The organism is Desulfuromonadaceae bacterium, assembly GCA_019429445.1.
Lineage (GTDB): Bacteria > Desulfobacterota > Desulfuromonadia > Desulfuromonadales > JAHYIW01 > JAHYIW01.
Genome location: JAHYIW010000024.1, coordinates 1 through 41,390, shown reverse-complemented (window position 1 = coordinate 41,390; position 41,390 = coordinate 1). Strand labels below are relative to the sequence as shown.

Below are 41,390 nucleotides of genomic sequence, written 5' to 3'. Positions count from 1 at the left end.
TGATCGAACTGGGGGCGGGATTTAACCCGGTTTTGACCGGACGCGAGAATGTTTATGTTAATGGGTCGGTGCTGGGTTTTTCTAAAGATGAAATCGATCGTAAGCTTGATGAAATTATAGCTTTTGCGGAACTCAACGAGTTTATTGACGCTCCGGTGCAAAGTTACAGTTCAGGGATGAGAGTAAGACTTGGTTTTGCGATTGCTGCTCAGATGGAACCGGATATATTGATAATTGATGAGGTTTTGGCAGTTGGGGATATGGGCTTTCGATCAAAATGCTACGCGAAATTAACCGAACTGATTGAAAAATCAGCGGTTATTTTCGTTTCACATCAGATGTATTTTGTTAATCGCCTTTGTTCGTCAGCAATACTCCTCAAATCCGGCCAGAAAATCTGTATTGGTTCCCCGGCAAAGACGATTGCTGAATATAATAAATTGTTCAGCCATGAGAGCAAAGTTGTCAGTGGAGATCAGGAGACATTTGTCCAAAACTTAATATTGCTGGATCAGAACAAACGAGTCACGGATACCTTTGGCTGGTGTGACTCTCTGAACGCTGAGTTGGATTTGTTTGTTTCGCGTAAATACGAGGAAGTTGCTCTTTCAGTGACTTTTATGGGGATGGACGGAGCGACGGTTGCACAATGTCATTCTTCATTTAATGAGTTCACCGTTCATAATACTTACACTCGCAACCGGGTTCGATTGGAAATTGACCGACTGAACCTGAACCCGGGAGCATATTATTTTAATCTAATTGTTTACGACAAAACAAATAATCGGCAACTGCTGTGGCTTTATGCCACCAAGAAGTTTGAAGTGACAGGTGAATTCTGTGGTGGGGCTGCTCTCCAGTATTCGGGGCGGTGGCATGTTGGCGATGGTGGCCAACAGTGATTGTCTCTGTACAAGGCAGTAACTGCCTTTTTTGCGGCGGAGCGACAACGCCGGTTTATTCTATGAGGGATTACACCATATGCCAATGTGTTGACTGTAAAACCGGGGTGGCTGCACCGATGCCTAGTGCCTCGGAATTGGAGGGATTTTACAAAGGATTTCTTTTCGCGGCCAATATTCGAAATTTGGAAACAATTCTCGAAAGCAGCCCGAGAATGTTTTCATCGCTTAAATTGCAAAAAAATGCACAGTTGACAATGCTTGACATTGGCGGCGGTGGCGGATTTTATGCGAAGGCGTTTGAGCATTTTGGTTATGGCCGCAGTGTCTATGTTGATCTTGACAGTGAAGCTTGTGCTTTTGCACGCGAAAAAGTAGGGCTTAGCAATGTTTTAAACCTGGATGCGTCCAAACTCATAGCTGACGTTCAAAAGTACGACTTCATTATGTGCCGCCACCTTCTTGAACACTTGACCGATCCCTCCGCGTTTATCCTGAAATTAATCCGAATTTTGGCGAAGGGTGGTACTCTGCTGATTGTTTGCCCAAACGGTGACTCCCTGGAATATTTTGCTTACCCGAATTCGAACTTGAAGGATCGTGTGCAGCGAATTAAAGATTCAAGTCAACTTAGCAAACTCGCTGTTATCCGCAAACTTTTGACCGGGAAAATGCTGCACGGCATGGACCCTCCCAGGCACCTCTGGGCGATTTCACGTCAGGGAATGCAGAAGTTTCTTGATGACAATCACATCCACGCCACAGTTAAAACTTTTTCTCTGACGGATCCTGTTTACTCGCCCTATTATGTGGCGAAAACGACGAGACAAAAGATATATTCCTTTATCGGTGATACGGTCATGTCAAAAATTGCCGGCGGTACGCACCTGTCGATTGTGATCAGAAAGCCTGAAAGTGATATAAATGGCTGCGTCACTTGATGACCGTGGACACAATATAACCCAAATTGTAGCTCATAGCCTTTGTATCGGTTGTGGTCTTTGCTCAGCAGGGTGTCCGCAATCGACAATCAGTATGAGGTGGCAATTTCGTCGTACATGGCAGCCCACAGTTGATGTCGATACCTGTACCCACTGCGGCGACTGTCTCAATATTTGTCCAAACTCCCCTGAATGTATTGCCCAGTACGCGACGGCGGCATCTTTGCAGGGAGTAACATTTGGCCTTGCAACTGATGCCGACTATTTTGTTGCCTATGACAATGATCCGGCCAGAAGGATTCTATCTGCCTCGGGAGGGGTAACCACAGCGTTGACAGAGTACCTTCTTTTGACCGGAGCCGTCGACGGAGTAATTGCTGCCTTGCCACTCACAGCGTGTGCGGGCCAGCCCCATTTTGAAATGAGAGTATTTCGCTCGGCGGAGGATCTTGATCGGGGCCGAGGGTCGCATTATCACCCCATGAATTATGCGCAGGTTTTGGCTGAGGTGTCAGCGGGACCAGGAGTCTATGCCGTTGTCGGCGTACCCTGTGTATTACGCGGTCTGGTCCGGTTGCCACAACGTTTTCAGGAAAAGATCAAATATAAAATAGGCCTGGTGTGTGGCCGAAATGCAAATGGGGCGTTCTCTGACTGTCTGGCTCGCAAAGAGGGCATTGCCGCAGACGTCCCTTACCGGATCAAGTTTCGGGATAAAGTTGGTATCCCGGACGCCAACCATTACAACAACCTGTTTGAATTTTCGAACCGGTGGATCAGAAAAAGCCGTTTCGCCACGGCGTTTACAGAGATGTGGCGCAATTACTTTTTTTTGCCGGAATGTTGTCTCTACTGCCCTGATTTTTATGGGGTCGATGCTGATATCGCGATTAAAGATGCGTGGGGGAGGCTGAGCACTGATCCACTTGGCACGTCTTTGCTTATTGTCAACAACCCCGAAATTAAGCAGCACCTTGTTCGACTCAAGCACGCTCGGCGGTTGTTTTTACAAAGCTGTCCGTGGGAAGAAGTTTTTGACTCCCAAAAAGCAACTGCAATTTTCAAACACGAAAAAGTTCGGTATCGGATTGTCTGGAAAAAATGTCTCAAGGGACGCTTGAACATAAACTATCGACATTTGAGTTGGCAGGAACGCTGGTTCTCTCTCGACAGCATTGATTACTGGCGGAAATTCTGTTTGATGAGCCTTTCTAACAGATTGTTTGCGCGATTTGAGAAGGTTCCGGTGACTTTGTTGAACGTTCTTTTTTCTCCGCTCCCGCGAGACGTTATGAAAAAAATTCGTTCAGTCGGCGTAAAATTGAAAACCTCTTTAATGAAACGCCGTCACTGAGTTTTGTCTGATGTTGTCAATTTTAAGATTGGGATGTTTTTTTCATGAGATTGTAAGGGTAAGGAGGATTCATGGCGATCAATAAAGATTTTAGGAAGCAATAATGTGATGTCACGAATAGTTAAAATAATACTTCTGCCGTGGCGTAAGATTTTTCGCCCGATGTTGCGTGCTGCGGCCCTTGTTGTTGGCGTGCGTCAATGTGCAAAGGTGATTGATCGTGACCGTCTGCGGGTTTTGATCGCCGGGGGGTACGGCTACGGTAATGTTGGCGATGAGGCGCAATTAGCGGCAAATTTACAGCATTGGCGGCGATTGAAACCGAACTGTCAATTGACAGTTCTGACTCCTGATCTGGCCTATACGCAAAAGGCTCATGATGGTGTGCGGGTTGAATTGGCCCCACGGAAGTCGCTGTTTGGTTGGCGCGGTCGTCAATATTGCGGGCATGATAAAAATTTTAAACTTTGCTATTTTCCGATTGCCGTTCTTTGTCTGATCAACGCCACGCTGGTTCGTGCCGGTCTGCCGACCTTTTTCTTAACTGCGGCCCAGGCGCGCTTGCTGGATGAATTGTCTCATAGCGACGTTTTGTTTCTATCCGGCGGTGGTTATCTGACTGGCATGACCTTGACACGGTTATGGGACAACATGCTGTTGATTCGGCTTGCGCACATCTTTGGCGTGCCGACGATTCTATCCGGTCAAACCGTCGGCGTGTTTAATGATCGTATCAGCCGGTTTCTGGCACACTGGGGGTTGAAAAAAGCAGAGAGTATCTATTTGCGCGACCCGATAGAGTCTCCTGCGGCACTTGCTGCGATAGGGATTCCGGCGCAGCGTTACAAGAGTACCTTCGATGACGCCCTCTTTTACGAAGCTGCACCGGTAATCAAAGTAAACGAAATTTTAACTGACTCGGGGGTTGATCTGGCCAGACCCTACATTGCCGTCAATGTGCATTACTGGGGCCAGAAGCCAGAGGACTCGCGAACCATTATGGCGGGTGTGGCGAAAGTATTGGATCACATTTGTAATGAGTTTTCTCTGCAAGCAGTTTTCGTCCCGATGCATCAGACAGATATGCCAGCCATTGAAAACACGATGCAGAATATGAAAACATCGGCGCAAAGACCGGATCATGACTATCGTCCAGACCTTGCGGTGGGAATTATCCAGCGCGCGGTGTTGTGTGTCACGATGAAACATCACCCCATTATTTTTGCCCTGGCGGCTGCCGTGCCGACAGTATCTATGACGTTCGACCCTTACTACTATCATAAAAACTACGGTGCCATGAAAATTTTCAACCAAGAGGCATGCTTGGTTCATGGAACTGCGGAAAATGTGGATTCTGATCTTCTTGTTGCGATGGAAAAAACATTTTTGTCACGCGATAAGCGGTCGCGTGAAATTGCTGCTGCGGTTGATGCTATGCGGCCAATGTCTGGTGAGGTGATTGAAAAATTTGTAAAAAATGGCAACTTCCATTAAAAACGGATAGCGTGTGAATTTTTCTAAAATAATTTTTGAATACCCTGAAGGCTGGATCGATTCTGATGCAGACCCGCTTGCGCTTCAGCACCGTAGATGTCTTGAGACGATAAGGTCTGCGGCACGCCATCTGAACCTCGGCTTTGTAACCAGAACCAGTTTGAGAATGGCTGACTTCGCGCAACGTTTTGCGCCTGGCGATACGCTTTTGATTTCAGTGCATAGTGTTGGTGTGGCCGAAAATGTTGTCAGGTTGAAGGAATCATATCTGCCGGGATTGTATTATTTTGACCGGACAGGATATTCCGGCTGGGCAGAGCTTGCCTTCAATATCGACTTGCAGCAGAAGACCGCAACCGTTGATTTATGTGCCGCCGAAAAGTTTGTTGCAGAACTTAAAAGGCATAAATTGGAGATAAATTCGTCAAAATATCAGCAATCAGAAAGCACCGCACATGGCTCCCTGCTGGGAACTGATCCTTACATCTTTCTGCCGTTACAGACATCCGACGATTTGGTTGTCACGCTAGCGCAAGTTGATCAACTTGCGCTAGCGTCAGCCCTGGCAACGGTGGCCGAGGCATTGGAGATGAAGCTCTGCATCAAGCGTCATCCTTTATGCCGTGATCGTTTGGTTGAACGTACGTTGGTTCGACTCACTAAAAAGCACCGTTGCGTATGGGTCTCTAACGCCTCAGTTAATCAACTCATTTCCGGCGCAAAGGCTGTAGTGACAGTGAACTCTGGAGTCGGGTTTGAGGCGCTCGTGCTCGGTGTTCCGGTAACAACCGCTGGAAGAAGTGATTACGCATTTGTGACAAACGAGATCACCAGTGTTGAAGACCTGTACCGTAACCCCACGCTGATTTTTGAAAAAGATGCAGAAAAAATAGCAAAAATGCTCAAATACTACGTCAATGACTACTGCTTACAATGTGACGATGTGCAAAAAGCTGTGGATTTAATATCGATGTGGATGGACAAAGATTTTTCAAGAATGGACGGAATCGAAGATAATTGTGAACACGTTCTTTTAGATATTCAAAAGTATCTTGCGACTTCAGAATCTAATCGGAGGCGTAAGATTAAAAGGTATAATGACTTTTTGGTGAAATATGGACGCTTTTATCGATTGTATGAATTTATGACGAGGCTTGTTCAGCGGAATAGGGTATGAGTTTTCCAGCAGTAAGTATCATCATCCCATGTTTTCAACAAGCGCACTTTCTGCCAGACGCCCTCGCCAGCGTTCAGTCGCAAACCTGCGCCGATTGGGAATGTCTCATTGTCGATGATGGCTCGCCCGATTCAACCGCCGCCGTTGCAAAAGAATGGACAGACAAAGACTCACGCTTTCGTTACCTTTATAAGCATAATGGAGGTCTTTCATCGGCCAGAAACTTTGGTCTTGATCACGCAAAAGGGCGCTATATCCAGTTCCTGGATGCCGACGATGTGATTCTGCCACAAAAATTAGAACAGCAACTTCAGTCTCTTTCCGGCGCAACGACCTCCGCCCTTTCTTATTGTAACTACCGCTATGGAGAGGAAGATGACGTTTATGTCCCCCCCCCCGACATCATAAACAAGCTCCCTGTTCTGATTAACGAAGCGACATCTGTGTATGAAATTGCTGCGGACTGGGAGACACGGTTGTCAATTCCCGCCCACTGTTTTCTTTTTAATCGGATCTTTTTCGATGAGGGGATCAGGTTTGATGAAGAATTGCCTAATCACGAAGATTGGGATTGCTGGATGCAGATCTTCTCAAAAACACAAAACGTTTTTTATTCCGCTGAAGAACTTGCTGTCTACCGTTGTCATCGCGGTTCCATGAGCAGTAAAAGATTGCACATGCAGGATGGATTTTTGCAGGCCATTGATAAACATCTCCGGTGCGCAACACACGAGAGGGAACTCAAAGCTGTTTTGCGTGCCAAGCGGGCTGAAATGTCGAACCTGTATCGACTGAGGTTGGTCAGTCGCCCTGTTTATAGAAGGGTTTTTCAGTCTTTAAAGAACTTTTTTTGACGTCTTTTATGAAGATTGGTTGCTTCAAGGCGAGAGGAAAACAGGATGAATGAAGACGGCTGGACTTTGCCCGCGCCTACGGTTTATAACCATTTCGAAGCTGCGCCAAAATGGTGCACATACAAACTTCAGGGTATGAAGAAAAGGTCAAAAAATGCAAAATATCAAACAATTATTAAAAAAAGCTGCCGAGCCTTTGATCGTTTCAGCTTTTCACTACTTATGGTATCAATCGCACGATACCTGGCCACGTAACACGTTTCTGGGCTATAAAATCCAGCAGTGCCCTTTTGATTTACAACTGTACCAAGAGTTGATCGCCAGAAACAGACCAGAATTCATATTGCAAACGGGTGTTGCTGGAGGTGGGTCGCTGCTATACTTTGCCTCACTGCTCGACCTTATCGATGCCCCATCAAGCGCCATTGTTGTCGGTATCGATATTTCCCTGTCTGAAGATGCTAAAACGCTCACGCATCCACGCATTCGCCTGTTTCAAGGAAGTTCAACCGATCCTGAATTAGTGTGTCAGATCAAAAAGGTTCTTCCCGCAGCTGGTGGCATGGTGATTCTCGACTCTGACCATAGTCATCAGCATGTGCTGAAGGAAATCTCTACCTATAAAGAGCTCGTGCGTGTGGGTTCGTACCTGGTCGTTGAGGATACCAACATCAACGGTCACCCTGTACATCGCTCTTTTGGGGCTGGGCCATATGAAGCGGTGAATGATCTTCTAAAAGACGATACCAGGTTTGTTCGTGATGATGAACTGTGGAAGCGGAACAAGTTTTCGTTTCACCAGGGGGGATGGTTGAAGCGGGTTGGATGATGAGGTTCAATGGGCTTCTTTGCGGGCCGGTTACCTGGATATGTATTGGAATCCCAAGTTAATCTCAATGGAAGTGAGTTACGATGAGAAGTTTGCAGCTGGATTTAAGCCAATACGATACGGATAAAATTGAAAGCCGTTATCTTGAGCACTACGACAAGTTTTTTGCACCCTGGTTCGACAAGAAATTTAACTTACTTGAATTAGGCGTCAAAAAGGGGGGCTCTTTGGAGCTGTGGCGTGATTACTTTCCTGCTGCCACAGTGACCGGTATCGACATCAACGTGCCAAAGGATTTTACTCCTTCTGAGCGCATTAACGTCTTTGAAGGATCACAAGCGGATACTCATTTTTTGACAGAGGTTGCAACCAAGGTCGCTCCTGCTGGTTTCGATATCATTATTGATGATGCGTCACATGTCGGTAATCTGACGAAAACGGCATTCTGGCACCTTTTTGATCATCATCTCGTTCCCGGCGGTTGTTATGTCATCGAAGATTGGGGGACCGGGTATTGGGACAGGTGGATTGATGGAAAAAGTTTGGATTTAGACAGATATGCTCCTTTGACCCCAAACCAGCATTCTTTTATTGTCAAGCTGATGAGGAGGATCGGGTTTAAATTTCCCATGCGCGGTCATAACTTTGGCATGGTTGGTTTTGTGAAACAATTGGTTGATGAACAAGGCGCACTCGATGTGACCAAATTCTCCCGGCAAAGAAGGTCTAAATTTGAAAATATGGTCATTAGTCATGGGCTTGTCGTGATTACAAAGGCTCAGGAAAATAAATGAAGGCATCACATCACAATGAAAGTGCGGTTCAAGACAGGGTGCGATGAAAGAACGCGTCTCGATAGCCTTGGCCACCTTTAATGGTGGACAATATCTTCCTGAACAGTTACAGAGTTTTCTGACCCAGACGCAGACTCCTGACGAACTGGTCATTTGTGATGACGGGTCAACCGATGCGACGGCTTCAATTGTCGAAAAATTTGCTGAAGCAGCACCGTTTGAGGTACGGTTTTGGACTAACGAGGCAAACCTCGGCTATGCGCAGAATTTTTCCCGTGCTCTCGGGGGATGCACCGGTGATATCGTGTTTATCAGCGACCAGGACGATGTCTGGCTGCCGGATAAGATTGAAAGGATGATGCACTGTTTTTCCGCAGAGCCGCAGACGCAACTTCTGATTCATGATCTGGAATACTGCAAAGCCGACTTGACGCCGATTGGTCAGACTAAAATTGAGCGGATGCAGGGCCAGTTTGATCTGCATGAAAAATTTGTTGTCGGCATGGCGACGGCGGTGCGCGGATCGTTTTTACGGCGTTGCCTGCCGGTTCCGGGAGTGGACGGGCTGGCGCATGATGCGTGGTTGCACGGTTGTGCGCAGGTACTGAATAAAAAACGCATCCTGTATGAGGTGTTGGCCCGCTATCGTCGTCATGGTGTGAATGCGACCGCTGCGGACAGTTTGAATGTCGATTTTGTGACCGATGCCCGGCATTTTAAGGCCGGTGCGCTTAAAAACAGAACGTTTCTCTCGGTAGCGCAGAGTCGTGTGTTGTACGAATGGTTGTGTGCAGAGCGCGAAGCCTTGATTCAACTCGGGTGCACTACCGCCACCGACATCGACGAGGCAATCGCTCACCAGGCACACAAGGTCGAGCGCATCACGGCGCGCTGCCGGATTCTTGCTATGAGCAGATGGCGGCGGATTGTGCCGGTGTTGATGTTCTGGGGGCGCGGCGGTTATCGCTGTTTTAGCGGGTGGAAAAGCGCGTTGAAGGATGTTCTGGCCAACTGAACGGTTTAAGTCTTGTTTTGTTATCAAGGTTTTTTGTGAACGGCAGAAGAAAATTAAATAAAATATTGTCTCGATTTCTACTCACGAGGCCTCAAAAAATAACTGATTATAAAGGGAAGAATTTAAGTATTACCCTGAAGGGAGGGCTGTGCAACAAGCTCCATTGTCTTGTTAGCGCATGTGATATTGCATTAAATAATGAAGCTAAGATCATTGAGCCTTTTTTTGGTTGGAAAAAAAGAATCCTTTTTTCGGATATTTATGATATCGATTTTTTCAACAATGAGATGGAAAAACACAATCATGGTAAACAAATAATCATCCCCAAAAATCTAGTTGAAGATAAAAAAATAAAGGAATTAACAGTAGAAAACAACATTGATCTTTGGGACTATTCAGAACTTAAGTTAAGGGAAGAGCGTGAACGTTTCGGTATCAGTCGAGACTCAACAACACTAAGAGTTCTGAGTGCCCTAAGGTTAAATTCAAGGTATGAGCGGATCGTAGATAAATATTTTAAGAATCGACCATATACGGCGCTCCAGGTGCGAACAGAATCTGATTGGGTGCAGTATGCTAAAGATAAGGTGGCTGAAAAAGATGAAGATGTTCTGGTGCCTCTTGATAAAATACTTATGCTGGTTTCAGAGTTTGGTGTTGATGGGACGCTCTTTTTTACATCAGGACAAAACCATGAAGACATATTCGATCAATTACTGAAAGCAGGTTTTGAACCGTGCTACTTTTACAACCCGGATTTCGAATATGAAATCAACGCCGCGATAAATTTTGAAATATGCTGTAATGCCGAACGCTTTATTGGTTTATCAAGAAGCAGTTATTCAAATTTAATTTCATTAAAACGAGCCGTAATTTTAAATTTAGATCAATCTTATATTTACAATTTGAATGGCAAGATATTGCGCAGAATTGATAAAGGATTGCAGCCGGTTGCCAGTTTGAGTGTTTCCAAAAAAACAAGTATCCTTTGAAGCCGTCCTCTTTGTTTAATCATGAGACAGTTAACACATGAACAAAAATTTGGTCATGTCGGTCATTATTCCAACGTACCGCGATTGGGCAAGGTTGGCGTTGTGTCTTGATGCCCTGCGCGGGCAAACGTTATCGCCTGACAGGTTTGAGATTATTGTGGTGAATAATGACCCTGCGGATGTGCTCCCGCCCGGTTATGCGTTTCCTGTTAACGCCACGTTGTTGACTGAAGTCAGACCAGGCTCTTATGCGGCCCGTAATCGGGGGGTGAGTGCTTCTAAAGGGGACATTCTGGCCTTTACTGATGCCGATTGCCAACCCCGACCCGACTGGCTGGCCAGCGTATTGCGTTGTTTGGAGGAACATCAGGAGGTGACCAGGATTGGTGGCAAGGTAGAGCTGATGTTGCCGACCGACCAGGCGCTTTCAGCGGTTCAGATGTACGAAAAAGTCTTTGGGTTTCGTCAGCAAGATTATGTCAAGGAGCAGGGCATGGCGGCGACGGCGAATATGATCGCCAGACGGTCAGTTTTTGATCTGGTGGGGGAGTTCGACGAAGGTCTGATGTCTGGCGGTGACGCCGAATGGGGACTGCGGGCTCAGCGGGCGGGAAGTAAAATTATCTACTGCGACGACTGTGTTGTTCACCATCCACCGCGCGCCAGTTTTGCTGCGGTAGTACAAAAGAGCCGTCGCGAAGTTGGTGGTCAGTTCCAGTTGAATGCCGATGCACCTTTTGCGGCCAGACTGGTTGATGTACTGTCGGGGTTTTTGCCTCCGCTCCGTTCGATAGGAAAAGTGCTCTTCAACAAGAATTTTACGCTGAGAGAAAGAAGTATTGCGATCGGTTTACGCTACGTGCTACGAGTCATCGTGCACGGCGAAAAAGCGCTGTTGCTGTTGTCTTTGAAGAAAGTTGAAAGGGTATAGGGTGCCAACCGATGGCCATGACTGTCGCTGCGATCATTCCGACGCATAAGCGACCGGAGTTGCTGAAACGGGCAATTGCGAGTGTGCTGAAGCAGTCGGTGCCGGTCGATGAAATCATCGTTGTTGATGATGCCGCCTGTGATGTGACGCGCGATCTGGTGCACTCTTTTCAGCAGGATCAATTGCGGTATTGCCGGCAGAATACTGCCGGAGCAAGCGCGTCACGCAATTATGGTGTTCAGGTTGCCCGCTGTGAATTTGTGGCTTTTCTGGATGATGACGATGAGTGGCGTGCAGACAAAATAGCACAGCAGCTGCAGTTGGTTGAGGCTCAGTCGCTGGATGTGTGTTTCTCAAAAATTGAGATTGTTTATGAGGGGACGAACATTCATTACCTGACCAATGCGCGTCTGCCGCAGAACTTACGGCAGGCGATCTGTATTGAAAATTTTATTGGTGGAACAATCAGTGCGATGATCCGCCGCACGGTGTTTTTGTCGGTTGGCGGGTTTGATCTGAATTTTCGTGCCCGAGAAGAATATGACCTGTGGATACGACTGGTGCAGGTTGGCGCACGGGTCGGAATTGTTGCTCAGCCGCTTTCGATTGCCTACCGCTCACTGAACCGACGTTTGCGCATTTCGTCCGACATAAAAAAATATGAAGAGGCCATCGCATTGCTGAATTCAAAACACCGGGTTTTGATTGAGCAGACGCTCAGTCCTGAGCTGAGAACATTGCGTTATCGCAAGCAATGCCAGTTTCTCGCGGCCCAGGCGGTCACGGTTGGACTCAAGACAGATGGCAGCAAATACTATATGAAGTCGCTGCGTTCGCGCTTTGAATTGAAGGTCGCGTTGATGCTGGGTGTGTGTCTGCTGCATCCGGTTTTACTGATTCGTTTGCGCGCTCTTTGTTCTCGATGAATGAGGACTGCTGGCCAAAAGATTGTTTCTCAGCTTGATGACGGGAATAATGAATCCGCTTAATAAAAAAATCGCCTTGATCCGTCCCGATGTTCCCGCTGATTTCCCCCTCGGACGTATGCGCGCCACCGTGCCGCTTGGTCTGCTGGTGCTTGCTGGTTGTCTGCGTGAGGCCGGGTGCGATGTAGTTATTATTGATGACCACCTGGAGCAGCGGGGGGCGGCCTGGGTTGCGGCGCAGGTGCGCGACTGGCAGGCCGATGTCATCGGCCTCTCAATCAACCTGGCGACGGTGCCTACTGCTGCGCTGATTTTTGCACAGTTGACCGCATTGGACATTCCGGTGGTGGTTGGCGGGCCGGAGGTGACAGCTGGTTGCAATCAGGTGTTGCAGCAGATTCCGGCACCTTTTGCCGTGCGCGGGGAGGGGGAGGAGACCTTAGTGGCGCTGCTGCGGGAGCTGGCCGGTGAGCGACGTTTTGAGTCGGTGGCAGGGTTGACGTTTCGTGATGAGCGCACCGGTAACTATGTCAGCAACGACCGCCGCCCGTGGATCGCCATGGACAGCGTGCCACTGCTTCCCTATGATCTGCTTGAGCTTGAGCGCTATGATCGCAGCTATGCCGAGTTTGGCGCTGACCGGGTCGAGGTGCTTAATACCTCGCGCGGTTGTCCTTTCAAGTGTACCTTTTGTTCAAACAAGCACGTCTGGTCAAATAGTTACCGGGCGATGAGTCCGCAGCGGATGATTGAGCAGGTGCGCCATGCCGTGACGGCGACGGATGCCACCGCGATTTATTTTCGTGAAGATCACTTTACCCTTGATGTGAAGCGGGTGATGGAGTTTTGTTCTCTGGTTCGTTCCGAGGGGCTTAATTTTGAGTGGGGGTGTGAGTCGCGGGTGAATAATCTGACCCCGGAACTGGTGCAGGCGATGGCCGCCGCCGGTCTGAGCTCAATGTGGTTTGGCGTTGAATCCGGTTCCGATGACGTGCTCAGACGACTCAACAAGGGGACGACGGTTGCCGAGGTGCGTACGGCGGTGGAACTGTGTCGGGCCGCCGGGGTGAAGGTCGGGTTTTCGGTGATGCTGGGGCTCCCCGGTGAAACCCGCGCCGAATTGCAGCAGACCATTGATCTGGTCTTTGAGCTGAAACCGGACTGGGTCTATTGGGCGGCGTTTGTGGGGTTGCCGGGGGCGGAGCTGTATGAGGTGCTGGAGTCGCATCCGGAGTTGATTTTTTGCCGTTGGCAGCAGTTGATCCTGCCGCACAACGAGATCATGACCTACCCCGAGAAGTTGCGGCTTAAACAACAGCTGGAACTGCGATTTAATCTGCAACCGCGCATTCTGTGGGGGCATCTGCGCCGGATGGGCGTGCGCCGGTTCGCCCGTAAGGCAGGGCACAACCTGGGTCGCTTGTTGCGGACGCGGTTCAATCGCCATAATACGGAGGGGGATAGGTGAGGCAGGCGCTGTCGGTCGGTGCTGATGGTGACGTAGCTGAACCGGTCGCGGTGCTGATCTCGGTCTATGGCGGTGACCGTCTGGCGTGGTTCGCAGCGGCGATTGAATCGATCCTGAAGCAGGATTACCCCGGCGAAATCCGTATCTATCTGGGGGTGGATGGTCCGCTGGCGGCGGATGTGGAAGAATGGGTCGCGACACAGGCTGAAATTTTTTACCGGATTGTCAGCAATTCGATGAATATTGGTTTGAGTAAAACACTGAATCGCCTGCTTGCGGTACTGGAGAATGAAGTCTATATCTTTCGCCTTGATGCCGATGACCTCTGCCTGCCGCAACGCTTTTTGCGCCAGACCGATTTTCTGCGTACGCACCCTGATGTGGATATGGTCGGCGGTGCAATTTGGGAATATGACGCGACGGCTGCTGTTGCCTGGAAAAAGAATTATCCCCAAACCCATGACGAGATTTGTCACTATATCACCAGAGCAAACCCCGTGGCGCACAGTACCGTGTGTTTCACTCGGCGTTTTTTTGAACGCGTCGGCAGTTATCCCGACCGCTGCCGCTATAATCAGGATCTGGCGCTGTGGGTTGTTAGCCTGCGGCGGGGCGCGAGGATGGCAAATCTTGAGGTTCCGGTAGTTTGCCTGCGCACCTCGCCGGATTTTTATACACGACGGGGAATGGCACGGGCGGGTAGTGAGTTGCGGGCTTATTGGACGGCGATTTATTATCTGCATGGCTTTAGTTGGCGGTTGGCAGTGCCGGTCGGGCGGTATTTAAGCCGTCTGCTACCGGCGTTTCTGGTGCGGCGGCTTTATCAGGGGGCAGTGCGGCGCTGGGCCTGTCGACCGGTGACACAGCACACCCCGACGGTGAACAACGATGAATAGTGGTGATCTGTTACACGCGCTTAACCGCTCTGTTCGGCAGCCCTCGCGCCAGTTGTGGTTGATGGCCGGGGCGTGGTTGGTGCTGGCGTTGCCGGTGGCGTCACGCGCGACCTGGGGTACGTGGTTGTTCTGGCATTTTGAAAGAGGCTGGCCGCTGGTCATCCTTTGCGCCACGGCGTTTTTGGTCGCGGCAGGGGTTGTTTCACGATTGCAGTTGTTGCCGCGTTCGGGAGGCTGGGGGGGGGCGGTGCTGTGTCTGAGCGTGACCTTTTTGTGTGTCATCTTTATTGTCACTTTTTGGCGTCTATATTATTCGCGTACGTTTCTCGCGGTGATTTATCCGCTAAGTCTGGTGATTCTGCTGGTTGGCTGCCGCAACGGTGGTCGTGGGGCGGTGCGCCGGATGGCGGTCATTCCAGGCGGACAGGGGGAGGCGCTGATGGCCTTGCCCGGTTTTGCGTGGCAGTTACTAAAACGCCCGGAACTTGCCGAACCGGTTGATGGGGTGGCGGTCGATCTGCACCGCGAGTTACCTTTTAAGTGGAGTCTTTTTTTGTCCGACTGCGCGCTGAAAGGGATACCGATCTATCATTCCGCCGTTATTTTTGAAAACGAAACCGGGCGTGCGTCGCTGGCTCATTTTTCAGAGGGATTGCTGGGGGCGGTGCATGGTGCGGCGCTGCACGCTGCATTGAAACGTGTGGTTGATGTGCTGCTGATCGTTACCACCGTGCCGCTTTGGCTGCCGCTGTTGATATGTGTCGCGCTGGCGATTCGTCTCGATTCCGCCGGGCCGGTGCTGTTTTGGCAGACGCGGGTCGGCCAGGCCGGGCAACCGTTTCAATTGGTGAAGTTTCGCAGTATGCTGGCTTCCGCCGAACAGCACGGTAGCGCTTTTGCGCAGCGCCAGGACGATCGGGTGACTGCGGTGGGGAAGATGATTCGTATCTTTCGGATTGATGAACTGCCACAATTCTGGAATGTTTTGCGCGGTGAGATGAGTCTGATCGGGCCGCGTCCTGAACAGACCGCGTTTGTCGAAAGATTTAAAAAAGAAATCCCTTATTACGATTATCGTCATCTGGTCAAACCGGGGATTACCGGGTGGGCGCAAGTCAATCACGGTTATGCGGCAGATAAGGATGCGACGCTACGCAAGGTTGAGTTCGATCTGTACTACATCAAACATCTCTCGTTCTGGCTCGATTTTCTGATTTTTATTAAAACGATGCGGACCGTTGTGACTGGATTCGGAGCGCGCTAGGAAAAGGACTTTATAACGTGGAACAAACGTGGATACTTCCGGTTTTTGCCGGGCTGCTCGGCGCGGTGGTCGGGTCTTTTCTCAATGTGTGTATTTATCGATTGCCGCGCAAGCAATCGATCGTTTCCCCCCCGTCAAGTTGTCCTCAGTGCGGTGCCCGGATTCCGTGGTATCTGAATGTGCCGCTGGTCAGCTTCATGGTGTTGCGGGGACGTTGTTGTGCGTGTAAGACCCCTATTTCGCTGCGTTATCCTGCGATTGAACTTCTTAACGGGCTACTTTTCTGGGTGATTTTTGACCGCTTCGGGATGAGTTGGTTGACACCGGTTTTCTGGCTTTTTTCTGCAGCACTGGTGGTGATTGCTTTTATTGATCTGGAACATCAGATCATTCCCGACGTGATCAGTCTGCCTGGCATTGTGGTCGGTTTTCTTTGTTCGTTCCTTATCCCCTGGTTGTCCTGGTCTGATTCGGCGTTGGGGATTCTGCTTGGTGGCGGCAGTCTGTTTGTGATTGCGACCGGCTACCAGCTGTTGACCGGTCGCGAAGGGATGGGGGGGGGTGATATCAAATTACTGGCGATGGTCGGTGCGTTTATGGGCTGGAAGGCGGTGCTGCCGATCATCTTTCTGGCTTCGCTGCTGGGCACGCTGGTCGGTGTTCCGCTGATGCTGGTGCAGCGCGAAAACGCACGGCTGGCATTGCCGTTCGGGCCGTTTATCGTTTGCGCAACCCTTGTTTTTCTGCTCTGGGGGGGGCTGCTTTTTAATTATTATCTGCGCTTGATCGGATATTCGTAACGATCCCTGTGCATCTCTTGCCGTATAACTTAATATTAATTGCTTGACACTTCCTATAATTATCTTATAATTAGCCAAAATTTACCCTAAATTGGTGTAATTGGACAGGCTAATGACGACAAACAAAGTGAAAGAGATCAGAGAATCCCTGCTGATGAGTAAGGCTGAACTGGCGCGTAAGGCAGGTGTTTCCCCCTTGACGATTGATCGAATCGAGAAGGGGGCACCATGTCGTATGGCGACGATGCGCAAGCTGATTCTGGCGTTTGGTTTGAAACTGGAAGACCGGGAACAGGTTTTCCCTGCCGACGGCTGATGGGGCCTTTGTTTGAATAACTATGGTGGTTTTTTAAAAAGTTATGTTTTTTAAGAAGAAGAAAGACATCGTTGGTTTTGATATCGGCTCAAGCTCCGTTAAGTTCGTCTATTTACGCGAGGCTAAAGGGTCGTATCAACTGGTTGATTTCGGTATGGCAAAATTGTCTGACGAAGCAATTGTCGACAACGCCATTATGGATTCGAGTGCTGTTGTTGATGCCGTGCAGGAGCTGATCGCGACCCATTCAATCAAGGTCAAGAATATCGCAACATCAGTTTCTGGCCATTCGGTTATCATTAGAAAAATTCAGATGTCGATTCGCACTGAGGAGGAGATGGAGTCTTCCATTCAGTGGGAAGCCGAGCAGTATATTCCTTTTGAAATCTCGGAAGTCAATATCGATTATCAGGTTCTCGGTCCCGATGAGAATGATGCCTCACAAATCAATGTTATTCTGGTGGCGGCAAAGAAAGACTTTGTCGGTGACTATCTGGCCGTTTTCAAGGAGTGCGGGTTGACGCCGCTGGTTCTCGATATTGATTGTTTCGCACTGGAAAACGCTTTTGAAGCAAATTATTCGGTTGCTGAAGATGAAATTGTTGCCCTGATCAATATGGGCAGTGAAGCGATGAACGTCAATGTCCTCAAGGGCGGAGCCTCGGTCTTTACGCGTGATATTCAATCCGGCGGCAAGTTATATGATGAAGAGATCCAGAAACGCTTTGGACTGAGTGCCGAAGATGCAGAGCGGGCAAAACTGGGGGAGGAAGTTGGGGGTGCTGATCCCGCCGAGGTCAGACAGGTGATTGATGAGACAACAGAAAATCTGACCCAGGAAGCCCAGCGCTCAATCGATTTTTTCTCAGCGACTTCAGCCGATGAAAAGGTGCAGAAGGTTTATATCGCGGGCGGCGTTGCCAAGGTTCCAAATGTTGTGGAGATGCTTGCTGAAAAGCTTGGTGTTCCCGTTGAAGTTATTGATCCATTCAAACAGATTGCGGTGGATGAGAGTTCTTTTGATCTGGATTATGTGGCAGATGTTGCCCCGATGTACGTGGTCGCGGTCGGTTTGGCGATGCGGCGGTTGGGGGACAAATGATCAGAATAAATCTTCTTCCGGTTAAGGAAGCACAAAAAAAAGAGATGCTGATTGGTCAGCTGGTGATCCTGGCCCTGGCGGTGAGTATCGTTGTCCTTGGCTGTTTGGGCGGTTACCTGTGGTTACAGGGGCAGGTTAACGAACAACAACGGCAGGTCGATGAAAAACAGGCAGAAATTAACCAGCTCAAGAAAGTTCTGGGCGAGGTTCGGGAGTTCGAGAAAAAGCAAAAAGAGTTGCGCGGCAAGCTGGATGTCCTTGATAAATTGAAGGACAATCGCTCCGGTCCGGTGCATCTGCTGGATGAACTGAGCGCTGCTCTTGCTGAAGGTGTCTGGGTGGAGTCTTTCGACGAAAAGGGGGGGGCGATAGCGATCTCGGCGATCAGCTTGTCGCAGGAATCTGCCGCCGTGTTTTTGCGCAATCTGGAGGCATCCCCCTATTTTCAGAACGTTTCCCTGCTGGTGATCAACCAGAAAAACCAGGGGGACGTTGTGCTCCACCAGTTTAAGGTTATTTGTGCGGCTGAGACGCCGCCAAAGAAAAAGTGACAACGATGGACCCACGTATCGAAAAATTACTCAAGCTGCCACTTTATCAACGCTGGATCATCCTTGGTGTGATCTGCGTCGCGATTATTGCGGCCACGGTCTATTTCGTTTATCTGCCGCAGATTGAAGAGTGCGACAAGCTGCAAAAACAAAATGAGGCGTTGGAGACACAACTGGTCAAGGATCGCCGCATTGCCAATAATCTGTCCAAATTCAAGCTTGAATACGAAAAAATGCAGGAACAGCTTAATGATGCCTTGAAAGAGCTTCCCAACCAGCAGGAGTTGTCTGCTCTGCTTACCAGCATTGCCTCGTTGGCCAAGGATAATCGCCTGGAAGTTTTGATGTTTAAACCGGGGAAGGAAGTTCCACAAGGTTTTTACGCCGACGTTCCAGTTTCGTTGAAACTGCTGGGGGCTTATCATGATGTTGCTGAGTTTTTTCAGGCGGTCGGTGATCTCTCGCGCATTGTAAATATCAGCGGACTGAGCATCAAGGAAGGTCGATCGAAGGAACGGGAAGATGTTCTGGCTGTTGATTGTACGGCGACGACGTTCCGTTTTGTTGACAGTGCTGCCCAGGCAGCAGGGAATAAGGGCGGGAAGAGGCGTTAGTTTGATGTGTGCTACTCATTACAGGCTGTTTTTATTGTTATATCTGTGTTTCGCGCTGAGTGGCTGTGGTGACGCCCCGGTGTCGAATCCATCTGCCGATGGTGGGGACAAGGTGCCGGTAAATAAAAACAAACCACCGGTTGTTAAGGAAGAGCAGGAACAAGCGGTTATCGTCAAGTATCGCTATCCACGAATTGACAAGCGCGATCCGTTCAAGCCGCTGGTCGAGGTCAAAAAGAAGGCTCAAAAGTCGCCAGTGCGCGAGTCTGCAGCTGTGCCGGAGGATGAGCTGACACCGTTACAAAAAGTCGATATTGAGAGATTGCGGTTGCTGGGCATTATCGTAGGTAAAAACGCGCCACGCGCGATGGTCGATGCGCCTGATGGGAAATCGTATATTTTGAAAAAAGGAACCAAGGTCGGGAAAAACAATGGCGAGGTTGTTGACATTGCCGCAGAGGTCGTTCTGGTTCGAGAGAGATACCAGGATTTCACCGGCGAAATGCATGAAAATATAGTTGAAATAAGACTTCCTGCGCGGGAAGGAGATCGTTAATGTCAATTTATGGGATGTTCTCTGGGCGGATAAAGGATGTGTTGACGTGCTGTAAGTTGGCGCTTCTGCCGTTGCTTGTACTTGTGTTGATGGTGGGGGCGGAGCGTGGCCATGCTCTTGACCGCGGGACCACGAACACTCTTGAGGATATCCGGGTGAGCACGCAGGATGGCGCGACTGCCGTAGATATCGTCACTGCCATGCCGATTGGCTATCGTTATACCGTCTATGATTCTTTGCAGCCGGTCCGGGTGGTTATTGATTTGCCGGGTACCGATGTGAGCGCGGTTCGACCTGCTGCCGTGAATTCCCCCATTGTCGAAAGCATCCGCACGACCCCATTTGATCTGACTTCGGGGAAACTGGGACGTATCGAACTGCTTCTTTCCCGGAGCGTGCATTATCAGGTAGAACCCGGCCCGAGTGGCTTGTCAATCGTGTTTGATGCCGTTGCTGAGGCTGGTGCTGCCGCAGTGCCTGTTGCCAGCCTTCCGGTTGAAACAACGGCAGCGGCTGTGCCCGTCTCCCCAATCCCGGCGCCGGAAACGATCGCACCCGACACCCAAAAAAAATCAGATTCAAACCAGAGCAGCCCTTCTTCGCCAGGCACCAAAGCGACAAAGATAGAGATTGACGAGCAGATGCTTGTGGTACACATGGACGGTTCTGCCAGTGAGGTCAAATCGTTCTCCCTGGGGGCTCCGCCTCGCTTTGTTGTCGATCTCTTCAGTGTTTCTCCAACCTTCAAGGAACGTGAATTCCCGCTCGGATCGGGATTCAAGCAACTCCGGGTTGGTGTCTATAAAGATAAGCTGCGCCTGGTTCTTGATGCAGCGGAGCGCGTGCCACCGAGTTCTGTGGAGACGGCATCCGGTGCGGTGAGCGTCCGTTGGGGCGAAAACAGAAATACGACGGTTCGCATGCCAGCCCCTTTGGCCGCGACACCGGTAACGATCGAGGCGGTTGATTTTAAAGTGGACAACGGCCATTCAATTCTGGAGATCAGATCGTCGGCCCCGTTCAAAAGCAGTCAACCTGAACAGCATGGAAATATTGTTCAGTTCGGTATTGAAAATGCCCTGATCTCTCAGTTGATTAAACGTGTGATCGATACATCTTCATTCCCCAGTGCGGTGCGCTTGATCACCCCCTATACAGTCACCGACGGCGACAAACAAAATGTTCGCTTTGCTGTTGAGTTGAAAGGCCCGGTCAAATATTCATTTTCTGCGGCCGGCAACTCCCTGAAGATGGTGGTTGTGGATGGTCCCTTTGCAGAGACCGTTCCTGCCCAGCCGAGCACTTTGGATGTGGTGACCTCACGCGACACCGTCACCAGGGCTGCGCGCGTGGCCAGTAGCGAAGACTCCCCAAAGAATGCACCGTCGGGGGCATCAACGGGTGCTGATGAAAACTCGGTTGTGGGGGATGCCGTGCCAGTCGCTGGTACAGAAAAAGCTGATCTTTCACCGCAAGCAATGCAAGAGGGACGTTATATCGGGCAAAAAATCTCTTTGGTCTTTGATAATGCCGATATTCGTAAAATACTTCAGCTGATCGGCGAGGTCAGCGAGATGAATATTATTGCCAGTGACGACGTTAAAGGTTCTGTCACGCTGAGGTTGATCGATGTTCCCTGGGATCAGGCCCTTGATCTGATTATGGAAATTCAGGGGTTGGGGATGATCCCGCAGGGGAATATCCTGCGCGTCATGCCGAAGGAAAAGATTTCCGAAATGCAGCAGAGCGCCTATACCGCTGCGCGGACGCAGGAAAAGATTGAAAATCTGGTGACGGACTATATTCAGGTCAACTACACCGAGTTGAAAAACGTTATTGGTCCGCTGAAGAATATTTTGACGCCGGGGCGCGGTAAAATTGATGAAGACTCGCGAAACAAGCAGATTATAATTACCGATATTCCAAGCGTAGTAGCGAGGGCCCGTGATCTGGTTTCAAAAATTGACACACCGGAACGTCAGGTGCTGATTGAGGCACGTATCGTCGAGGCCAACGCCAGTTTCAGTCGGGACCTCGGCGTGAAATGGGGGCTGTCAAAAACCAATCCGAATGCCGGTTCTAATAATCCAAGTGCAATTAATGTCGGCCTCGGGGGGAGTTTCCTGATTGCTCCGCCGACGGCCGGATCGGTTGGACAGGCTGGTTTTGCAACGGGGATTACCTTTGGCCAGCTTGGTATTGACAGCACCATTCTCGACATGCGTATTTCGGCCCTTGAGTCATCAGGACGGGGGAAGGTCGTTTCGTCACCACGCATTACCACGCTGAACGGTCTGGCTGCCAAGATCAGTTCTGGTACGAAAATCCCCTATCAGTCGACCGATGACAGTGGCAGTGCAAAGACCGAGTTTGTCGACGCGAACCTTTCCCTTAATGTGACGCCGGTGATTAACCCTGACAACAGCGTTATTCTGACAATCGCTGCGTCAAACAGTTCGATCGGCTCGACGGTGAGTACCGGGGCCGGGACCGCACCGAGTATCGATACCAAAGATGCAAATACGACGGTGCTGGTGAAGGATGGACAGACAACAGTTATTGGTGGTATTTTTGTCGAGCAGGAGGTTGAATCGATTGCCGGAGTGCCATTGCTGCAAGATATCCCGATGATTGGACATCTGTTTCAATCGAAGAGCGTACAGAACTCACGTTCCGAACTATTGATTTTCATCACGCCAAGAATTATTGATTAAGCAAACCAGCTGTGATTGACACAAAGGGGACAGGCGTGGAGTCTGTCCCTTTTATTGTCATCCTTGTGGAGCCAGATAATGATCAGATATTTGACTGCCGGAGAGTCGCATGGCCCTGAGCTGACAGCGATTGTTGAAGGAATTCCGGCGCATCTCGAACTAAGTCATGAGGACGTCAACTGTCATCTGGCGCGCCGCCAACAGGGACATGGGCGGGGCGGACGGATGATGATTGAGTCTGATACGGTTGAGTTCACGTCGGGGGTGCGGTGGGGCAAGACCCTTGGTTCGCCGTTGACCCTGAAAATAATCAATCGTGACTGGGTGAACTGGAATCAGAAAATGTCTCCGTTGGCTGGTGACCGGATTGATGGTATCGAGATAACGCGTCCCCGACCCGGTCATGCGGACTTGTCAGGCAGTATCAAATACCGTCAGGACGATATCCGCAATATTCTGGAAAGGTCGAGCGCGCGTGAAACTGCGGTGCGCGTCGCCGTTGGCGCGGTTTGTCAAAAGCTGTTGGCTGCTTTTGCTATCAAGGTTGCCGGGTATGTGACAGAAATTGGCCCGGTTGCAGCCCAGGGGCGTGACATTGATTATGATCTGAAGATCAAACGCAGCGCTGAATCTCCCTGCCGAACGTTTGACCTTGCTGCCGAGCAACAGATGATTGCTGAAATTGATCAGGCCAAAGAGCAGGGGGATACCCTTGGCGGTGTTGTTGAGGTTGTCGTCCTTGGTGCCCCGATCGGTCTGGGCAGTTATGTCCAGTGGGATCGTAAGCTGGACGCCAAACTGGCAATGTCAATCATGAGTATTCAGGCGTTTAAGGGCGTCGAAGTCGGGCTTGGTTTTGCTGCCGCGCGGACTCCTGGTTCCCAGGTTCACGATGAAATTTTCCATGATGGTGAAGGTTACACGCGCACAACGAACCGTGCGGGTGGCATCGAAGGGGGGATGAGCAACGGCGAGGCAATTATTATTCGCGGTGCGATGAAGCCGATCCCAACCTTGTACAAGCCGTTGAAGTCGGTTGACATTCAGTCTAAACAAGCATTTGAAGCAACCGTCGAGCGTTCCGATGCCTGTGCTGTTCCCGCCGCCGCAGTTGTTGCCGAGGCGGTTGTCGCGATAGACATCGCCAATGCCATGCTTGAAAAATTTGGTGGTGATTCAATCGGGGAAATGATGTCAAACTTTCAGCATTACCAACGGTACGTCAGTGAACGCTGATCATACAAAAGAAGTGAGGCAAATGCAGTTGACGGGTGAAAGAGTCGTTGTGGGGCTTGCTGAACGAAGCTACCCGATCCTTATTGGCCACGGTACCCTTGATCATGTTGGAGCGACCTTCCAGTCCGTGTCGTTCCCGTCCCGGGTTGCGCTGATCACTAATCCCACGGTGGCGTCCTTTTATCAGGATCGGGTGGAAAAAAGTTTGCGTTCGGCAGGTTTTGATGTGCTGACGATAACTGTTCAAGATGGTGAAATCTATAAATCGCTGGCAACGCTTGAGTCGATTTATGATCAGCTTATCGCCGCCCGTTTCGATCGCAACTGCGGACTTGTTGCACTCGGCGGGGGCGTGGTGGGGGATATGACCGGGTTCGCTGCCGCGACTTTTTTGCGTGGTATTCCGTTTGCGCAGATTCCCACGACCTTGTTAGCCCAGGTCGACAGTTCGGTGGGCGGCAAGACCGCAGTCAATCACCGCTCAGGAAAAAATCTGATCGGTGCCTTTTACCAGCCAAAACTGGTATTTATCGATGTTGCTACGCTCGCTACTTTGCCGGAAAGGGAGTATCTTGCGGGGATTGCAGAGGTTGTAAAATACGGGATCATCAGCGACCACGATTTTTTTCAGCAGCTCGATGCCGACGCGTTACGACTCCTTGCCCGTGAGCCGGAAGTTCTGGTTGCGGTGGTTAAGAGGTCTTGCCAAATAAAGGCGAATGTTGTAGAACTTGACGAGACTGAAACGTCACTCCGCGCGATTCTTAACTTTGGGCACACGTTCGGTCATGCGGTTGAAACAGCCACGGGTTACGTCGATTATCTGCATGGTGAAGCGGTTGCTGTCGGCATGTTGGTTGCGGCTAAAATCTCGGCGCGGATGGGGTTCTGTACCGCCGCCGATGTGGCAACGATCGAGAGGTTTTTTGAAAAACTCAAACTGCCTGTTACTCCACCGCACTACCCACTGGAGACATATCTGTCGGCAATGATGAGAGACAAGAAGGTCAAATCCGGGGTGTTGCGTATGGCCCTTAATAAGGGGATAGGCGATTGTACAATCGTTGATATCGAACATCCCGAACAGATCTTCGCGCAGGTACTGTCAGGTTCTGGAGCAATGCATGGCCGTTGATTACGATATTCTCTACAAAAAAATAGCCGAATGCACCGAACTGCTGGCAACAAATCGCCAGTCACCGGTTTTTGTTGATCTCTGTGAGGCATATCGACAGCTGGGAATGCTTGAAGATGCCGCTAGTGTTGCCAGGCAGGGACTGGCACTTGTTCCACAAAGTGTGCCGGGGCTGGTTTCGCTGGGGAGGGTTCTTGCTCAGCAGGGCGACCTTTCCGGTGCAGTCGATGTGTTTAGCAATGCGGTGGCTATTGACGGCACTGCAATGCCCGCACTGACCGGCCTGGCTCGTGTTTTGGTGATGCAAGGCAACACGCTTCGCGCTCGCGAGGTCATTCAGCGCGCCGCACAGATCAATCCGCACGATTCAACGGTTAAAAAAATTCTTTCGGCGTTGGGGAATGCCGCAATGCCGCCGCCGTCAGCTACTCCCGCACCGCCCCCTCCCGCAGAACCTGCTACCGAGGGGCATCTTGACCCGATTGCGACGCTGACTATCGCAGAACTCTACGAACGGCAGGGGTTGGTGGAACGCGCGCTTAAAGTGTATCGAGATCTCTTGCACAAGGAACCTGAAAACGAGCTGCTGCGGAGCAAGGTTGCCCGCTTGCAAGACTGTCAGTCTACCGTTTCGGGGGGCACCGAAAATGCAGAAAAGCCTGATAACGCGCCAGGGCAGGAAGCTTCTCCCTCTCAGGTGACCACACCAATTCCTGAAATTAATGGCGTCTATCTCGCTACGCTCAACCGCTGGTTGGACGCTATTCAGCAGAGGAGGGCTCATGTTTGATGAAATCCTTTGTCGCATTGTTGATGAAACAAAAGGTGGCCTCGGTGCTGTCCTGATGGGGTATGACGGCATTGCTGTCGAACAGTACTTTTTGCCGCGAGAAGAGTTCGATTTGCAACTCGTTGCGGTTGAATACGCCAATATCCTCAAAGAAGTTCGCAAGACTGCCGAGATTTTACGTTCCGGTGAAACCGAGGAAGTTTCTATCCGCACCAAGAAATATTATGTGATTATCCGCACCGTGGGCGATGAATACTTTGTGGTTATGACTCTTGAGCGCGACGGTAATTATGGCAAGGCACGCTATCTGCTGACACGTGAAGTGCCACAGCTACTCTCGGCACTGGCCTGAATCAATGAAAATTCTTGTCCTGCATGGCCCCAACCTCAATTTACTGGGAACGCGTGAGCCCGACATCTACGGATCACGGAACCTGGCCGAGATCGACTCCGAGCTGACGGCGTATGCCGCCGCATGCAGCGTGGAAGTGGAGATTCATCAGTCAAATCATGAAGGGATGCTGGTCGATTTGATTCACGCTGCTGCCAGTTCAGGTGTCTCGGGGCTGATCATGAATCCTGGTGCCTATACTCATACCAGCATTGCTTTGCGGGATGCAATCGTCGCTACCGGCATGCCTACCGTCGAGGTTCACCTGAGCAACATCCATGCCCGCGAATCATTCCGCTGCAAGTCGTTTATTGCTCCGGTGGCAGTTGGTCAGATCAGTGGTTTTGGCGCGATGGGGTATCGACTGGCTCTTGATGGGTTGCTTTCCCGTTTGCGATGAAGTCAGATTATTGCCGTGAAGATTTGCTGCACCGCCAGCAGCGGGCGTCTCGACTGTTGACTGACGGTCTGGATGCCGTTGTTTTTTTTGATCTCCACTCAGTGCGCTACCTGTGTGGCTTTACTGGTACCGACGGCGTTGTGGTGGTGTCTGCAGAAGGGGTAGAATTTCTGACCGATTCGCGGTACGTCGTTCAGGCTGCAGCAGAAGTTCTCGCCACGCGGATTACCCGCTATAACGAAAAAAATTCCGGCATTGCTGATTGCCTCAAACGTGTGCAGGCGCAGCGGGTTGGCTACGAGGCGAACGCTATCACCTGTTCCAGCTTCGCAGAACTTGAAAATCAAGTTGACGTTGCCTGGGTCGGCATGTCAGCGGAACTCAACGCAATGCGTGCCTTGAAAAGCCCCGCTGAGATTGCTGCTATTGAATCTGCAACAACCATTTCAGCACAGGCTTTCGCTGCCATTGAACCGTTGCTGACCCCTGGTCAAGTTGAGCGTGACATTGCCCTGGAGCTCGAAATTGAGCAGAGACGGCTGGGTGCCGATGCTCGGGCCTTTGAATTTATCGTTGCATCGGGAGAGCGTGGCGCACTCCCTCACGGGGTTGCGTCAACCAAACGACTGGCAGCCGGTGAACTGGTGACCATCGACTTTGGCTGTCGCTTCGCTGGGTATCATTCCGATGAAACGGTGACGGTTGCCATTGGTGATATATCTGCCCGTTTGCGAACGATTTACGATACGGTCCTCGAAGCGCATGACCGGGCGCTGCAATGTGTTGCTCCGGGAGTGCCACTGCGTGAAATTGATGCGGTTGCCCGCGATTACATTGGCGTTGCCGGTTACAGTGATTATTTCGGTCATGGTCTGGGGCACGGGGTTGGTTTGAAGGTTCACGAAGCGCCGGTGGTATCGCCACGCAGTGAATCTTTGGCCGAAGTCGGCATGGTGTTCACGATTGAGCCTGGAATCTACATTCCGGGGTGTGGCGGGGTGAGAATTGAAGACATGGTTGTGGTGACCGATGACGGTTGTCGGACGCTCACCCGGATTCCCAAAAAATTTCGTTGTTGGGTGGCGTAAATATTATCAAGTCGCTTTTTTTGCATACATCGACTGATCCTGAAAGGAGTAACATCGTGGATATTAAAGATCTGAAAACATTGATAAAGCTGGTCACTGATACGGATATTACGGAGTTTGAAATCGAGAACAGCGAAGAAAAGATTCTGATCAAACGTGGCTCGCAGCCTGAGGTGATTCACATGGCCGCGCCGCAGCAGTTCGCCGCTGCTCCGTTGCCGGTTGCTCCGGCTGCCGCCACTGCCGTTGCGACAACCTCGGCGGCTCCGGTTGTCGCTGCCGACGACAAGTATGAGACGATTACCTCCCCGATTGTCGGCACTTTTTATCGCAAGCCGGGTCCCGATGCGGATTGCTATGTTGAAGTCGGTACCACCGTTGCTGCGGGCGCCACTGTTTGCCTGGTCGAGGCGATGAAGATGTTCAACGAAATTGAGGCGGAATTCAAATGTCGTATCGTTGAAATTCTGAAAGAAGATGCTGCTCCGGTCGAGTACGGTGAAGCGTTGTTCAAAGTTGAGCGGATTTAATTCTCGTTTGCAGCCTCAATCGAAGGAGTTCTAATGTCGATGTTTCATAAAATTCTGATTGCCAACCGTGGTGAAATCGCGTTGCGAATCATTCGGGCTTGCAAAGAACTCGGAATTAAAACCGTAGCGGTACACTCAGATGTTGATAGTGAGGCCCTGCACGTCAAGATCGCTGACGAAAGCGTTTGCATTGGACCCGCTAAAAGCGCAGACAGTTATCTGAATATCAAGGCGATTATCAGTGCCGCAGAATTGACTGACGCCGACGCTATTCATCCCGGTTATGGCTTTTTATCTGAAAATGCCGAGTTTGCTGACGTCTGTGAGAAATGCGGGATCACTTTTATCGGGCCAACTCCGCGGAACATGCGCTTGATGGGCGACAAGATCACTGCCCGACAAACCGTCATCAAGGCCGGAGTGCCGATCCTCCCAGGGACGACCGATGGTGTCAACAGTGTTGACGAAGCGCAGAAGGTCGCTGCTGAAATTGGTTTTCCGATTATTATCAAGGCAACGGCGGGTGGTGGCGGTCGCGGTATGAAGATTGTACATTCTCCGGCTTCGCTGCCCAATGCGTTTGCTGCCGCTCGCACCGAGGCTCTGGCCGGATTCGGTAACGCTGATGTCTACATCGAAAAGTACTGTGAACGTCCCCGTCACGTTGAAATTCAGATCATGGGGGATAAACATGGTAATGTCATTCATTTGGGGGAACGGGATTGTTCCATTCAGCGCCGCCACCAAAAGCTGATTGAAGAAGCTCCGTGTTCAGTGCTGACACCTGAGCTGCGCGAGAGAATGGGGACTGCGGCGGTTGCTGCCGCCAGGTCTGTTTCTTATGCCAGCGCCGGCACGGTCGAGTTTTTGCTCGACAAAGACATGAACTTTTATTTCATGGAAATGAATACTCGGGTTCAGGTTGAGCACCCGGTGACAGAGATGGTTACCGGGATCGACATTATCAAAGAACAGATTCGCTCTGCTGCCGGGTTGCCGCTGCGTTTCAAACAGGAAGACATAAAAATTCAGGGGCACTCCATCGAATGCCGGGTCAACGCCGAAGACCCGGTCAAATTCACTCCGTTTCCGGGTAAAATCAACGGTTATCACACCCCTGGCGGGATGGGCGTCCGTGTCGACAGCGCGGTTTATGATCAATATACCGTTTTGCCACACTACGATTCGATGATTGCCAAGCTGATTGTTCATGCGGAAACCCGTGAGGAAGCGATCAAACGCATGGCACGGGCACTTGATGAATATATTATCGAGGGGATCAAGACGACGATCCCGTTTCATCGTAAAATTATGGCGAACAAAGATTTTATCGATGGCGACATTGATACCAGTTTTCTGGAAAATGTCATCCTCTAGTCTTTTTTTGTCGTGATGTCGCGCTGGTCCTGGCGGTTGATTCGTAGCGGATATCTGACCGCCAGTGACAACATGGCCCTCGATCAGGCGTTGCTTGAGTCGGTGTCTGCCGGTATCTCTGAACCGGTGCTGCGCTTCTATCGATGGGCACCTGCTGCGGTGACGATTGGCTACGCGCAGCCGTCCAGGACGGTTAACCTTGCCGCCTGCCGCAGGTTGGGGATTGATGTTGTGCGGCGCTGCACCGGCGGTCGCGCGGTCTTGCACGGCGACGAAGTCACTTACTCGCTCATTGCCCCGGAGCGAGGTGCTTCGTTTCCGGCCGATATTCTGGGCAGTTACCGAAGAATAGCCGACGCACTGCTCGATGCACTTGATGATTTGGGGTTGCAGGCGACGCTGTCTCCTGGGCGTGAGCGTCATACCGCGAGCTTGAGATATTCCAGTGCCTGCTTTATCACCCCCTCCAGCTATGAACTTGTGTATGACGGGTGCAAGATAACCGGCAGCGCTCAAAAACGTAACGGCTCGGCTTTTCTGCAACACGGGTCGATTCCGCTGATGCTTGATCCCTATTTACTGAGTTGCGCGCTTAACCCGGATGATTGCGATCACCATGCCGCTGCTGTTCACTTCAAGAGTAAAATCGGTTGGCTGAATCGCTGGCTTGCCTGCCCAACAACTGTATCTGCGGTCGAGACGGCGCTGATTGCGGCATTTGTGCGACATTTCGATTTTCCCATGATTGAATGCGCCCCGACCGCTGCTGAACTGGAAAGGATGCGCCAGCTCTCAGCGACACGCTACGCAAAGATTCTTGTTGGCAAAGCGGAAGCAGTTACCAGACAGAAGGAATGATTATGAATTCACAATTAGCGCGGATGATCCTGTTGTTTTCGGTTGTGGTGCTGTTGGGCATGGGTGGTATGGGCGGTGTGCCTGAAGGAACAATTCCCGAAGTCAAAGAAAATTATTCTGCCCAAATCGTTGATCGTGAGGGGGTCGTTACCGCCGTTGAGAATTTTTCAATCGACGGTAATCTCTATCTGGTTGGTATGCGGGGCCAGGGGCAGGTAACTGTTCCGTTGCGCGATTTGAAGAAAATCGAGTTCGGCAATGTTGACGCGGATAATGTGCAAGTTCGCTGTGTGCTGCGTGATGATACCTCGATTGATCTGAAGATCCGGCGGCGCTCAATTTTTTATGGCAAGGGCGATTTTGGTGTTTTTCAGATTTATGCGCGACACATCAAGCAGATCGTTTTCCCCTGAATCGAGGCTTGTGGCACTGGTTGTATTTGTTTCATCTGTTCGACAGCGTATGGCATTCCCCCGAAAGTTCTGAACAAAGATGACCTTGCGTCTTGGTTGCATCATCTACACGAACTGCGTTCCGTTTTTTCACTTTATTCGTGAGGCCGGTTTCGGCGGAGAGATTATTCCAGGGGTTCCCGCAGAACTGAATCGCTTGCTCGCTTGCGGCGCGATCGATGCCAGCCCTTCGTCGTCGTTCGAATATGCACGTAACTGGCGCAATTATGTTCTCCTGCCTGATTTGTCGGTGAGTGCTGATGGTCCGGTGTGGAGCGTTTTATTATTCAGTGAAAAATCACCTGAACAGCTCGATCCGCTGACGAAAATTGCGATTACCGGCGAATCGGCATCATCTGTCAACTTGTTGCGAATCCTCCTGCGTGAATATTATGGCTGGGCTAATGTTTGCACCTATGTCCCCAGTGAGCCGCTTGAGCAGATTGTTGCCTCCGGACGGCCTGCCCTTCTCATCGGGGATCGTGCCCTGCGGTGTGCATATACGACAAATTGCCGTGCCTTTGATCTGGGCGCGATGTGGAAAGATTTAACCGGCCTGCCCTTTGTTTTTGCTTTATGGATTGTCCGGCGTGAATTTGCTGAAAAAAACGCAGTCGCGCTCGATTTATTGAGAAAACAGTTGCAGCAGGCCAAAGAGAAAGCCTTTTTGCAGTTGTCACTCCTGGCCAGGCGGACGGGCGAAGCAACGGCCATGACTGAAAAACAACTTGTTGAGTACTGGCGCCTGATCGAGTACGGGTTGCCTGCGTCCTGTTTGGAGGGGATGCAGTTGTATTTTCGGATGGCGGCAAAATACCAATTGCTTGATGATGTGCCGGAAATACGTTTTGCCTGCTGATAAGCCGTATTTTATTGACAGGGTGGAGGGAATAAACTAAAAAATAGCACATTTGCCTGGGTGGTGGAATTGGTAGACACTGGGGACTTAAAATCCCCTGACGGAAACGTCGTGCGGGTTCGATTCCCGCCCCAGGTACCACTAGACAGTTCAATACCGTTCAAGAAAGTACAGGAAACCCGCTAACCATGCGGGTTTAGCTGTTTTTAGCGTCCGATGTTGCCCAGTTGAATGTGCTGACCTTGATCAGGTTTTGGTAAACAACGTCGTTCACGTTTAATTCAGGCATAAGGACTCTCTTCAATTTTCACTCAACCGCCGAAGTCATCAAAGCGGATCATCACCGGATCGACACCGAGGCTGTCGAGCATTTTTAAAACGGCCGTGGCCATCATCGGCGGGCCGCACAGATAATATTCCACCTCGGTCGGATCGGGATGGTCCTTGAGGTATTCGTCGTAGGCCACCTGATGAATAAACCCGGTAGAACCACCCCAATGGTCGTCCGGCTGCGGGTCGGAGAGTGCGACGTGGTAGCTGAAGTTGGGGAAGCGCTTTTCCAGATCGCGGAACTCTTCATCGTAAAACATTTCGATCTTTGAACGTGCCCCGTACCAGAAGGTGATCTTGCGGGAGGTGTTTTCGGTCAGCAGCTGGTGAAAAATGTGCGAACGTAGCGGGGCCATGCCGGCGCCGCCGCCAATGAAGCACATCTCGCGGTCAGTGTCCTGGATGAAAAACTCGCCGAAGGGGCCGCTGAAGGTGACCTTGTCTCCCGACTTGAGCATGAAGAGATACGATGAGGCGATTCCCGGCGGCAGCTCGGCACCTGGCGGCGGGGTGGCGATGCGCACGGTGAAACGCAGGTCGTCCTCTTCGGGGGTGTTGGCCATCGAGTAGCTGCGGTACTGATCCTCGTCATTTTCGGCCACAAGTTCCCAGAAATTGAAATGGTCCCATACCGGGCTGAAGCGCTTTGGCACGTCGATATCCCGAAACGAGCGGCGATACGGCGGGATGTCAATCTGCACATAACTGCCGGTCTTGAAGTCGAGATGCACCCCGGGGTCGAGCTTGATGCGCAGTTCCTTGATGAAGGAGGCGACGTTGTCGTTGGAAACGACGGTGGCAGCGTATTTGGTGATGCTGAAAATCTCGTCCGGGATGCGGATGCGCAGATCTTCACGCACCTTCACCTGACACGCCAGTCGCACGTGATCCAGCCGTTCGGCGCGGGTCAGATGCGGCAGTTCGGTCGGCAGCAGCTCGCCGCTCCCTGCCAGCACCTGGCACTTGCAGTAGCCGCAGCTCCCTTTACCGCCACATGCCGAGGGGAGATAGATCTCGTTCTGAACCAGAGCGGTCAGCAGCGTTTTCCCCGCCGGGGCGGTGATTTCGTGCTCCGGGTCGTCGTTGATGTTGACCCGCCGTTCCCCCTTGGGGACGACCTTGGCCTCCACCAGCAGCAGTATGGCGACCAGCGTGAGCAGGATAGCGAGCACGACGGCCAGGGCGATGGTCAGGGTTGCGAACACAGCGTGCTCCCGTGGCGACTAGAGTGAAATTCCGGCGAACAGCATGAAGCCGATCGACATCAGGCCAGTGATGATCATATTGATGGCAAACCCGCGTAAACTTTCCGGGACATCGGCATAGCGCAGCTTGTGGCGGATCGTCGCCATGGCAATAATTGCCAGCGCCCACCCCAGCCCTGAACCGACACTGTAGACAAGCGTTTCGGTAAAGGTGTAGGCACGCTCGACCATGAAGAGCGACACGCCGAGGATCGCGCAGTTGACGGTGATCAACGGCAGAAAGACGCCGAGATTGGTGTAGAGCCCCGGCGAAAAGCGGTCGATGACCATCTCCAGCGCCTGGACGATGGCGGCGATGGTGGTGATAAAGAGGATCAGCTTCAGGTAGCTGAGGTCGACGCCCTCCAGCCCGGCCCACGCCAGCGCCCCCGGTGCCAGCAGCGTGTGATAAATCAGCCAGTTGACCGGGGCGGTAACGGTGAGGACGAAGACCACCGCAACGCCGAGGCCGGTGGCGGTCCTGACGTTGTTGGAGATCGCCAGGAATGAACACATGCCGAGGAAATAGGCGAGCAGAATGTTGCCGACAAAGATCGAATTAAGCGCGATGCCGAGGAGATTTTCCATCCGTTACCGCCGTTTCATCATGATGCTGTTCTGCAGCCAGACAAACAGCCCGATCAGAATAAACGCTCCCGGTGCCAGCAGCATCAGGCTGTTGTCGACATATCCCCACTGGTAGAAAAGAGCGGGCATGACCGGGTAGCCGAGGAGCGTTCCCGACCCGAGCAACTCACGAAAAAAAGCCACCCCGATCAGCAGCGATCCGTAACCGATGCCGTTGGCGACGCCGTCCATGAAGGAGGCGAAGGGCGGATTCTGCAGGGCGAACCCTTCCGCCCGTCCGAGGACGATACAGTTGGTGACGATCAGGCCGACAAAGACCGACAATTGCTTGCTGACCCCATACATGAACGCTTTGAGGAGCTCGTCGGCAACGATGACCAGCGTGGCGATGATGGTGATCTCGACGATGATGCGGATGTTGCGCGGCAGTTGATGTCGCAGCAACGAGATAGAGAGATTGGACAGCGAGACGACGAAGATCAGCGCCAGACTCATGACGATGGCGGTCTTGAGCTGGACGGTCACGGCCAGCGCCGAACAGATGCCGAGGATCTGCCTGGAGATCGGGTTCGTCTCCCACAGCGCCTTGCCGATCTCCTTGAGTGATTTGCTTTTGCGGATGGCGGTCCACGGTGAACGCGATTGACAGCTCATCGTTTGGCCTCCCCTTCTTTTTTGTTGTCACTTCCGGTCGGGTCGGATGGTACGGCCACCCGGTTGCCCCGGAAACGGATCGACACCGGTTCATAGTTTTGCAAGATACTCCTGATGTCGTCGGTCATAAAGCGCCCGGTCATCGTTGCCCCGGAGATGCCGTCAACCATGTGGCTGCGACGCGTCGCCGGCAGATCCGGCGGGACGCTCCCCTTGGCGATGGTGATCGAGACGAAGTTGCCAGCGACATCGACAATCTTTTTACCGACCCAGTTTTTGCGGAACCATTCTTTTTCAATCTCGCCGCCGAGCCCCGGCGTCTCGACATGCTTGTAAACTGTAAACCCGGCGATGGTTGAACCATCCTTCTCGATCGCCAGATAACCGTGAATCCGGCCCCACAGGCCGCGGCTGTTGATCGGGACGATATAGGACGCAATGCGATTGTCCCGGAGGTAAAGGTAGAGCGGTACATCACTCTCGCCCCGCATCGACTCCGGAACCAGCTCGCCCTGATTATTGACCCAGTAGCGGTGGATATTTTCCTGATAGAGGGCTTCGATTTCGCTGCCACGGTAGTCTCGCCCCTCGTCGAGCAGATTGACCGAGCGCAGCAGGTTGCTGTAGCGATCGATCAGGGCGTTACGCGCCTGACGCTCCTGGAGTCCGGCCGATACGCCGGTCAGCAGGACGGTGCAGACGACGCCGAGCAGCGTCGCGATCAGCAGCGTTCTGATGTTGCTAGACATTCGTCACCCGTTTACGCAGTTGCCACCTGATTTCGAGCTGATCGAAGAGCGGCGCGAAGAGATTCATGAACAGGATCGCCATGCCGATCCCTTCGGGAAACGCCGGATTCATCACCCGGATCAGCACCGTCAGCGCGCCGATGCAGAATCCGTAAACCCATTTCGCCGCAGGCATGTGGGTCGCTGACACCGGATCGGTTGCCATGTAGGCGAAGGCGAACATGCTCCCGCCCATCAGCAGATGCTGATAGGCGGGGAGGGTATAGTAAACGGGGGTTCCAGCTCCGGCGGCGAGGTTGAACAGGAATCCGGTAACCAGCAGGCCGCCGACGCAGCCGAGAATAATTCGTGCGCTGGCGAGCCCGAGGACGATCAGGAAGATCGCTCCGGCGATACTTAACAAGGTTGCAGTGCCGCCGATGGTGCCGGGGTAGAGGCCCAAGAGCAGCTTGATGGCGCTGTACCCATGGTCGACAAAGGCGGCGTGGAGATCACTGCCGCGCTCGGCGGTCGCCGCCAGTGCCAGCGGCGTGGCACTGGTGATACTGTCGACGGTCGCCGGTCCCGCGACCTTGGCGACCCAGATGGCGTCGCCGGAGTTCTGCACCGGGTAGGCAAAGTAGAGGAACGCCCGCCCGGTCAGCGCCGGATTAAGGAAGTTGCGTCCGGTGCCCCCAAAAATCTCCTTGCCGATCACCACACCGAACGAGATGCCGAGCGCCGCCTGCCAGAGCGGAATCGTCGGTGGCAGGGTGAGGGGAAAAAGGGCGCAGGTAACCAGCACCCCCTCGCTCATCTCATGTTTGCGGATGGTGGTGAAGACCACCTCCCAGCCGAAGCCACAGAGGAAGACCACGGCGATGATCGGCAGCGCGGTCTTCAGGCCGTTGAGTGCCACCGGCAGGAGTTCGGTCGACAGCCCGGCGGCGAGTTGGGACTGATAGCCGACATTGTAGATGCCGAACAGATAGTGGGGGAGCAGCGCGAGGATGACCAGCATCATGAAGCGCTTGGTGTCGAGATAGTCGCGGATATTCGGGGCGAAGCGAGTGACGCTGGCCGGGGCGTAAAAGACCGTCTCGATACTTTCGTAGAACGGCCAGAAACGCGCCAGGCGCCCCCCTGCCTCGAAATGCTTCCGCGTCCGGTCGAAGAACAGCTCAAGCCATTTCATCGTTGCCCCTGTTCCTTGAGATAGTCACGTTTGGCGGTTTTGAACGTTTGCACGAGCTCTATCTTGGCCGGACAGACGTAGGAGCACAACCCGCATTCAACACAATCGAGCAGGCCGTGCTCAAGGGCTTCTTCGACTGCGTCGGCGTGAAGTGCCTTGTAGGTAAAGTGCGGCAGGATGTCGACGGCACAGACCCGCGAACAATAGCCGCAGGCGATGCAGGCGCGCTCGCCGCCATGTTTATTGCAGTCGGTTGACAGTGGCTGGCGATGGAGTGCCGACAGAAAGGCCCGCGAGTAGCTCGGTTTGCGGTAGCCGGGAAGGAAGAGGCCGAACAGCTCGCCCTTGCTGTCCCCCTCCGGCAGCAGGTTGAGGGCGGTGGCATAGAGGCCCAGATGCGATTGCGGCTCGCTCCGGGTGCCGGTCAGCAGTCCTCCCTGGATCCAGCGCAAGCTGGCGCTTTCGGTTGAGGTGGTCACGGCCAGGTCGGCCAGCGGCGCTCCGAGGCGGGTACGCAGATGGCCGGGGTGCGCGACTCCCGATCCCGCGACCGAGACCAGCCGGTCGATGGGGTAGTGTCCCGTGCGCAGCAATGCCGCGATCAGCAGCAGGTCGTGCCCGGCGATATACCAGCAGCGGTTCTCGCTGGCATCCTCTTTCAGACGGTAGAGCAGGGTGCCGGGGTCGCCCGCCGGATAGAGGCCACTCCAGGTCAGGTTGACGGTCCCGGCGAGCAGTTGCGTCACCGCGCTGTTGGCGCGGGCAGCCACATGTACCGGCCCGTCAGTTAGCCGCCGGAGGATGTGCAGACCGAAAGCGAAGTCCTCTTCATGCCCTGTCAGGTAGATGGCGGGGTCAGGTTGAAACGGTTCGTCGCTGCCGAGAGTGACAACGATCGCCGGGGGGATGCTGTCGGGCTGTGGGTAGTCGCGCCACGGCAGTTCGCGCAGCAACGGCCAGACGCCGCCGTCGAGCAACGCCCGGACCAGCAGCGGGCGATCAAGGTGGTCGAGTTGCGCACTGTCGCAGGGGGGGAAATCAATCCGCTCCTCGGTGGTGTCAAGCTTGATGATGATCGCTTCGATTGCCCGGCGCGGACCGAAGCGGATCGCGTCCACCGTGCCGCCACCAGGGGAAAGGAAACGGACATCCGGATTGCGCTTGTCCTCAATCAGCACGCTGCCGATCTTGACCCGCTCACCCTCTTTGACTTTGAGACGTGGCTTGATAAAGGGGATGGCGGTTGGCAGCAATGCAACCGTTGCCGGTTTTTCGAGAGGCTCCACCGTGGTGGCCGGTGCGCCGGAGATGGCCAGCTGGTAGCCCTTAGGGCTGTTGATGTGGGTACAATTTTTCATCGATTACGTCGTTGGTTGTGAGCAGATGTCATGGCATATTCAACCACAGTTTACCCTTAACTGAGGCTGACGGCAACCGGACAGGTGTTAATCATGCTTCGTTGGCCAGCGCCAGAAGCGCGCCAGCACCACCTGGATGCCGAGCATTTGCCAGCCGTTGCCGCCGATGGCGACGAAGATCAGGGTACCTTCGATCACCGCGTGACAGGTGAGGAGAAACCAGCCTATCATGAATAGTTCGTTTAATTTATTTCCAGAAACTGCAAGGCAAGAGAAAGATCTTTTCGAGTCTGATGTACTGTCCCCGGCCCCCCTCTTTGAAAACCATCCTTCTCAATAACCCCATTGACCGGTAGCTGGTGCCGTTATACAATGATTCCAGATTGCCATCACGTTGTGGTGGCGTGAGACGAGGGAGTAGCTATGCAGCAGATCCTGATTGATACCAACTTCTACGTGGCTTTCAAACGGAAGCAGGAATCGGTTTTGACCCGGTTTCGTCAGGCGGAATATATCGGCGTGAGCACGGTCGTACTCGGCGAGTTACTGGCTGGCTTTCGTTGCGGGAGCCGCGAAGCGGAAAATCGTCGAGAGCTCGACCAGTTTCTGGATTCTCCCCGCGTCAAGGTGCTGGCCATCGACGAAGAGACAGCTGAATTCTACGCCGAGATTTTTCGTGCTCTGCGTGAAAAAGGGCGACCGATTCCGTCCAATGACCTGTGGATAGCGGCGACCTCGCTGCGACACGGACTAGCGCTCGCTACCCTGGATGAACATTTTCGATCCATCGACAGCCTGCTGCTGGTCGAAAACCAATAAGGAGACCGTCATGGCCAACATGACTTTGCGCGGTATCGACGAACAGATGGCCCAAGCCCTGAAGGAGCGCGCTAGCCAGGAAGGATCCAGCGTCAATGCCGTGACTTTGCATCTGCTGCGAAAATCGTTGGGTCTGGAAAAACGTAAGCGTTGCGCGACCTACAGCGATCTCGACCACCTTGCCGGGACCTGGAGCCAGGAGAATGAAGATGAGTTCAAGCGCAACACGGCTGTTTTCGAGCGGGTTGATGAGGAACTCTGGAAATAATTGAGAAGATCAATAGGGGGCCCCCTGCATATTTCAAACAACGAACATTAGGGGGACGTTGTTAACTTTGTAAACCACGAACATTAGGGGGACGTTGTTAACTTTGTAAACCAGAAACAACGGCCTGTAAGTTCCGGCTCCGCTGATAGATCTCTTCGCCCCTTCGCGCGGCCAGACTGACTCCGGCGCGACTGATGTTCAACATTCTCGCAACCGCCGCGCCGCTCATCCCCATTTTAACGACAGCAACATAGCATAATGCGCCCCTGGCAGCGGACACCTCTTTTCGTTTCCCCCCTTGCCACAAGGATGCCGGTTCGATTGAAAATATTGGCGCAATGGCGCTGATAATTTCTTCCAGTGATACGCGGCCAAGTGCGATGTCGGTGGTTTCCGTCATCAGCTGCAGTTGTTCCACAAAGTTTCCGCTCCCGAGAATTCTTTCATCGTATGCTTCCGGCTCTTTTGAGCCTGACAGTTTAAGGGATCGACGCAATCCGCCACCAACCAATTCGTCTCTTTTTCCCTGATTTATTCCGTCCTCGATAAAAGTTCGATACTGTTTCCGGGCGCGTCCCTTTTTACTGTCGAACATCTGGAGGAGCTCATCTGCGTTCTGTCCCGCAAATTCTGCATGACCCATAATGACACCATGTCCAGACCATCGGTATGAATCCAGCTCGTCGATGGATTCAGCCAGGCCGACCCGCAGGGGATTGAGGTGAATATAGCGAACAAGCTCAAGAAGATAGGCGTCTTCCTCGCAAACAATTGATTTGTAGCGATTTTGAAAGAGGTGCCCGCTTCGTTGATGGCGACGATTGAAGACCACGGCATAGCCTGTCAACAAGCGCCGCATGAATAGGGAAAGTTTGGTCGACTGGGGGCGAAGGAGTAAGTGGAAGTGATTGGACATCAGCGCCCAGGCAAGACATTCGGTTCCGGTTGCGATAAGCAACTTCGACAAGCGTTCAACAAACAGTGCTTTGTCATCGTCACCGAGAAAAATGTTTCGCTTTTCGATGCCGCGCACCATCACATGTTGGAGAAGGCCGGGGATATCAATACGGGCTGTTCTTGGCATGAATGGGAGGATAGCACTGGGAAGCAATTAAGTCAACCAACTTAACTACGTCCCCCTTTTTTATTGACAACTTGGTAGCCAGACTCCACCATATTTGCTGCCTTTGGTTTTATGTGTCCAAATCGAAATCGCTATCGGGATCGAAATCGTTCTTGCCACTGCCAAACTGCATGCCGTGATAAAGTGCGCCGGGAAAATGAAGGCGGGATTTACCAGCCATGCAAAAGATTATCCGAATCTTTCAATCTTGGAAGCCCATTGATTTCCTTTTGTGAGATTCACTGGGGAGGTTATTTTGTTGATATTTTTCTTGAGTGACGGGCGGGAATGGATTAGGGTGTGTGAACATTAATCGGTTGAGGGTGTGCAATGGGTTGGGATCTGGAGGAAAGATTGAAGCCGTGCTTGCTGTTGATAAACAACAGTGCGGCTTTTTTGTTGGCTCTAAATGTCAAAATATCAGCTACGCTGGCGTCTCGGTTTGTTTTGGATGGGCGGAGAGTTAAATAAATGTCCCCGGAACTCCTTGGATGAATTATGAAAAATCTTGAAATTTCACTCCCTCTTGTTAATGGGAAGTTGCTTGATACCCACTACGGTGAAATTAGTGGCAAGAACCTAATCCACGAGTTTATTGGTGACGGCACCAGCCCACCACCTAAGAGAATGCGGCTACAAGTTACTACTGAGTCAGGCAAGGTTGTGGTCATAAACATCCCCTACGATGATAACAGCGACGCCTCTATTTATATTGATGATGTAGAGCTATAGTAACTGCCACCTGTGACCATTATAACTGTCGCTCGTGCGGTTGATGAATGGTTGGATGAAAAATAAATAAATAAATCTATCAGTAAGAAACTAACCGAATATGAATAAAAAAACTGGGAGAAAACATGAGGAAAATTTTTGCTTTTATAGTTTCATTGTTGTTTTTTATTACAATCTGTTCTTGTGATAACACTGACAAAGAAGCAAGAAATAGACTGAATAGTGCAAGGGTTCTTATCGCAAATAACCAGCTTGAAAAAGCGGAAATTTTACTCGAAAAAATACATACTGAAAATTCAAATACAGAAATTTCGAATGAGGCACTTAATGATTTGTCGTCAGTAAGGAGAAGTCTTTTAGAGAAAAGAGAAAATTTAGCGTTACATACTGTTGAGAGTTTAAGAAGAAAGATTGAAGAATACTATTCTTTAGAAAACAAATATCCATCATCTATTAGAGAACTTGAAGGGAAGGTTGAAATTGAAAGTATAGATAAAAATATTGAAGCGCTTTATTTATATGGCGATGAAGGAAATGTTATACTGATAGGTTTTTACAAATATGGGAATATTGCTTATAGTCACGCAGGATACAAAGTCGTTGAGACTGACATTCAAAAAGTAAGGGACGCTTTAGAAAAAACAACTCCTATTGAGACATACAAAGGAATTAAACAGCTAGAGTAATCCGATTCATCCGCAGAATCTGTGGGTGACCACCGGTTCAGGCAATTCACCAAGTGTAA

General features: G+C 51.6%; 45 protein-coding genes and 1 tRNA gene. 38 read left to right on the top strand and 8 right to left on the bottom strand.

Features of this window, described 5'->3' with window-relative positions; all coding sequences use genetic code 11:
• The 34 genes from K0A93_10650 to K0A93_10485 form a co-directional block, all read left to right on the top strand.
• Positions 1-902, top strand: a 902-nt coding sequence (locus K0A93_10650) for a Wzt carbohydrate-binding domain-containing protein (protein ID MBW6512552.1), incomplete at its 5' end; no start/stop codon positions are given.
• Positions 899-1,843, top strand: a complete 945-nt coding sequence (locus tag K0A93_10645; protein ID MBW6512551.1) for a class I SAM-dependent methyltransferase — start codon at positions 899-901, stop codon at positions 1,841-1,843. The genes K0A93_10650 and K0A93_10645, both read left to right, overlap by 4 nt.
• Positions 1,827-3,197: a Coenzyme F420 hydrogenase/dehydrogenase, beta subunit C-terminal domain gene (locus K0A93_10640; GenBank protein ID MBW6512550.1), complete on the top strand. Its 1,371-nt coding sequence runs from the start codon at positions 1,827-1,829 to the stop codon at positions 3,195-3,197. Before K0A93_10645 ends, K0A93_10640 begins: the two co-directional genes overlap by 17 nt.
• A gap of 108 nt (positions 3,198-3,305) precedes the next feature.
• The gene (locus K0A93_10635; GenBank protein ID MBW6512549.1) at positions 3,306-4,691 is read left to right on the top strand and encodes a polysaccharide pyruvyl transferase family protein; all 1,386 of its coding nucleotides are present in this window, start codon (positions 3,306-3,308) and stop codon (positions 4,689-4,691) included.
• Between the two features lie 13 nt (positions 4,692-4,704).
• Positions 4,705-5,868, top strand: coding sequence for a hypothetical protein (locus tag K0A93_10630; GenBank protein MBW6512548.1), 1,164 nt, complete (start codon positions 4,705-4,707; stop codon positions 5,866-5,868).
• Complete coding sequence (locus K0A93_10625; protein MBW6512547.1) at positions 5,865-6,722, top strand: glycosyltransferase; 858 nt, start codon at positions 5,865-5,867, stop codon at positions 6,720-6,722. Before K0A93_10630 ends, K0A93_10625 begins: the two co-directional genes overlap by 4 nt.
• A 154-nt stretch (positions 6,723-6,876) precedes the next feature.
• Positions 6,877-7,551 carry a cephalosporin hydroxylase family protein gene (locus K0A93_10620; GenBank protein MBW6512546.1) on the top strand — a complete coding sequence of 225 codons (675 nt, stop codon included), beginning with the start codon at positions 6,877-6,879 and terminating at the stop codon, positions 7,549-7,551.
• A gap of 83 nt (positions 7,552-7,634) precedes the next feature.
• Positions 7,635-8,345, top strand: a complete 711-nt coding sequence (locus K0A93_10615) for a class I SAM-dependent methyltransferase (protein MBW6512545.1) — start codon at positions 7,635-7,637, stop codon at positions 8,343-8,345.
• 43 nt (positions 8,346-8,388) lie between these two features.
• Complete coding sequence (locus K0A93_10610) at positions 8,389-9,360, top strand: glycosyltransferase family 2 protein (GenBank protein MBW6512544.1); 972 nt, start codon at positions 8,389-8,391, stop codon at positions 9,358-9,360.
• A complete protein-coding gene (locus tag K0A93_10605) occupies positions 9,324-10,352 on the top strand; it encodes a hypothetical protein (GenBank protein MBW6512543.1) in 1,029 nt (342 codons plus the stop codon). Before K0A93_10610 ends, K0A93_10605 begins: the two co-directional genes overlap by 37 nt.
• 37 nt (positions 10,353-10,389) lie before the next feature.
• A complete protein-coding gene (locus K0A93_10600) occupies positions 10,390-11,283 on the top strand; it encodes a glycosyltransferase (protein MBW6512542.1) in 894 nt (297 codons plus the stop codon).
• An 11-nt stretch (positions 11,284-11,294) separates the two neighbouring features.
• On the top strand, positions 11,295-12,209 hold the full coding sequence (locus K0A93_10595) for a glycosyltransferase family 2 protein (protein ID MBW6512541.1): 915 nt from the start codon (positions 11,295-11,297) through the stop codon (positions 12,207-12,209).
• Between the two features lie 49 nt (positions 12,210-12,258).
• Positions 12,259-13,677 carry a B12-binding domain-containing radical SAM protein gene (locus K0A93_10590; protein MBW6512540.1) on the top strand — a complete coding sequence of 473 codons (1,419 nt, stop codon included), beginning with the start codon at positions 12,259-12,261 and terminating at the stop codon, positions 13,675-13,677.
• Positions 13,674-14,573, top strand: a complete 900-nt coding sequence (locus K0A93_10585; protein MBW6512539.1) for a glycosyltransferase — start codon at positions 13,674-13,676, stop codon at positions 14,571-14,573. The genes K0A93_10590 and K0A93_10585 overlap by 4 nt, the downstream gene beginning before the upstream one ends.
• On the top strand, positions 14,566-15,837 hold the full coding sequence (locus tag K0A93_10580; protein ID MBW6512538.1) for an exopolysaccharide biosynthesis polyprenyl glycosylphosphotransferase: 1,272 nt from the start codon (positions 14,566-14,568) through the stop codon (positions 15,835-15,837). Before K0A93_10585 ends, K0A93_10580 begins: the two co-directional genes overlap by 8 nt.
• Positions 15,838-15,854: 17 nt before the next feature.
• Positions 15,855-16,637, top strand: coding sequence for a prepilin peptidase (locus K0A93_10575; protein ID MBW6512537.1), 783 nt, complete (start codon positions 15,855-15,857; stop codon positions 16,635-16,637).
• A 112-nt stretch (positions 16,638-16,749) separates the two neighbouring features.
• Positions 16,750-16,953, top strand: a complete 204-nt coding sequence (locus tag K0A93_10570; GenBank protein ID MBW6512536.1) for a helix-turn-helix domain-containing protein — start codon at positions 16,750-16,752, stop codon at positions 16,951-16,953.
• Positions 16,954-16,996: 43 nt separating this feature from the next.
• The gene (locus K0A93_10565) at positions 16,997-18,055 is read left to right on the top strand and encodes a pilus assembly protein PilM (protein MBW6512535.1); all 1,059 of its coding nucleotides are present in this window, start codon (positions 16,997-16,999) and stop codon (positions 18,053-18,055) included.
• Positions 18,052-18,606, top strand: coding sequence for a PilN domain-containing protein (locus K0A93_10560; GenBank protein MBW6512534.1), 555 nt, complete (start codon positions 18,052-18,054; stop codon positions 18,604-18,606). The genes K0A93_10565 and K0A93_10560 overlap by 4 nt, the downstream gene beginning before the upstream one ends.
• A gap of 5 nt (positions 18,607-18,611) precedes the next feature.
• Entirely contained in the window at positions 18,612-19,220 is a 609-nt protein-coding gene (locus tag K0A93_10555; protein ID MBW6512533.1) for a type 4a pilus biogenesis protein PilO, read from the top strand.
• Entirely contained in the window at positions 19,129-19,776 is a 648-nt protein-coding gene (locus K0A93_10550) for a pilus assembly protein PilP (GenBank protein ID MBW6512532.1), read from the top strand. The genes K0A93_10555 and K0A93_10550 overlap by 92 nt, the downstream gene beginning before the upstream one ends.
• Before the next feature lie 38 nt (positions 19,777-19,814).
• On the top strand, positions 19,815-22,490 hold the full coding sequence (gene pilQ / locus K0A93_10545; protein ID MBW6512531.1) for a type IV pilus secretin PilQ: 2,676 nt from the start codon (positions 19,815-19,817) through the stop codon (positions 22,488-22,490).
• Positions 22,491-22,568: 78 nt separating this feature from the next.
• A complete protein-coding gene (gene aroC / locus K0A93_10540) occupies positions 22,569-23,726 on the top strand; it encodes a chorismate synthase (protein MBW6512530.1) in 1,158 nt (385 codons plus the stop codon).
• 22 nt (positions 23,727-23,748) lie between these two features.
• Positions 23,749-24,861, top strand: a complete 1,113-nt coding sequence (gene aroB, locus K0A93_10535; GenBank protein ID MBW6512529.1) for a 3-dehydroquinate synthase — start codon at positions 23,749-23,751, stop codon at positions 24,859-24,861.
• Positions 24,851-25,651 (top strand): tetratricopeptide repeat protein, encoded by an 801-nt coding sequence (locus tag K0A93_10530; protein MBW6512528.1) that lies wholly within the window; start codon positions 24,851-24,853, stop codon positions 25,649-25,651. The genes aroB and K0A93_10530 overlap by 11 nt, the downstream gene beginning before the upstream one ends.
• Positions 25,644-26,003 (top strand): roadblock/LC7 domain-containing protein, encoded by a 360-nt coding sequence (locus tag K0A93_10525; protein MBW6512527.1) that lies wholly within the window; start codon positions 25,644-25,646, stop codon positions 26,001-26,003. Before K0A93_10530 ends, K0A93_10525 begins: the two co-directional genes overlap by 8 nt.
• A 4-nt stretch (positions 26,004-26,007) precedes the next feature.
• Positions 26,008-26,442 (top strand): type II 3-dehydroquinate dehydratase, encoded by a 435-nt coding sequence (gene aroQ, locus K0A93_10520; protein ID MBW6512526.1) that lies wholly within the window; start codon positions 26,008-26,010, stop codon positions 26,440-26,442.
• Positions 26,439-27,530: an aminopeptidase P family protein gene (locus K0A93_10515; protein MBW6512525.1), complete on the top strand. Its 1,092-nt coding sequence runs from the start codon at positions 26,439-26,441 to the stop codon at positions 27,528-27,530. Before aroQ ends, K0A93_10515 begins: the two co-directional genes overlap by 4 nt.
• A 56-nt stretch (positions 27,531-27,586) precedes the next feature.
• Positions 27,587-28,060 (top strand): acetyl-CoA carboxylase biotin carboxyl carrier protein, encoded by a 474-nt coding sequence (gene accB / locus K0A93_10510; GenBank protein ID MBW6512524.1) that lies wholly within the window; start codon positions 27,587-27,589, stop codon positions 28,058-28,060.
• A 39-nt stretch (positions 28,061-28,099) separates the two neighbouring features.
• Entirely contained in the window at positions 28,100-29,437 is a 1,338-nt protein-coding gene (gene accC, locus K0A93_10505; protein ID MBW6512523.1) for an acetyl-CoA carboxylase biotin carboxylase subunit, read from the top strand.
• 36 nt (positions 29,438-29,473) lie between these two features.
• Positions 29,474-30,295 carry a lipoate--protein ligase family protein gene (locus K0A93_10500; protein ID MBW6512522.1) on the top strand — a complete coding sequence of 274 codons (822 nt, stop codon included), beginning with the start codon at positions 29,474-29,476 and terminating at the stop codon, positions 30,293-30,295.
• 2 nt (positions 30,296-30,297) lie between these two features.
• Complete coding sequence (locus K0A93_10495; protein ID MBW6512521.1) at positions 30,298-30,708, top strand: hypothetical protein; 411 nt, start codon at positions 30,298-30,300, stop codon at positions 30,706-30,708.
• A gap of 79 nt (positions 30,709-30,787) precedes the next feature.
• Positions 30,788-31,606 carry a menaquinone biosynthesis protein gene (locus K0A93_10490; GenBank protein ID MBW6512520.1) on the top strand — a complete coding sequence of 273 codons (819 nt, stop codon included), beginning with the start codon at positions 30,788-30,790 and terminating at the stop codon, positions 31,604-31,606.
• Positions 31,607-31,660: 54 nt separating this feature from the next.
• Positions 31,661-31,747, top strand: a tRNA-Leu gene (locus K0A93_10485).
• Between the two features lie 170 nt (positions 31,748-31,917).
• Here the strand turns inward: K0A93_10485 and nqrF are convergent.
• From nqrF to K0A93_10450, 7 genes are all read right to left on the bottom strand, one after another.
• Positions 31,918-33,141, bottom strand: a complete 1,224-nt coding sequence (nqrF, locus tag K0A93_10480; GenBank protein MBW6512519.1) for an NADH:ubiquinone reductase (Na(+)-transporting) subunit F — start codon at positions 33,139-33,141, stop codon at positions 31,918-31,920.
• Positions 33,142-33,159: 18 nt separating this feature from the next.
• Positions 33,160-33,768 carry an NADH:ubiquinone reductase (Na(+)-transporting) subunit E gene (nqrE, locus tag K0A93_10475; protein MBW6512518.1) on the bottom strand — a complete coding sequence of 203 codons (609 nt, stop codon included), beginning with the start codon at positions 33,766-33,768 and terminating at the stop codon, positions 33,160-33,162.
• Positions 33,769-33,771: 3 nt separating this feature from the next.
• Positions 33,772-34,422: an NADH:ubiquinone reductase (Na(+)-transporting) subunit D gene (locus K0A93_10470; protein MBW6512517.1), complete on the bottom strand. Its 651-nt coding sequence runs from the start codon at positions 34,420-34,422 to the stop codon at positions 33,772-33,774.
• Positions 34,419-35,171 carry an FMN-binding protein gene (locus tag K0A93_10465; protein MBW6512516.1) on the bottom strand — a complete coding sequence of 251 codons (753 nt, stop codon included), beginning with the start codon at positions 35,169-35,171 and terminating at the stop codon, positions 34,419-34,421. The genes K0A93_10470 and K0A93_10465 overlap by 4 nt, the downstream gene beginning before the upstream one ends.
• Positions 35,164-36,345 (bottom strand): NADH:ubiquinone reductase (Na(+)-transporting) subunit B, encoded by a 1,182-nt coding sequence (locus tag K0A93_10460; GenBank protein MBW6512515.1) that lies wholly within the window; start codon positions 36,343-36,345, stop codon positions 35,164-35,166. The genes K0A93_10465 and K0A93_10460 overlap by 8 nt, the downstream gene beginning before the upstream one ends.
• Complete coding sequence (locus K0A93_10455) at positions 36,342-37,703, bottom strand: 4Fe-4S dicluster domain-containing protein (protein MBW6512514.1); 1,362 nt, start codon at positions 37,701-37,703, stop codon at positions 36,342-36,344. The genes K0A93_10460 and K0A93_10455 overlap by 4 nt, the downstream gene beginning before the upstream one ends.
• Positions 37,704-37,790: 87 nt before the next feature.
• Complete coding sequence (locus K0A93_10450; protein ID MBW6512513.1) at positions 37,791-37,934, bottom strand: hypothetical protein; 144 nt, start codon at positions 37,932-37,934, stop codon at positions 37,791-37,793.
• Positions 37,935-38,126: 192 nt separating this feature from the next.
• On the opposite strand from K0A93_10450, the gene K0A93_10445 reads away from it, so the two are divergent.
• Positions 38,127-38,522 carry a type II toxin-antitoxin system VapC family toxin gene (locus tag K0A93_10445; GenBank protein MBW6512512.1) on the top strand — a complete coding sequence of 132 codons (396 nt, stop codon included), beginning with the start codon at positions 38,127-38,129 and terminating at the stop codon, positions 38,520-38,522.
• A gap of 10 nt (positions 38,523-38,532) precedes the next feature.
• Entirely contained in the window at positions 38,533-38,790 is a 258-nt protein-coding gene (locus K0A93_10440) for a hypothetical protein (protein MBW6512511.1), read from the top strand.
• A 97-nt stretch (positions 38,791-38,887) separates the two neighbouring features.
• Here K0A93_10440 and K0A93_10435 read toward each other — a convergent pair whose 3' ends face one another.
• Positions 38,888-39,874, bottom strand: a complete 987-nt coding sequence (locus K0A93_10435) for a transposase (protein MBW6512510.1) — start codon at positions 39,872-39,874, stop codon at positions 38,888-38,890.
• Positions 39,875-40,411: 537 nt separating this feature from the next.
• Here K0A93_10435 and K0A93_10430 point away from each other — a divergent pair.
• Both K0A93_10430 and K0A93_10425 read left to right on the top strand, forming a co-directional pair.
• A complete protein-coding gene (locus tag K0A93_10430; protein MBW6512509.1) occupies positions 40,412-40,645 on the top strand; it encodes a hypothetical protein in 234 nt (77 codons plus the stop codon).
• A gap of 125 nt (positions 40,646-40,770) precedes the next feature.
• Positions 40,771-41,331 (top strand): hypothetical protein, encoded by a 561-nt coding sequence (locus tag K0A93_10425; GenBank protein MBW6512508.1) that lies wholly within the window; start codon positions 40,771-40,773, stop codon positions 41,329-41,331.
• The last annotated feature ends 59 nt before the right edge of the window (positions 41,332-41,390 follow it).

Excerpts from the sequence above, each read along its gene's own strand:
- K0A93_10640 (MBW6512550.1), top strand. The coding sequence starts at position 1,827 with ATGGCTGCGTCACTTGATGACCGTGGACACAATATAACCCAAATTGTA.
- K0A93_10635 (MBW6512549.1), top strand. The coding sequence starts at position 3,306 with ATGTCACGAATAGTTAAAATAATACTTCTGCCGTGGCGTAAGATTTTT.
- K0A93_10625 (MBW6512547.1), top strand. The coding sequence starts at position 5,865 with ATGAGTTTTCCAGCAGTAAGTATCATCATCCCATGTTTTCAACAAGCG.
- K0A93_10620 (MBW6512546.1), top strand. The coding sequence starts at position 6,877 with ATGCAAAATATCAAACAATTATTAAAAAAAGCTGCCGAGCCTTTGATC.
- K0A93_10615 (MBW6512545.1), top strand. The coding sequence starts at position 7,635 with ATGAGAAGTTTGCAGCTGGATTTAAGCCAATACGATACGGATAAAATT.
- K0A93_10610 (MBW6512544.1), top strand. The coding sequence starts at position 8,389 with ATGAAAGAACGCGTCTCGATAGCCTTGGCCACCTTTAATGGTGGACAA.
- K0A93_10600 (MBW6512542.1), top strand. The coding sequence starts at position 10,390 with ATGAACAAAAATTTGGTCATGTCGGTCATTATTCCAACGTACCGCGAT.
- K0A93_10595 (MBW6512541.1), top strand. The coding sequence starts at position 11,295 with ATGGCCATGACTGTCGCTGCGATCATTCCGACGCATAAGCGACCGGAG.
- K0A93_10590 (MBW6512540.1), top strand. The coding sequence starts at position 12,259 with ATGAATCCGCTTAATAAAAAAATCGCCTTGATCCGTCCCGATGTTCCC.
- K0A93_10580 (MBW6512538.1), top strand. The coding sequence starts at position 14,566 with ATGAATAGTGGTGATCTGTTACACGCGCTTAACCGCTCTGTTCGGCAG.
- K0A93_10570 (MBW6512536.1), top strand. The coding sequence starts at position 16,750 with ATGACGACAAACAAAGTGAAAGAGATCAGAGAATCCCTGCTGATGAGT.
- K0A93_10565 (MBW6512535.1), top strand. The coding sequence starts at position 16,997 with ATGTTTTTTAAGAAGAAGAAAGACATCGTTGGTTTTGATATCGGCTCA.
- K0A93_10560 (MBW6512534.1), top strand. The coding sequence starts at position 18,052 with ATGATCAGAATAAATCTTCTTCCGGTTAAGGAAGCACAAAAAAAAGAG.
- K0A93_10555 (MBW6512533.1), top strand. The coding sequence starts at position 18,612 with ATGGACCCACGTATCGAAAAATTACTCAAGCTGCCACTTTATCAACGC.
- K0A93_10550 (MBW6512532.1), top strand. The coding sequence starts at position 19,129 with ATGTTCTGGCTGTTGATTGTACGGCGACGACGTTCCGTTTTGTTGACA.
- aroC (MBW6512530.1), top strand. The coding sequence starts at position 22,569 with ATGATCAGATATTTGACTGCCGGAGAGTCGCATGGCCCTGAGCTGACA.
- aroB (MBW6512529.1), top strand. The coding sequence starts at position 23,749 with ATGCAGTTGACGGGTGAAAGAGTCGTTGTGGGGCTTGCTGAACGAAGC.
- K0A93_10530 (MBW6512528.1), top strand. The coding sequence starts at position 24,851 with ATGGCCGTTGATTACGATATTCTCTACAAAAAAATAGCCGAATGCACC.
- K0A93_10525 (MBW6512527.1), top strand. The coding sequence starts at position 25,644 with ATGTTTGATGAAATCCTTTGTCGCATTGTTGATGAAACAAAAGGTGGC.
- aroQ (MBW6512526.1), top strand. The coding sequence starts at position 26,008 with ATGAAAATTCTTGTCCTGCATGGCCCCAACCTCAATTTACTGGGAACG.
- K0A93_10515 (MBW6512525.1), top strand. The coding sequence starts at position 26,439 with ATGAAGTCAGATTATTGCCGTGAAGATTTGCTGCACCGCCAGCAGCGG.
- accC (MBW6512523.1), top strand. The coding sequence starts at position 28,100 with ATGTTTCATAAAATTCTGATTGCCAACCGTGGTGAAATCGCGTTGCGA.
- K0A93_10495 (MBW6512521.1), top strand. The coding sequence starts at position 30,298 with ATGAATTCACAATTAGCGCGGATGATCCTGTTGTTTTCGGTTGTGGTG.
- K0A93_10490 (MBW6512520.1), top strand. The coding sequence starts at position 30,788 with ATGACCTTGCGTCTTGGTTGCATCATCTACACGAACTGCGTTCCGTTT.
- nqrE (MBW6512518.1), bottom strand. The coding sequence starts at position 33,768 with ATGGAAAATCTCCTCGGCATCGCGCTTAATTCGATCTTTGTCGGCAAC.
- K0A93_10470 (MBW6512517.1), bottom strand. The coding sequence starts at position 34,422 with ATGAGCTGTCAATCGCGTTCACCGTGGACCGCCATCCGCAAAAGCAAA.
- K0A93_10465 (MBW6512516.1), bottom strand. The coding sequence starts at position 35,171 with ATGTCTAGCAACATCAGAACGCTGCTGATCGCGACGCTGCTCGGCGTC.
- K0A93_10460 (MBW6512515.1), bottom strand. The coding sequence starts at position 36,345 with ATGAAATGGCTTGAGCTGTTCTTCGACCGGACGCGGAAGCATTTCGAG.
- K0A93_10455 (MBW6512514.1), bottom strand. The coding sequence starts at position 37,703 with ATGAAAAATTGTACCCACATCAACAGCCCTAAGGGCTACCAGCTGGCC.
- K0A93_10450 (MBW6512513.1), bottom strand. The coding sequence starts at position 37,934 with ATGATAGGCTGGTTTCTCCTCACCTGTCACGCGGTGATCGAAGGTACC.
- K0A93_10445 (MBW6512512.1), top strand. The coding sequence starts at position 38,127 with ATGCAGCAGATCCTGATTGATACCAACTTCTACGTGGCTTTCAAACGG.
- K0A93_10440 (MBW6512511.1), top strand. The coding sequence starts at position 38,533 with ATGGCCAACATGACTTTGCGCGGTATCGACGAACAGATGGCCCAAGCC.
- K0A93_10435 (MBW6512510.1), bottom strand. The coding sequence starts at position 39,874 with ATGCCAAGAACAGCCCGTATTGATATCCCCGGCCTTCTCCAACATGTG.
- K0A93_10430 (MBW6512509.1), top strand. The coding sequence starts at position 40,412 with ATGAAAAATCTTGAAATTTCACTCCCTCTTGTTAATGGGAAGTTGCTT.
- K0A93_10425 (MBW6512508.1), top strand. The coding sequence starts at position 40,771 with ATGAGGAAAATTTTTGCTTTTATAGTTTCATTGTTGTTTTTTATTACA.